Here is a 57,671-nt window from a genome sequence, read left to right as displayed (position 1 = left end):
TAAAACCTCCCCCAAGGAATGTTCAAGTGGAAGTTCGATAATGGGAAAGTTTAAATGATCGGCAACGGCCAGTGCCTCAGCTGGAATCTCCTGAAGAAATCTTTTGGCTTTAAAAAATAAACCAGCCCCACCGTTATTCGCTATTTTTTCAATAATATATACCAATTCTTGCGGATTCTCTTTCACAGCGTATGCATTTGTAAGCAAGAGCTGACCTTTTGTAATGAAATTTACAATATCGGGGGCATCCATAATATTTACGGATGTTACGGTCCTTGTTAAACCATTTTGGCCGGCGACTACCTTTGCCCTTTGAAAAATATCATGTTGTAAAAGCTCACATATATTCATTTAAAATCACCCGCTTCTAATAAGAAATTACACTATAAGTACATTTATGTTACATCAAACGTATAGATAGTACAATATATTGGGCTGAATTTAAGACAATTTGACCAAAGAACATATTGAAATAAGCTGATATAATGTAATAAAACATAACATATATGTTAAGGGAGTGTCAGTCTGGTCACTAAAAGATAGTTAAAAAAAGGCACAAAGGATGGTGGTGAGGCATGAGCTTACATGTCAATCGCGTACACAAGCGTTACGATAGCAAGCAAGTCCTGAATAACATAAGTTTTACGGTGGAAGCACACGAGTTTGTTTGTATTCTGGGACATAGCGGTTGCGGCAAATCTACCTTGCTGAACTTGATTGCCGGTTACTTACAAGCGGATGAAGGAAACATTGAATTTAATCGTGCTCCGATTAAAGGGCCCGCTAAATCACGTGGTGTCGTGTTTCAGGAGCATGCTCTTTTTCCTTGGTATACCGTAATGGAGAATATCTCTTTCGGACCTGAAGTACAGGGAGTTCCGAAAAGTAAAGCCAGAGAGAATGCCCGTAACTATTTGAAGCTGATTGGTTTGGAGCAATACGCGGACCATTATCCTCATCAGCTGTCTGGAGGAATGAAGCAGAGAGTGGGAATCGCAAGAGCATTAGCCGGGGAACCCGAGGTTCTCCTCATGGATGAGCCCTTCGGAGCGCTTGATATCTTGACCAGGGAGACGATGCAAAGGGAACTGTTGAAGATTTGGATGGAACTACGTCCGATGGTCATTTTCATTACCCATAGTATTAGTGAAGCGATTTACTTGGCAGACAAAATTATTGTGATGAAGGATGGAGGAATTTCGGAAATGTACAAGCTTACGATGGCACGTCCCCGTTCGAAACATGATCCCGAATTTATTCGACTTCAGGAAGAGATTGAAGCTTTGCTGATTGATGAAGGCGCACATGTATAAGTGGAAAGGAGGAGCAAAGATGGAAGATGCTCAAAACGTTGCAGGAACAGTTCTTGGAAATATCACTTTAAAGAAAGCGAAGAAAAGATCTGGAAAAACTTCACCCCTGATTAAGATTCTACCTGTCCTTTCCTTTTTTGCTATATGGGAATTGATCAGCAGGACCAATGAAAAGATTGAAATGTTCAATCCGATTTTTTTACCGGCTCCGACCGTTATTCTTCAGGAAGCATTGGCCCTGGCACAATCCGGTATTCTGATAGAAAGTATAATCAGCAGCACAACGCGCATGGTTATAGGATTTGTGATCGGTTGTTTAATAGCTGTCACCCTTGCAGTATTTATGAGCCGAATAGCCGTACTGGAACTTTGGATCGGACAAGTGATCAATCTGACGACTCCTGTACCGGCCATTGCCATTCTCCCGATGATTATTATCTGGTTCGGGATCGGCGAATTCCCCAAGATTTTGCTGATTGTTTGGACAACCTTCGCGCCGGTGCTCGCTTATACCTTGGATGGTTTGAAGAATGTCAATCCGTTATTAATCCGTTCTGCGAAAAGCCTGGGGGCTTCTGAACGCCAAATCTTCTTTCGAGTGACATGGCCGTCGGCGGTGCCTTTCATTTTCGTTGGAGCCCAGGTCAGTTTGGGACTCGCGTTCTCTTCATTAATCGTTGCAGAAATGATGGGGGCAAGTTCGGGATTAGGCTACATTATCGTTGACGCCCGAAATTACTTCAGGTTGAGCAGCATGTTCGTAGCTATTGTTGTCATCGGCTTGGAATACAGTCTGCTGTCCTTATTGCTCAAACTACTTGAGAGGAGGTTTGTTGCTTGGAGACAGAACGGCGTCCGCAGTGCGATTGAAAAATAAGCAGTACAAATTAAACCAAAGAAAGCAGGAGAGAGACTATGAAAAAACACATTAACAAATGGACTTTGACGATCATATTGATTGCTATTTTCACCTTATTAGCCGCCTGTGGCTCAACGGGCTCCAATACGGAGACCTCTTCCGGTTCCGATGCAGGCACAGCCTCAAATAATGAGGAAGAGTTTGTGGAAGTTCCTATTGTAGGGGTGCGGGATGCGCAAATTTCTTCGCAGCTGATTATTGCGGATAAAATGGGGTTTTTCACGGAACAGGGATTGAAACCGGCGATTAAATTAATAGAAAGCGGACCCGATATCAACGGGATGATTGCCGGCGGCAGCGCTCCAATCAGTTTTACCGGTAACCAGCCTGCCGCTATTTTATCCTCTAACGGAATTGATGTTAAAGTTGTTACTCCACTGGCGCAAATAGCAGGTACACAAGCCATCGTCGGCGGAAAAAACTTGAAATTGACTTCAGCTAAAGATTTGGAAGGTAAGACCATCGGGATTCCAAGCGGAGCCGATGTCATTATGGCGATTCAGAAAATGGCCAAAGAACTGAATGTCGACTTCAGCAAAATTAAATTTGTTAATTTGGCACCTAGTGATGCGGTAGTTGCATTGGAAAGAGGCGATATTGACGCAATGGCTTGTTGGGAGCCATTCGTAACTAAAGCGATTAACCAAGGGGGATCCTTCTTGTTTAGCGGTACGAAGAGCGAATTGCCGGGCAAGCAAGGCGATGTGGATTGGATGAGCGTCCACTCTGCAATGCTCGTAACGGGTGACTATTTGGACAAGAATGCTGAAACCGTCAAAAAGCTTATCACAGGATTGAAGAAAGCGACGGATTACATCAACAATAATCGTGAAGAAGCTATAAAAGTTCTCGCTCCGGAACTGCATGTGACGGAAGCGGAACTCACGGAGATCATGAACAGAAACGCGTACAGTATGGAAGTTGACGAGAGTTACATAAACGGCAGCAACGGTAAGGAAGTCATGGATTATTTTCTGGAAATCGGAAATATCAAGAAAGTTCCTGCGTATGACAACTACAACGACTTTAGTTTATTGAAAGAAGTCGAACCAAGCCTGGTGAAAAATTAAACAAACCAATCAGCAAGCCCTGTAGTCTGTGTTTGCAGGGCTTGCATCTGAATGAAGGATCGGACGGTGAAAGGCTTGAAAAAAGGAATACACGATGTTCCGTTCATATCATCATGGATGCCGGAGAACTTTTTCGGATATGCCAAAGCGGCCGGCTTTGACGGAGTGGAGCTTAATGTTCTGGAAGAGACCGGTTATTTGAACATTAACGGTACAATCCGCGAGGCCAAACGTATACATGCTGCCGGTACAAATTACGGCTTGGAAATCCATTCCCTTTCCACGAATCTGCATAATCAATATATCCTGTCATCCGGCGACCGAAATATAAGAGACAGGGGCCAAGACATCGCATTAAAGATGATCGAATATGCGGCAGAAATCGGCGCTAAGGTCGTACAAATTGTACCCGGGGCCATTACAAGGGATACTTGTTACAGTGAAGCGTATCAGCATGCTCAACAATCATTGTCAAGGCTCGGAGCAGAGGCAAAAGCAGCCAATATCATACTGGGTGTTGAGAATATATGCAATCGTTTTTTGCCCAGCCCAAAAGAATTTATGAGATTTCTCGAAGAAATCGACCACCCATCCGTCCAAGCGTATTTGGATATCGGTAACGCGATGGCAACCGGCTATCCGGAACATTGGATTCCTTTGATGGGAAAACGGATCGTGAACATTCATGTGAAGGACTATCGAAATTCCGCCGGAGAGTTTGTTTCTCCTTTAGCCGGAGACGTGCAATGGCCGGGCATCATGGAGGCACTGCGTAAGGTGGATTATCAAGGATATATGATGACGACACCGCCTCGGTACGCTTTCTGTTCCGAGCGCCTGATGGAATCATGCTCCAGTGATTTAAGCGCAATTCTAAAATTATAACTTACAAGCTTAGACAGGATGGTGAATCGTGTGAGGACAATTATAAAGAACGGTACCATAGTGACCGCGCAGGAAGTGTTTCAGGCGGACCTTCTTATTGAAGGTGAGAAAATCGTTTCCATTAGTCAAAAAATTATTCCTGATTTAGATGATCGTATTATCGATGCGTCAGGTCAATATGTATTTCCAGGCGGCATTGATGTCCACACACATTTGGCAAACACGGAGAAAAATGATTTTGAATCAGGTACGATTGCGGCAGCGGCCGGGGGAACTACCTGCGTGATTAACATGACGACCCCTGAAATAGGGCAGTCTGTGACGGCTTATTTGGAGGATTGGAAGGAAAAGTCCGCAGAATCCGTAATTGATTACAGTAATCATTTCATCATTTCGGGTACGGGATATAACGATGATATTTTGGATGAAATCCCCGTCTTGGCGGAACAGGGGATCACATCCTTGAAAATATTTATGGCATACAAGGGCCAGACCATGATCAATGATCCTGAAATATACAAGGTCATGAAAAAAGCGGCCGAACTAGATTTGACTGTAGCGATTCATGCGGAGAACGGCGATATTATCGAAGAAATGATTAATGAACACGTTGAACAAGGGAAAACCGATCCGATCTATCATGCAAAAACGCGGCCGCCGGAAATGGAGGCCGAAGCGGTTGCCCGGGCAGCCGCGATCGCAGAGGTTACCGGAGCAAAAATCTATATTGTTCATCTAAGCTGTGACGCTGCTTTGAAGGAAGCCATACATGCCAAGCAGAGGGGGATCGATATTACGGTCGAAACTTGTCCCCAATACCTAGTATTGGATGAGGAATATTTGACTCTGCCGGATTTTGAAGGCGGTAAATATGTTTGCTCTCCGCCCCTTCGGGAGAGATGGAACCAGGAGTCGCTTTGGAGGGGCATCCGAGACGGGGTGATCACCGTAGTCGGTTCCGATCACTGTTCCTATGATTTTCAAGGGCAAAAAACGATCGGCAGGCGTAATTTTGCCGAGATACCGAACGGAGTTCCCGGCATTGAAGATCGTTTCCTGATTGTCTATCAATCCGGAGTTGTGGAGGGTCGAATCTCATTGCAAAAATTCGTAGAGATCATGTGTACGAAACCGGCTGAGGTATTCGGACTCTCCTCCAAAGGATCCATTTCCGTTGGAAAGGATGCCGACCTGGTTCTCTTGGATCCAAATCGTGAAAGGACGATTACCAAAGAACATCAGAAACAGGCCAATGATTACAATCTATATGAAGGCATGAAAGTGAACGGCTCGATTACCCATGTTTTTTCCCGTGGCGAGATGATTGTGAGAGCCGGTGAATTCACAGGGACCAAGAAGCGCGGTCGATTTATAAAAAGAACCGCAAAGGCAGGGATTTAGTATGATAGGCGCAAAAAGGGAAGTCGCGGTGGTAACCGGAGGCTCTAAGGGAATAGGGAAAGCCATAGTACAGCTACTAGCCGATAAGGGTTATGCTGTCGCCATATTAGATATATTGGACGGCCAGGAACTTGCTGAACAAATTAATGCCAAAGGCGGAGATGCCCTGTTTGTCCATACCGACGTTTCCTCGGAAAGCCAAGTTGTTCATGCGGCAGAGTTGATCCGCAAAACACTCGGTAAGCCTACCGTATTGGTCAATAATGCTGCGATTTACCCGCGCTGTCCAATCCTTGGAATGACGCTTGAATTGTGGGATCAAGTACTTTCCGTGAATCTGACGGGTACGTTTCTTTGCAGTAAAATTTTCGCCATAGATATGATAGATGAAAGCAAAGGAGTAATCGTCAATATCTCCTCAGAGCGAGGGTTGGACGGAAAGAAGAATGCGGCTCACTACTCCGTTTCCAAAGCAGGAATGATTTCACTCATGAAAACAATGGTACTGGAGTGGTCTCCGGACATCCGGATTAATACCATACTCCCCGGAGTTACGGATACCGATCAGGCAAGAGGAGCAGGGATTTCCGATGATGAGCTGTATGCGCAAGGAGAATCCATTCCTTTGAAAAGAATCGGGACTCCGGAGGATGTTGCGGGAGTCGTAGGCTTCCTTATTGGAAAAGAAGCGGAATATATTACCGGCCAATGTATTTGTGTGAACGGTGGAGCCATGATGCATTAATTCACTTCTTTAAAATCAAGGAGGAACAACTAGCATGATTCATATTGCCATGGTCGGATGCGGGCGAATTTCCCAAGTTCACGCGGAAGCCGCAAAATCATTTGCCGATCTTAAAATAACAACTTGCTGTGATGTGAATGAAGACCATGCAAAGAGATGGTCGGAAACGTACGGTTGTAGCTCCTATTACACGGACTTGAAGGAAATGTTAATTCGGGAAAAGCCGGAAGCTGTGATTATAGCTACTTGGCCAACCTTGCATCTCGAGCAGATACGTACTTGTTTATCTTTTGGCGTGAAGAACATTTTATGTGAAAAATCGCTGGCTATGACCGGGGCAGAGGCCTATGAAATCTGGAAAATGGTTCAAGAGGCAGATGCGTTTCTAATGGAAGGATTTATGTTCCGGCATCACCCTGCCATACGTAAGCTGGAGAAAATATTATCAGACCCGGATCTCGGTGAGGTTGATCATGTCCGCGCCGTATTCAGTGATTTTGATCCTGAACTGCCTTCTTCCGCTGACGAGTCGCGCGTTTGGCGCCAGCGTAAGGAGTGCGGAGGCGGAGTTCCATACGATTATACCTGCTATACGGTGAATGCCTGCAATCATTTTACCGGAGGAATTCCGATTCGCGTCTATGCAACCGGGGGAATTAGCGAAAAATACGGCACGGTCAACCGTATTATCGGAACCATCGAATACGATAACGGCAAAACCGGTATTATTGAAAGCAGCAAGAAGGCTTGCTCAAGCATGGAGCTGCAAATTACCTGCGCAAACGGCATTTTAAATTTACCCATTGCGTTTCGCCATTTTGAAGGGGAGACGATTCAACAATATCGAATGAAAAGCTGGGGCTATCGATTGACGGATACATACACCATTGAAAAAGCGGATTCGTTTGCGATTCAACTTCGCAATTTTGCAGATGTCATGCTGGGCAGGGCGAAACCGATCCTCCCATTGCGCCAGTCGGTGATCAATGTGTATACCCTGGAGGCTTTAGTCAAGAGTGTATTGGAGGAGCGTGTGGTTCAAATCGAGCTTCCAACTATGGAGGTGCAATCCGTTGATTAATAAGACGAGGCTTTGGAGTAGGATTATGGATGTCGCACAAATCGGCAAACAAGCATCGGGAGGTGTGTCCAGAACCTCCTTTTCTAAAGAAGATCGCGATGTGAAAGACCTTGTTTCGGGATTTATGAAAGAAGCCGGGTTGTCTGTTTATGAGGATGCGGCAGGGAATCTGATTGGTCGTAAGGAGGGATTGAATCGCATGTCCCCCGTTGTGATGACAGGTTCCCACCTGGATACCGTGTATAACGGCGGGAATTTTGACGGAGTGCTCGGCGTGTTGGGCGGCATAGAGGCTCTGCACACGATGAATGAGCAGGGAGTTCAAACCAAGTACCCAATTGAGGTTGTTGCCTTCACCGATGAGGATTCCGCAAGGTTTCGATTTGGTTTGATCGGAAGCAGAGCCATGACGGGTACGCTGTACCCTGCAGATCTTGAACATGTAGATCAAGACGGCATCTCGATTGCGGAAGCGATGAGGCAAGCGGGGTTTGATCCGGAAGGGCTTGGCCGGGCGGCACGAACATCTGACATGGTTAAGGCTTTTGTGGAATTGCATATCGAACAGGGAAAAGTTTTGGAGGGAAGAGGACTCTCCGTCGGAATAGTCGATGGGATCTGCAGTCAAATGTTTGACCGGTTCATTATAGAAGGCGAAGCCGGACATGCCGGTACGGTTCCCATGGCAGATCGCAAAGATCCGTTGATGGCCATGTCTGAAATCATTTTGGCGATCGAGAACGCAGCCCGGAAGGAAGGAGTGCTGGCTACCATCGGCCGTATTGGGGCATTTCCCGGCGGCATCAACATTATTCCTGGCAGAGTGGAGTTTTCCCTGGATATTCGCAGCTTGGGAGATGAAGGGAGAGACGCCTTCGAGAAGAATGTTGTAGCGCTGGCTCAACAAATTTGTAACAATCGGGGAGTTAAATTGACCGTGGAGAGCAAGAACAAGAACTCCGGGGCGATATGCGATTCAGGAATTAAAGAAGCGATCGAAGAAGCGTGCGGGAAGCTGAGCTTGGAAGCATTCACTTTAACCAGTGGGGCCGGACATGATGCCATGCGGCTGGCTTTAATTTGTCCGGTCGGCATGATCTTTGTTCGCTCCCGGAACGGTATCAGTCATACGCCGGAAGAGTACAGTTCTCCCGAGGATTGCTGTGATGGGGCAAATGTTCTTTATCATACGCTCCTCCAAATGTCGGAATCCATTCAGAACGGAGAGGTGTCTTATGGATCGTTTTATCATCTCAGCCATGGGAAAACCGATTAATTATTTTCCCCAATATTTGGCTTCGGAGCTTGGTTATTTTAAAGATGTCGACTTGGATGTTCAGGTTAGTGAACCGGGAACATGGTCGCAGGCGATGGATGACCTCGCCAAGGGGCAAGTTCATGCCGCCATCAACGGCATATGGCTGCCAGCCTTGTACCGAAATCGGATTTACGATTTTTATGGATTCGCCCAAACCTCCGCCCGCTGTCCGATGGTGCTGGTTTCGCGGGAACCGGTTGATGATTTTTCTTGGCAAATGCTCTTGGATAGAGTCGTTCCCATCGTTGTGGGGAAGGGACTTAGCGGATTGCCCGGATACTTGTTTCTAGCCGGAGCTTTCAAACGTTCCAGCCATGACTATAACAGGGTTCGTTTCATCCATGATCTCGAAGCGGAGATGGCGATCCGACTTTTTACAAGTGGCATGGGGGAATATATCGCTGCAGATCCGGTTACGGCGGCATCTTTGATCCATAAAGGCTTAGGTTATCATGCTGCCAACCTGGCGGAGATCGGTGAAAGAATTCCATGGAGTGTCTATTTTACGACCTCTGATAGGTTGAATCAAGAGGATGGAAAAATGAATAGATTTACATTGGCCCTTCATCGGGCAATGGATTGGATCAGAGAAAATGATCTTTCGCAAGTTGAGGAAACTATCCGAAACCAGTATTCCATGTACCCCTTTAATCACGTTATGAAATCTCTGCAATTGTACAAAGCCTGCGGGATGTGGGAATCGGCAGGAATTGATGCATCGGCATTGGCAAGTTGGGAAGAAACGATGAAAAACGAAGGGATCATTGACCGGGTGTATGCTTTTACGGAGCTAATCGACCCAAGACCACATGAATTCGTGTCTCAATTTGTTTCCCGCTAATCAATAGACTCCACAGGAAAAGGTTGCGGTTTACTATGACAAGTTCGAAAATAACACTTGCCGCCACAGGAGACTCTTTTATCACTCGGGGTATTCCAAGAGAAGAAGAAGGGTTGAAGGCCGTTCGCGAGTTTTTATTACAATCCGATATCCGTTTTACCAATCTCGAAGTTACCGTGCATAATTTCGATGTGTACCCTTCTGCCAGCAGCGGGGGCACTTGGGCGGCAGCTCGCCCGAGGGTTTTGGAGGATTTGCAATGGCTCGGATTTAACACAATGTCTTTTGCGAATAATCATACCTTGGATTGGTCACATGGCGGACTTCTGCAAACCATTGAACATATGGATCGTCTAGGGATAGTTCATGCGGGAGCAGGGCGAAATCTGGCGGAAGCCTGCCAGCCCCGATATATCGAAACGCCAAATGGAAGGGTGGCCCTGATCGCCTCCAACTCAACCTTCGAGCACTGGCATGCCGCAGGGGAGCAGCGAAAGGATCTGATGGGCAGGCCCGGGCTTAATCCTCTCCGCTTCAAGACCGTTCATCGGTTGAGGAAAGATGATTTCGAAGGGCTGAAGACAATCATGGATCAGACGGACATAAACGCTCCCTATTTGATCAATAAGTTGGAGGGGTTTCAGGGAAGCGAGGAAGCTGCAGCTTTCTCCGTCGGACCCTATTTATTCGAGATCGGGGAACCGGGAACGATTACCAAGATGGATGAACAGGATGCTATGCGAATTGAACAATCGATTCGGGAGGCTGCTAGGCAAGCGGATTTCGTTGTTGTCAGCCATCATGCTCATGAGATGAAAGGCATGGCAAAGGAATTGCCGGCGGACTTTTTGCAGGAGTTTGCCTACCGCTGCATCGATGCGGGAGCAAATGCTTATATTGGTCATGGCCCTCATATTTTAAGAGGAATTGAAATTTATCGCGATACCCCGATTTTTTATAGCTTGGGAGATTTATTCAGGGAAAGTGAATTCGTAGAAAAACAGCCGACCGAATTCTATGATATTTACGGCCTGGGTCCGGAACATGTTCCTATAGATGGATTTGATCAACGAAATCGAACGGCTCTTAACGCATTAGCGGGGAATCGAAAGGTGTACGAATCCGTCATAGCGTTACTAGAGTTTGAACATGGGAAAATAAGTCGCTTGGCGCTTCAGCCTGTAACACTTGGTTTCAATATGCCTCGTGCCCGGCGGGGAAGGCCGCGTTTGGCTTCGGAGCCGGATAGAATCAGAATTCTTCGGGATCTTCAGGAATTATCCGAGTCGTTTGGAACTAAAATTCATTTGGATACCAGCTTGGTAACCATTCACTAGTCCTTATCTTCGTGCAAAAAAACGTTCAGGAGGAAATATGTATGCGCAAAGTAATTCATTCAGATAAAGCCCCTGCTGCAGTAGGGCCCTACTCCCAAGGTATACAGATCGGGAATATGATTTTTGCGTCCGGTCAGCTTCCATTGGACCCCGCCACCGGGAATACACCGGGCGATGATGTAGTTTCGCAAACGGTACAGGCACTGGAAAATTTGAGGGAAGTGCTCGCGGCGGCTGGCGCAGGATTTGAAGATGTTGTTAAAACGACCGTTTACATGCGAGATCTAAACGATTTCGCTGAGGTGAACCGGGTTTACGGAAGTTATTTCAATGAAGAGCCGCCGGCAAGGGTATGCATTGAAATTTCACGTATGCCAAGAGATGTATTGGTTGAGATCGATGCGATAGCGATTCTGTCTGTCACTCATGGTGAAGTGAAATGAGGACGATTATTAAGAATGGAACTGTTGTGACAACGGAAGACACGTTTCGGGCCGATATTCAAATTGATAATGAAAGGATAACGGGTATTTTTCAAGATATTATTCCTTCAGAAGAAGATCGAGTTATTAATGCGGAAGGTCAATTCGTGATGCCTGGCGGCATTGATGTGCATACGCACTTAAATACGCACGATTTCGACAGCGGTACCATAGCCGCCGCAACCGGAGGCACTACAAGTCTGATTAATATGACGCCACTTGAGAAAGGCCAGTCACTTGCCGACTATATGAAAGACTGGAAAACCAGAGCAGCTTCTTCCGTGATCGATTACGGGTTCCACCTTATGATTCCAGGTGATTGCTACAGGGATGATTTATTGGATGAACTTCCCGATTTGGCCGATCAAAGTGGAGTGACTTCAATCAAGCTCTTTTTCGGCATGGCCTATAGAGAAAATGGAGTGGTAAACGACGCGCAGGCCTATAAAGTGATGAAAAAGGCATCTGAACTCGGACTTATGGTCAACGTACATGCCGAGAACGGTCAAGTGATCAACGAAATCGTGGATGATTACTTGCGTCAAGGAAAGGTTGAGCCTATCTACCACGCTTTAAGCCGGCCTACCCAAATGGAAGCTGAAGCGACTGGACGAGCCATTGCGATCGCGGAAATTACCGGCGCTTCGGTATACGTTGTCCATGTCAGTAGTGCGGATGCTTTGGAACAAATTCGGATGGCTCAAAAAAGAGGGGTTCGGGTTTACGGGGAAACTTGCCCGCAATATTTGGTATTTGATGAAAGCTATTTAACGTTGCCCGGTCTGGAAAGTGCTAAATATGTCTGTGTGCCCCCATTACGTCAAAAATGGAACCAGGACGCCCTTTGGACAGGTATTAATGCCGGGGTGCTATCCGTAGTAGGCTCGGATCATTGCCCGTTTAATTTCAAAGGGAAAAAGACCGGAGGCATAGAGAATTTTTCGCAAATTCCGAACGGTGTTCCCGGCATTGAGGATCGTTTTCTGGTGATGTACGAGCAGGGGGTTCACCAAAAACGCATATCCCTTCAAAAGTTTGTAGATATCATGTGTACGAAGCCGGCCAAATTGTTTGGACTGACTAAAAAAGGAGCAATTCAGGTAGGCAGTGATGCGGATATTGTGCTTCTGGATCCCCGGCGATCGAAAATCATAAGTCAAAAAACACAAAAACAGAAGCTCGATTATAACTTATTTGAAGGTATGGAAGTACATGGCGTCATTTCGAATGTGCTATCACGAGGCGAGTTGATTATACAGGAAGAACAATTTATTGGAACAATCGGACGGGGACGATATATACGGAGGTCTGTATAAAGAAATCCTCTAATACAAAATAAAGGAGCTTCGTTATGAAAAAAATCGGATGGATCGGATTGGGTCATATGGGAATCCCGATGGCAACTAATTTGATAAATGCCGGGGTCCCGTTATTTGTCTATAATCGAACGGAAGAAAAAGCGAAAACCTTAGTTGATAAAGGGGCAGTTTATTGCTCAAGTCCTAAGGAAGTAGCAGAACAAGCTGACATCATCTTTACCATGCTGACCGATTCGTCTTCCGTGGAACAAGTTTTTTCGGGCGAGGAAGGCGTTTTTCATGCTTCGACAGAGGGAAAACTGATTGTCGATATGAGTACCATCAGTCCAGAAGATTCAAGGAGATTTGCAGCATTAGCAATTAAAAAAGGGGCGAGCTTTTTAGATGCGCCGGTTTCTGGTTCAATAAAACCCGCACAGGAAGGAAAATTGGTTATATTGGTGGGGGGAAATTCCAGGGATGTTGAGATCTGTCGTTCTTACTTTAATATTCTCGGGAAAACCTTTATTCATTTTGGAGACCATGGTTCCGGCAGCTTTGCAAAGTTGGTCATTAATTCATTATTAGCCATTACCGTGCAGGGGACCTCTGAGGTCCTTTTATTAGCGGAAAAAGGCGGCCTCGATCGGGAACAAGTCTTGCATATGATAGGAGAGTCAGCTGTAGGCACGCCTTTAATTCAAGGAAAGAAAGAACTCTTCTTAAAGGAAGAATTCGTCCCGGCATTTATGCTGAAGTTGATGACCAAGGATCTGGGATTGGCATTGGACGCAGCACGGCAATCACGCATTTCACTCCCGCTTACAGAAACAGCCAAAGTACATTATTCGAAAGCGAATGATAACGGTAAGGGAGATATGGACCTCACAGCGATATTTTTAGAATTACAGGAAAGCAATCGCACATGATGATTTTCTTGCTCCAACCTTGGTGGGGACGATTGTATTCTTCACGCAAATAGGCAAGGAATGGCTTGCTGTTGCAGCAGGTTTAACGGGGAGCACGATTATCGCCGTCTTCGATATTCCATATGAATCCTGTCAGGCGGGCGGGAATATGATCTCTTTTTTCTTGAGCCCGGCAACGGTAGCGTTAGCCATACCGCTTTACAAAGCTGTGAGAGACATTGGAGGTCAAGTGAAGGCAATCATCTCGGGAGTTGCCGGAGGCTCAATATGCGGTTTGGTGTGTGCCGGGTTGATGGTGTGGCTCCTTCATGGAACTTGGCATTCCGGAGCTTACCGGCGTGTTTACAGCGTTTACCGGCCTTCTGGGCAGCATGATTGGTCCGGCTTTGCTGCGTTTTACCGGTATCCGAAGCAATATTGGTATCGGCACCGCTTCATTACCCCTGTGTTATGCAAACCCGTATATTTTTGGCTGCGTTAGGCGGAGAGGATGAACAAAATAGGCTGCTAACTTTTGAAGTTGATGAATAGACTGACAAAAAATGGATATCGTATCGTGTCCATAAAGCAGCTGTTTTATACTTTCAGTCATTGAAACCATCTCAGCCGAGATGGTTTTTCGATTTGTTCGGCCTATTGTGTAAGTTTCGAGTAATTCTGTGAAAATGTTAATCCTACAGGCACAATGAGCTGTGATATAATTTTGCCCAGAAGGTAAGCATTGGGAGTTTACACCAACTTGATGTGCTGGGAGGTACGCATGATCAGAGAAGGCAAGCCGGTTAATAGGCTTATTATCGTAATGGTTTTGGGGTTGCTTCTGCTTTGTATCGGACCGATGTCCATCGTCTCCGCTGGAGAAGCTGCACCTGCGAATGATATAACGATAAAATTAAATGGCGAGATTGTGAAGATGACCGATCCTGCTTTAATGCTGGATGGAAGATTGTATTTGCCTATGTCTCGCATAGCTAAAATATTCGGCGCGAACTCAAGCTGGGATAGTGTCCATGAGGAAGTAACGATACATACGGTATTAGGCGATAAAATTGTTTTGGGTAACGGAGTAACCGTTGTATATTTCAACCAAGACCGCTACCTAATGGATGCGGTTCCGATCTTAACGGACGGCAGGCTGTATGTTCCTCTGCGCCAGTTGTCTGAATTGCTGCATGCTAACATACAATATAATGCAGAAACAGGCGTTGTCGATTTAATAGCAGTGCAACCAGCCGTAATAACGGAAGAGTACGGTTTGGATGAAATCAGCAAGGAATTTGACAGCAGTAAGTCTGAGCTGCTGAAGCGGAATGGACTGGATGGCAACAAAATGATCAAAACGGGAACGAAGCTTAAGGTGATTATTCCTTCGATCTTTAATAAATCAGCTAAACCGTTTACTGAATCGGACCTCATGCTGCTTGCCAAGATTACGATGGTTGAAGCCGGATATGAATCCTATGAAGGACAGCTTGGCTTAGCCAATGTGATATTGAACAGAGTGAAGGATGCAAGCTTTCCAGATACGATACGAGACGTTATTTATTCAGGTAAGCAGTTCCCTCCAGCCCATAACGGGAAGCTTGACAAGAGTAAACCTAATGCAAGCGCTCTGCGCGCCGCCAAGGATGCCTTGAACGGGAAAAATAACGTGGAGAATGCGGTCTATTTTTTCAATCCCAAAGTTTCCAAAGGACCTTTTTGGTCCAGCCTGGATGTCATTACGACGATCGGCAATCATAGTTTTGCAAGATAGAAAAGTCCGTTATGGCCATATGCCATAGCGGGCTTTTTTTTGAATACAGAATGCAATTAGGTGGAGAACCATACCTTTTGATTTGGAAGGCGGCCTTTTTGGTCGGAAAACCAAAAACATAAAGTCGTTATACCGCAAGCGGACGGAGGATGGAATTCGGTAAAATAAAATTGGGCTATCAGACTCATTACGGCGAATGAAAGGGAGAATGCTGCTATGACAGAACTGAAGGTAACTCATCTAACCGTGGAGTACCGCCGTCACCTGCTCGGGACCGATGTTACACACCCGCGCACGAGCTGGCGTCTTGAATCCGACCGTCAAGGGACCGTGCAAAAGGCCTATCGAATCCAGACTGCCGGAGAGAACGGAAATTTCGATGAACCGCTGTGGGATTCAGGGCGCCTGGAGTCGGATAATAACGTCCTGGTTGCGTACGATGGACCTGCACTCTCATCGTGCACCCGTTATCTGTACAGAGTGAAGGCATGGGACAATTTCGGGCGGGAGTCCGAATGGAGCGAGACGATGTGGTGGGAAACGGCTTTCTTCGGCTCGCAGGAATGGAAGGCGCAGTGGATTACGCCTTCTTACGAATCAATCGATCCGCAGGCGGAGCCGGCATTTTTGCTTCGTAAGCCGTTCTCGCTCAAGGGAGCGGATATCGCTTCGGCGCGTATTTATGCAACCGCTGCCGGCGTATACGAGCTTTACCTGAATGGGGAAAAGATAGGAGACGACGAGCTCGCGCCAGGATGGACCAGCTATAAAAGCCGCCAAGCCTACCAGACCTATGATGTGACGACGCAGCTTCAGAAGGGCGACAACGCTATCGGCGTCATGGTGGCCAACGGCTGGTATAAAGGTCGGCTGGGCTGGGAAAACAAGGCCAATCATTACGGCGATCGCCGTGCCGTTCTTGTTCAGCTGCATGTCAGATATAAAGATGGAACCGAAGAGGTGATGGGATCCGATCCAACTTGGAGAGCCTCGACGGGAGCGATACGGTTCTCCGAGATTTACGATGGTGAAACGTACGACGCCCGTATGGAGCAAACCGGGTGGAGCGAACCGGGTTTCGACGATTCGTCGTGGGGCGTTGCCGAACGGCTGGAGCTGCCGCTCAGGCATTTGGTCGCGCAAGAGAATGTTCCGACCCGCGTGACGCAAACGCTGAAACCGCAGGCTATAATCGTTACGCCATCCGGCGATACTCTGCTGGATATGGGCCAGAACATGGTGGGGCGAATCCGCTTAACCGTTACGGCACCGGAGGGAACGGTAATTAAGCTGACCCATGCCGAAGTTTTGGACAAAGATGGCAACTTCTACATGGGCAACATCCGCACTGCCAAACAGCTGGTCACTTTCATCTCCAAAGGCGAAGGAGCTGCAACCTACGCGCCTCATTTTACATTCCAAGGATTCCGATATGTCAAGGTGGAAGGCTACCCGGATCAGGAGAGAGGATTGTCGCCCGACGCTTTTACAGGTGAAGTGATTCATTCCGATATGGAACGGACGGGAACGTTCGAATGCTCGGATGAAATGGTCAATCAGCTGCAGCGGAACATCGTGTGGGGCCAACGGGGCAACTTCCTCGACGTTCCGACGGACTGCCCGCAGCGCGACGAACGCCTCGGCTGGACGGGAGACGCGCAAGTATTCGCAGGGACGGCTTTGTTCAATTACAACGGAGGTCCGTTCTTCACCAAGTGGCTGCGCGATTTGAAGGCGGACCAAAAGGCTGACGGCCAGGTTCCATTTGTCGTGCCGAACATCATTCAGGGGTATTCGTCAGCCGCGTGGGGCGATGCGGCGACAGTGATACCATGGGCTTTGTATACGAGCCTGGCCGACAAGCGAATTCTCGCCGAGCAATACGACAGTATGAAGGGTTGGGTGGATTTCATCCGCTCCCAAGGCGACACCGAGCATATATGGAACACGGGTTTCCATTTCGGAGATTGGTTGGCTTTGGACGCCAAGGAAGGCAGCTATATGGGCGCCACTCCGAACCACATGGTAACGGCGGCATATTTCACGCTTTCCACGCGAATCGTACGGGATGCCGCCAAAGTGCTTGGCTTCGCAGAGGATGCCGCTTATTACGGGGCGCTGGCGGAGCGAATCGCTGCGGCGTACCGCGATGAATTCATCACGCCGAAGGGAAGGGTCGCCGCCCGAACGCAGACCGCGCATGTGTTGGCCCTCGTTTTTGATTTAGCCGAGCCCAAGGACCGCGCAAGAATCGCGCGGGACCTGAATGACATGATCGTGGACAGCGACTACCATTTGACCACGGGTTTCGTAGGAACGCCTTATCTTTGCTTCGCGTTGTCAGACAATGGATATCACGAAACGGCGGTTAAGCTTCTTCTTCAGAAAACGTATCCTTCCTGGCTCTATTCCGTTTCTAAGGGAGCAACCACGATTTGGGAGCACTGGGATGGGATAAAGCCGGACGGCTCGTTCTGGAGCGACGACATGAATTCCTTCAACCATTACGCTTATGGAGCGGTGGGCGAATGGATGTACCGCAAAGTTGCCGGTCTTTCGCCGGATGCGGAACACCCGGGCTACAAGAAGGTCCGGATCGAGCCCGACTTCACGGGCGGGCGGCTTAGCCACGCCCGGGCGTCTTATGAATCGATGTACGGTACTGTGGAAGCCGGATGGACGTTCCTTGACAGTCAAATCGAAGTCAAGGCCGTCGTTCCGGCGGGTGCAGGCGCGTCGATCCTGCTGCGCGGAGCACATGCGGATGAGGTGAAAGCAAGTGTAAAGGACGAAGGAATCTTGTCCATCACGCAGGAAGCGGAAGGAGTACGGGTGGAAACCGGATCGGGCCGTTACGTGTTCACATTCCCCAGGACGGAGTCTTCTTATCGGACTTACTCTCCCGATATGCGACTAAGTGAAGTCGTCCAATGGGAAACGGCCAAACAAATTCTGGACCGACATGCGCCGGGATTAGCCGAAAATTTGAATCATTTTGCCAACCTGCCTCTCGAGGCGGCGGCCAATGGACCCATGGGCACTGTTATGACAAACGAGCAATACGAGGCCATCAGCCGGGAGCTTTCCCAAATTCGCGAGTAAAGGTGGTATAACGATGCAAGAAGCGAAGAAAAACATAGGAATCCGATATGTACGCCATGCGGAAGGACCTGTGCTGGGCTATTCTGACTCCTCGGGAGTCCACATCCTGAAGCAGGACGGGCTAGCCTTCAAGGACCTCAACAAGGATGGGAAATTGGATCCTTACGAGGACTGGAGATTGCCTGCCGAAGTGCGTGCGAAGGATCTTGCTTCCAAAATGACGATTGAACAAATATCCGGCCTTATGCTTTACAGCAGCCATCAGGCAATTCCGGGGAATATGGGCTGGTTTCCGGCAACATACGGCGGCGGCAAGTCGTTCGCGGAAAGCGGGGCGGAGCCGGGGGACCTGTCCGACCAGCAGCGTGATTTTATCGCCGACGATCACATCAGGCACATTCTGGTGACTCGGGTACAAAGCCCGGAGACGGCGGCGATCTGGAATAATAACGTTCAAGCGTATGCCGAAAGCATCGGACTTGGCATCCCAGCCAATAATAGCTCGGATCCCCGGCACGGTTCGGATACGACTAAAGAATTCAACGCCGGCGCCGGAGGTGCAATTTCCATGTGGCCGGAGAGCATGGGATTGGCCGCCACGTTCGATCCGGAGGTCGCCCGCCAATTCGGAGAAATCGCGTCGAGAGAGTATCGCGCGCTTGGACTTGCCACCGCGCTGTCGCCCCAAATCGATATCGCAACCGATCCGAGATGGTTTCGTTTCGGCATGACGTTTGGCGAGGATCCGCAGCTTGCGGCCGATATGGCCAGAGCTTATGTTGATGGATTCCAGACGTCGGAAGGGGAAGCGGAAATCGCGGACGGCTGGGGATACGACAGCGTCAACGCGATGGCGAAGCACTGGCCAGGCGGCGGCTCGGGTGAAGGGGGCCGGGACGCGCATTTCGGCTACGGCAAATACGCGGTCTACCCGGGCGCCAACTTCGACGAGCATCTCGTCCCTTTCACGGAAGGGGCGTTTCGTCTCTCGGGAAAAACTGGGCAGGCATCGGCCGTGATGCCGTACTACACCATTTCCGTGGGGCAGGATCCCAAGAACGGCGAGAATGTCGGCAACTCCTACAATTCTTATCTCATTAACGATTTGCTCAGAGAGAAATACGGCTATGACGGCGTCGTTTGCACCGACTGGGGCATTACCGCCGACGAAGGCGAAGACATTACCCGTTTATTCCCGGGTGGACGCTGCTGGGGAGTGGAAGAAGGGTATACGGTTGCCGAACGCCATTACAAGCTGCTGATGGCAGGCGTCGACCAATTCGGCGGCAACAATGAAGCGGGGCCAGTCATCGAAGCGTACAACATCGGTGTCCGGGAGCATGGGGAAGCGTTCATGCGCCGGCGTTTTGAACAATCGGCTGTTCGGCTGCTGAAAAACATATTCCGACTGGGGTTGTTTGAGAACCCATATCTACAGGTCAACGAAACGGCCGCTACTGTTGGCTCGCCTGCCTTCATGGAAGCGGGCTACCAAGCCCAGCTACGGTCCATCGTCCTGTTGAAAAACGAAGGAGTGCTGCCTCTTCCGAAGAAGAAAACCGTATATATTCCAAAACGGAGACTCCCGGCGGACACGGATTGGATGGGAATGCCGATCCCAGCTTCGGAGGAATATTCCGTGAACCTGGATGTGGTCCGTAAATATTTCGAGGTGACGGACCGGCCGGAGGAGGCGGATTTCGCTCTGGTGTGCATCGAAAGTCCACGGTCGACGAAGGGCTACAGCAAGTCGGACGCAGAGGCAGGGGGCAATGGCTATGTGCCGATCAGCCTCCAATACAGCCCATACACCGCCGAGCATGCACGCGAATCCAGCCTGGCCGGAGATTCCCGGGATGTGCTGAACCGCTCTTACAAAGGCAAAACCGTCACCGTCTCGAATGCCGGCGATCTCGAGGCCGTAATCGAAACCAAGAAGCGGATGGCCGGGAAGCCGGTGATCGTCTCCATTCTGCTCTCCAATCCCGCGGTCGTCGCGGAATTCGAACCGAAAGCCGATGCCATCGTCGCCCATTTCGGCGTGCAGGACCAGGCGGTTCTGGACATCCTCTCGGGAGTGTTTGAACCGCAGGCGCTGCTTCCTTTCCAACTGCCGGCGAATATGAAGACGGTGGAAGAGCAGTTCGAAGATGTGCCTCATGACATGGAGGCCTACGTAGATTCGGCTGGCCGCGCCTACGACTTTGCTTATGGCCTGAATTGGAGCGGTGTGATTTCGGATGCCCGCACAGAGAAATATGTAAGAGGTAAGGAGGAATCCGTATGAAGGTGGAGGTTTATCAGCTGCGGGAAGATGATCCGCATGTCAAGCTTCACGGGTATATCCTCGACAACTCACAGGAATTCCAGAAGGACAAGCTTCGGCCTGCCGTGGTCGTCTGTCCGGGAGGGGCTTATCTCGGCACTTCGGACCGCGAAGCCGAACCCGTAGCATTGCGCTTCGCGGCGCTCGGCTTTCATGCATTCGTGCTCCGGTATACCACATATTTCACGGAATGGCCTTCCGATTGGGAGAACCTCCCGGAGCCCGGAGTTGGATCTGCGTACCCGCGTCCACTCTGCGATTTGGCCAAAGCGCTGTCCACGATTCGGACGCATGCATCCGAATGGCGCCTGGACCCGAACAAAATTGCCGTTGCGGGATTTTCCGCCGGAGGCCATTTGGCCGGATCGCTGGGTGTCCACTGGCATGATCGCTTCCTGAGCGAAGAACTTGGGGAGGCCAACGAACGTTTTCGGCCCAACGCCCTGATCCTGGGCTATCCGCTGCTGGATTACCCGGCCATGAAGCGGGAAGCGGACAGGAGCGGCGACGATTCCAAGGTCCGATTGTGGAAGCTGTCCAACCAGGCCGTATTTGGCCGGCCGGATCCCACGGAAGAACAGCTCGAGGAGCTAAGTCCCAAAAATTATGTATCGGATCAAACCCCGCCCACCTTCGTCTGGCATACGGCTGACGACGATCTGGTGTACGCGGTCAACGCGTTGAATTTTACGTCAGTATTGGCAGAACATAAGGTTCCTTACGAGCTGCATGTGTTCGAGAACGGTGTCCACGGGCTCTCGCTCGCCGACCAAACGACCGCCGGCGATCCGACCCACGTCAATCCGGACGCGGCCGTATGGTTCGAGCTGGCGGCCCGATGGTTAAAAAAGCGTTTCTGAACGGCAAGGAAGCAAAGGAAGGGCAGAAACGTGGCCCTTCCTTTGCTGTATATCGCAAATGAATAAGAAGAGATATAATACTAGTGAAAGTGAACCGTATATGAAGGAGGAACGGCGGCATTGCGCAGAATCAAACCGCTAGTCAACTCACTCCGCTTCAAATTTTTTGCCGCCGTTCTTGTTATTTTTGTCCCGCTGGTTACCGTTCTTATCGTCAATAATTTCTATTCCGTCGACGTAGTCCGAAACCAGGTGGCGCAATCCAACAAAAATATGTTGAGTCTGTACAAGGACCAGATCGACCGCAATCTCGAAGAAGTGGACAAGTATCTGGCCAATACGCTGGAGAGCGATTTGAACGTGCTTGAACTCGAGTTTCCCAGAGAGGCGGATGACGACCGTTATAACATTGCCAAGATCAGCCTGTTTAATATGATGCGTGACGATCTAGGATACTACCCGATTCTGGACTCTTTTTTCGTCTATTCCGAGCCCAACCGGGACCTGGTCGTGATGCAATCCTCCACGGATACTTTTGAATCGCGCGAGGCGGCGCGGAACGAAATGCTGGAAATGATTGAACGGAACGCCAGGACCGTCGATTACTCACGCTGGCATCTCTGGGAAGGCGAGAGCGATTACTACCTGTTCCATCTACTGAAGTCCGGCAATGTGTATATGGGGGCGTGGATGAGCAGTGATAAGCTGATGGTGCCGCTTAATCTGATCGATCTGGGCGAATCCGGCGTTGCGCTCATTACGACGGACAATGACGAGCCAATCAGCTACACGGACCTGATTCAAGACAAGGAAATCGACTTGGAATTCCCCGAAGATTCCTATGCCATCACCGGGGAAGGCAAGGATCAGTATCTCGTGATGGGCGAGCCTTCCACGCAGGGTACATTTAATCTGGTGGTGGCTGTGCCCGACAGCACGATCCTTCAGAAGCTTCCCTATCTGCAGCGGATATCTTCCTTCATCTCGGTGACTGCCGTCCTGTTTCTGCTTCTCTTCGTCTTTATGATGAGAAGAGTGTTCCTGAATCCGGTCAAGCGGATTGTTGTGGCCATGCGGAAGCTTCGCGACGGCAACTGGGATTCCAGGCTGGAGCAGACGCCGACCTCGACCGAGTTCGAGATTGTAAACGAAACATTCAACCGCATGATTGCCGAGATTCACGATCTTAAAATTAACGTGTATGAGGAAAAGTTGAACCATCAGCGAGCGGAGCTCCGTCATTTGCAGCTTCAGATCAATCCGCACTTTTTTTTAAATTCACTCAATATCATTTATAATCTGGCGACGGTCAAGGATTTCGCCCTGATCCAGGAAATGACCAAATGTCTGGTGTCCTACTTCCGGTTCATGTTCCGCAGCAGTTCCTATTTTGTGGCGCTCCGGGACGAGCTCGCCCACACGGCAAACTATCTGAGGATCCAGCAGCTTCGATTTCCTGATATCTTCCAATACCATGTCGAGCGGCCCGATCATCTGCTGGATACGGAGGTTCCGCCTTTGATCATTCAGACCATGGTGGAGAACACGATCAAATACGCGGTCAACATGGATGAGCCGATCCGAATATCGGTTGAAGTCGGCAAAGAGGAGACCGAGGGAGTTTCGCGTCTCGTCTTTCATATTAAGGACACGGGTCCCGGATTTCCGGAGGAGGTGCTTCAGCGGCTTGCGCTCGAAGGTGAACCGGTCAACGAGAACGGAGAACAGATCGGGATTTGTAACGCGAGGCGCAGGCTTCGCTTGTTATATGAAGATCGGGCGGATATTGATTTCTATAACGAAAACGAATCGGGAGCCGTTGTGCGGATTTCCATTCCCGCCGATTTCCATACCCATAAAGAAGAAAGAACCTTGAGGTGATGATTCATGTATCATGCGTTGCTAGTGGACGATGAAGTTCACGCGGTGAGAGGACTGCAGGCGGGCGTTCATTGGGACCGGTTGAAGGTCGGGTCCGTGTACACGGCGCATAGTTTGAAGCAGGCACAGGAAGTTTTCCACTCCCAGTCCGTGCATTTGATGGTTTGCGATATCGAAATGCCTCAAGGGTCGGGATTGGAATTGGCCGCTTGGGTTAAGGAGCATTATCCCGAAACCGAGACAATCTTCTTGACGTGCCATTCGGATTTTCAGTTCGCGAAGCAAGCCATTCAACTCGACAGCTTCGATTACTTGCTGAAGCCCGTCGATTATTCGGAGCTCGAATCGGTGATCGGCAGGGCGTTCGACAAAATGGACAAAGAACGGGAGCTGCGTTCCTTCGAGGAAACCCATCATCATTACAGACGGCTTTGGGTATCGCATCAGCCGGTCGTGGCGGAGCGTTTCTGGCAGGATCTGATTCAGCGGAAAATCCCTTCAAATCCGCAAGCGCTTTGCGAGCACTTGCGGAAAGCAGGGCTCGTGTATCCCGAAAACATCCGTTTCCTGCCCGTCTACACCCACGTCCAGCGCTGGCACAAAGAGCTGTCCGAACGGGACCAGAGAATTATGGAATATGCCCTTCGCAACGTGCTGCAGGAAATCATGGAAACGACGCCCGGCGCGGCGGTCATTCCGGTAGCTTACAGTTCCTTTCTGATCGTGATTCCTTTAGAAGTGGCTGTGGACGAGGCGGAAGCACGCGCGCATTGCGATGCGTTCATCCGCAATTGCAATCAGTATTTGTATTGTGATATCAGCTGTTACGTCGGTGATCGAGTGCCCCTTTACGAATTGTCCGGCATGCTGCGTACCCTTCAACAGCTCGACGAGAATAACGTGACTCAAATCAACCGGACGTTCATCCTTGGTGAGAATAAGAAAAAGGGTTCCCGGCTGGATCCGGCTCCTCTCGCCGGTTGGGCGGAATGGATGAAGCAAGGAGCCCGAGACAAGCTGGCGGAACAAGTATCGAAGTATTTGGAGTCATGGAAGGCGTTCGACGGATCCGTCGATGCGCAAGCCCTGCACGCCTTCTATCAGGACTTCCTCCAAATGATATTTTTCGTTCTGCAGTCCAAAGGTCTGCAGGCTAATCAGGTATTCACCCAAAACCTGCTGACGGATAAGCCAGAATCCGTGCTTCGCTCGCTGGCATCCCTGCAGGAATGGGTAAGGTATGTGATCGAAGTCGCGATGAACCACATCCACGCCATAGAAGAAAATTTATCCGTCGTGGACAAGGTCAAACGTTTTATTGCGGACCAGATCGGTCAGCAGGACTTATCCCGGGAAGACATCGCTAAACACGTATTCCTCAATCCGGACTACCTGACGAGAATATTCAAGAAGGAGACGGGAATGTCGCTTTCGGATTTCCTTCAGCAAAGCAGGATCGATTACGCGAAGGAACTGCTCGCCAATACTGGACAATCAGTCAGCGACATAGCGGTCGCTTCCGGCTACTCGAATTTGTCGTACTTCTCGACGATCTTCAAGAAAGCGACCGGAGTGAACCCGGTGGACTATCGCAAACGGACGCAGCAAAACTAGACTTTAAGCCGATTCCGTACCAGCGGAATCGGCTTTTATATTTTATGGACCAGGAGAAGGTCGGAATTTCGAAAGTGGGAAGTCGTTTTATTGGTAAGCGGCAAGTTCTGCCCACCTTTACAATGAGAATATAAAGACAGGCTAGAAAGAAGGGGACAGCAGATGGCACAAACAGGATGGACTCCGTTTTTCAAGAAGCTCAAGCGTTACCGGGCATTGTTTTTGATGATGATTCCAGGGATCGTCTACCTCATTATCAACAATTACCTGCCGATGTTCGGTGTGGTCATCGCCTTCAAGGACATCAACTATGCCAAGGGTATACTCGGCAGCGATTGGATCGGCTTTAAAAACTTCGAGTATCTGTTCAAGACGACGGATGCCTACATCATTACCCGGAACACCATCCTTTATAACGGATCGTTTATTATTCTCAATACGGTCATGGCAATTGCGGTCGCGATTCTGCTTAATGAAGTGAGAAACAAGCTCGCTGCCCGTTTCTATCAAAGCATCATTCTTCTTCCGTTCCTGATTTCCATGGTTATCGTCGGTTATCTGGTTCTCTCGATGCTTAGCGCAGAGAGCGGCTTCCTGAACCTGAATCTGCTTCCGATGTTCGGATTGGAGCCGATCTCCTGGTACTTCGAGCCGAAATACTGGCCTTACATCCTGACCATCGTTCAGATCTGGAAGTATACCGGTTACTTGTGCGTCATCTTCCTGGCCGCGATCATCGGCATCGACCACGAGTATTACGAAGCGGCCACGATCGACGGCGCGACCAAATGGCAGCAGATCCGCACCATTACAGTACCGCTCATCGCGCCTACCATCACAATCATGACGCTGCTGGCGATCGGCCGCATTTTCTACTCCGATTTCGGCTTGTTCTACCAGGTGCCGCTCAACTCCGGTCCGCTTCAGCCGGTAACGGACGTTATCGACACTTACGTTTACCGCGGCCTGATGACGCTCGGCGATATCGGAATGTCTTCCGCCGCCGGTCTGTACCAATCCTTGGTCGGATTTATCCTGGTCTTGCTGTCCAACTACATCGTCAGCCGACGCAACAAGGAAAACGCCTTGTTCTAAGCAGAAAGAGGGAAAACGACTATGAAAACCAACGATATGAACCAGCCCGTCGTCCATGCGATATTTATCATTCTTGTTGCCCTGTGCCTGTTTCCTTTCGTGCTTCTCATCATGTCCTCGATCACGGAGGAAAGTGCGATCGTCAGCAACGGATATTCGTTCTGGCCGAGCGAGTTCAGCCTTGAAGCTTATGCGTACCTCTGGGAGCAGAATGCAGCGATGTTCAACTCGTATGGGATTACGATCCTGATCACGGCCGTCGGCACCTTCGTCGGACTGCTGATCAGCGCCTTGCTCGCGTATCCGTTATCCCGGCGGGACATGCCGCTGCGCGGCATACTAAGTTTTCTGGTGTTCTTCACGCTACTATTCAACGGCGGCCTGGTGCCAACGTACCTGATTTATACCGAAGTTTTCCATATGAAGAACACGCTGATGGCCCTGATCATTCCCGGCCTGCTCACCAACGGTTTCTTCATCCTGCTGATCCGGACTTTTTTCGCCAATTCGATTCCGATTCAGATTATCGAGTCGGCTTATATCGATGGAGCTTCGGAGTTCAAGATTTTCTACCGGATGGTGCTGCCGCTGTCGCTGCCGATTCTGGCGACGATCGGCCTTATGCTGACGATCAACTACTGGAACGACTGGTTCAACGGCCTGATCTATATCACGGAGCCGAAACTGTTCAGTATCCAGAACCTGCTCAACCGGATGCTGGTCAACATCCAGTTCCTCCAGCAGAACAATCTGGGCGGACAGCAGATGTCGACCAACCCGCCGATGAACTCCGTCCGGATGGCCATGGCCGTCATCGGAATTCTGCCGCTGATCCTGATTTATCCGTTCTTCCAGAAATATTTCGTCAAAGGCCTAACCATCGGGGCAGTCAAGGGTTAATGCTAGCATAAGCCAGTCCCGGGCCTTCGGGCCCGGTTGGTATAGATCAGTGCCAACATAATCTAGGGGGAAAATACATGCCAAGAAAATCGAAAGCCTTAACGCTTCTGCTCTCCGTTCTGCTGATTCTGTCACTGCTGGTTTCCGCTTGCTCCCAATCGAACAAGTCGGGCAATAATGCCGGTTCATCCGATCCGGCTGCCAGTGACGGCACAACTGCTCCTTCCGCTGTCAACGAGAAAGAAATGGAGTTGACGATAGCGTTCATCGGACTCGGAAATATGAATGAAGTCGCTCTCGTTCAGGAAGAAATCAGCAAAATCACCAAAGAAAAAATCAACGCGACGGTTAAATTGATGCCGATCGACATCGGCGCTTGGGTACAGCAAGTCAACTTGCTGCTTGCAGGCAATGAGCCGCTGGACCTGCTTGTCACTTCTTCTTTCTTCAACTTCAGCTCGCAGGTAGCCAAAGGACAGCTGCTGCCGATCGATGAGCTTGTGGAAAAACATGGTCCGACCATTAAAGATACGATGGAATTGGCTATCTTCAACGCAACGAAAGTTGGCGGCAAGAGCTACGGCGTGCCGAGCGTGCGCGATACGGCGGCCGACCAAGGCATCATAGCCAGAAAAGACCTGATGGACAAACACGGCCTCACGTTCGACAATGTGAAAGCGTATGCGGATCTCGATCCGATCTTCCAGAAGATCAAAGATAACGAGCCAGGGATATATCCGCTCGTTCAGCGTTCCCAAGCTTTGGGGATTGCTTTTGAAATCGCACGCGGTTACATTGATACGTTGGGCGATACGCCGGGTGTCCTGATCATCGACAACCAGGATCTGAAAGTCGTGAACCTCTACGAACAGCAAATGTATAAGGACGCTCTGCAGCTCGCCCGCAGATGGTACCAAGCCGGCTACATTATGCCGGATGCCGCAACCACGCAGGAAGGCAATAACAGCCTGGTGAAAGCGGGTAAAGGCTTCAGCTATCTGTCCAACATGAAACCGGGCTTCGAAGCCCAGGAGAAAACGCTTAACGGATATGAAATGGTGGCTGCGCGTCTCACGAATCCGATTTCCACTTCTGACGCCGGCACGGGATTCATGATGTCGATCCCGAAAAATACGCAGGATCCGGATCGCGCAGCCCAACTGTTGAACCTGCTCTATACCGACAAGGACATCGCCAATCTGATTGCCAACGGCATCGAAGGCAAGCATTACGTGGATGCCGGCAACGGACAGATCAAAGCTCCTGAAGGCGGAAGCAACTACGTCTTCAACCAATGGCAAGTCGGAAACAACGCGCTGGCTAAAGTATGGGAGGGCACCGCGCCCGATATTTGGGAGCAGACGAAGGTGTTTAACAAGTCGGCGACCTTCTCCAAAGCGCTCGGCTTCTCGTTCGATTCTTCCCCTGTGAAGACCGAAGTCGCCGCGGTTGCCAACGTAAACAATCAATACAAGGCTGGTTTGGAATCGGGCACGATCGATCCCGCCAAGTTGGATGAATTCATCAGCAAGCTGAAGGCAGCCGGCCTCGACAAGATCATTGCCGAGAAGCAGAAGCAGCTGGATCAGTGGGCGGTAGAAAACAACGTGCAATAACTGGATACAAATACAAGCAAGTGAAGGTTCCCTTCTTCGAAACCCTGTTTCGGGGAAGGGATTCTTTTATACGGGGAGGATGAATGACGATGGCGCTTACGATTGAGGTTAAGAAGGTACCGGATTCCGATATTGCCGGGGATCTCGATCCCCGTGTGCTGGAAGTGACGATGGAGCAGATGAAGAAGTTCGCTTCGTTCCCGAAGCTGGAGGCGAAGGACGGCGACATCGCCGGTTTTCCGATCGAACGGGTGAGAGCAATGATGGGCTGGCCAAATCTGGATATCACGACGACTGCGATTGCATGGAGCGAGAGGAAGGTTCCAGGACGCGGAGGCGACATCACGGTACGCATTTACACCCCGGCTGTCGTCGGTTCCAAACCGGCTGTCGTTTTCTTCCATGGCGGCGGATTTATCGGCGGCACGATTCAGGCCGTGGAGAACCCGTGCAAATATCTTGCTGAACACGCGGGCGCGGTGGTCGTTAACGTCGATTACCGGCTGGCCCCCGAACACCCTTTCCCTGCGGGACTTCACGATTGCTATGACGCGGTGAAGTGGGTTTACGAGAATGCTGAAGAGATTCAGGTTGACCGGGAGAGGATCACGGTTGCGGGAGACAGCGCCGGAGGCAATCTGGCAGCCGTTTGCGCGATCATGGACCGCGACTTGGGCAACGGCATGATCAAGTACCAGGCGCTGATTTATCCAACGGTTAACATGGCCGGCATGGAGACCGACGATTTCAAGTGGACGATCCACGAGTACGAGATCAACCACAATCACGAGCTGATCCGTGGGATCGTACATGCCCTGGGCGAAGGCAAGCTGGATACGTTGTATCTGCAAGGAAAGGCCGAGGTCTCCGATCCGTATGTGTCGCCGCTGCTTGCCGACGATCTAAGCGGCTTGCCGCCGGCACTGATCATCGAAGCCGAATACGACTATCTTCGCCTGGAGGGTGAGGCATACGGTCGCAAGCTGGTCCGGTCGGGGGTCCCGACGCGGATGATCCGCTACAGTGGGATGGATCATGCTTTCATGGACAAAATCGGGCTGTATCCGCAGGCGGAGGACTGCATGAAGGAAATCGCTGCAGGTATCCGGGAAACATTTAAAAGCAATTAATTCGTATGGATGTAATTCCATGGCACGAGATATGAAAGGTTTTGAAGCCTTATTGCAGCAGTTGAAAGGCTAAACGCAAACCGCCCGCGATTCACTGATCGCGGGCGGTTCATTTTTTGGGGTTTATTTTTCTATATTGATGCGAAGGATCGCGACGGCGTAAGGCGGAATCGAATAAATGCCCTTGTCGCACCGGAAATCCGAAACCTCGGGCGACACTAACTCAGGCCGATCGATCGTATTCGCATCCTCCGGCCGCCCAGAGGTCAGCAAGGTTTTCCGCCTTGAACCGAAACGTTTCCTGCGTCTTGAATATTGATTTCCGTCTCCAAAAGATAAGGAGAAGGATTAACCAGCTTGATGATCAGTTCGCCTGTTGTGCGATCCAAAGTCGAAACGGATGTCAGAAATGGAATCGGCGAAGGGCGGTACTCGTGGATGAGCTCGCCGTTCAGGAAACACTGTACGGTATCCTCGCCGATGGTCAACTGCATATGCTGCCAATCTGAGGGATGGACAGCGGTCTTTTGATTAGGCGCCAAATTGACGCGGGACCAGCCAACAATGCGGACTAGACGGCTTTCTCCATCCGGATCCAATTCCCAAAGGACATAATTTTGTTTGTCCCATGGCAGATGCCGGTCCAACAGGCGAAGCCGGATCCCTTCCGAACCTAGTATTGCATGGAATGAAACGTCATACTGGCGCCAAGAAGGATCGCCGATCCACAGCGTGCCATGGAATTCCTGGCATTGCTGCGGACGGCCGGTTAAGCGATCGAGGCGCAGCAGGGATTCGCCGCCGCGGCTTACGACGAGATCTTGGATCCGGTCAGGCGCATTCTCCCCGACGCCCAGGCCTCCGTAAAGGTCGGCCGAACGGCTATCGGTAGTGACATGACTATCTACTACGAACTCTCCGCTGACTGCTACGATTATAGAACAGTATGTTTTTCAAAGCTTTCAATATAACGACGTAGCGTTTGTGTTTTGACGACATCCCGAAATGCGGGCGGAAGTCAGAATATCGAAATCGGGAAGTCGTTTTATTGGTGGGTATTCCGCTGGACATTTCCGTAGAATGAGATCAAAGCAATAACCTTGGGGCTTTCGGACTTTCATGAGGGAAACGCGACCGGCGCCTGCGCGCATAGGGCGACGGTCGCGAAATTACGGCTAAATCGGGGTCGCGGCCGGGGCAGGGGAACAGGAAGACAGCCTCTCTATAAATAGGGTGTCCACCATGATTTTGGAGCTGACAGGCGACTCTGATTCGATAAATTGAATGATCGTGTCCACCGCTAACTGGGCCATCCGTTCTTTCTCAACATGTACGGTGGTCAGCTCCGGCGATACGATGAGCGCTTCGGATATATTGTCGAAGCCTACGACGGATACGTCCTCCGGTACTCGATACCCCAGTTCGGTAAGCGATTTGATCGCGCTGATCGCGATATAGTCGCATTCGCAGAAGAAAGCCGTAGGCAGCTGCCGGCCTGTCTCGAGATAGGCTGATAGCTGCTTTTTCAGCGCATCCTGGGAAGACAAAATTGTAGGAGCCACCGAAAACACATTGTCAGGCGACAGATCCCGGCCGTTCTCCTGCAGAGCCTGCATGAATCCGCTGCGGCGGTCGTCAAAGTTTCGAATTCGGATATCGGACGCGATGTACCCGATCTGGCTATGGCCCAGACTGCAGAGATGAGAACCTGCCTGATAGGCCCCCATCGCGTTATTGATCTGGATACACGGGATCGGCAGCGTTTCGAAGCAAGTGTCCAGTACGACTAGCGGAGAATTCAATCGTTCCGAAATGAGTCCGAGGATCTTCTTGTCCAAGTTAGTCCCGAGAAGAATGATCCCGTCGCTGCGCTTCTCTTCGGCGATCGCTCGGATTCCTTCTTCAAAGGAAGACATGTCCACCGAGGTGAAAATCAAGGAATACCCATTAGTCCGGCAGCGCTCCTCGATAAAATGAATCAGCTCTCGGAAGAAAGGCTGTGAGTAATATTGCTCCAACACGATGCCCGAGTTGGTTATAACGAGGAATGTGACCGACCCGGTCTGCCGTTCGCGAACGGCGCTTTTGATTTTCGGCCGATAGTCGTGTTCCTTGACAATTTGCAGAATTCGTTCCCGTGTTTCCGGTCCGATTCCGGGTTTGCCGCTAATTGCGAGGGAAACGGCGGCTTTGGATACTCCCGCGATTTTGGCGATATCGTCCATCTTCATAAAAGTTAGTCCCCATTCCATTTGTTCAGTAAGTTTAGTTTACAGTTAATTTTGTTAAGAAGCAAGAAACCGATTAATTTATTTAGTTAGTTTAGTAGATAATTAAGCTAAATTTATTGAAATTGGCACTTAAAATGAATTGACCATTCCTAAAATTAATGTTAAGTTGATTTTAATCAATAAACAAACATAATTAAGTTTAGTTTGTTTAGTTAAAAGGAGGAGCCAACATGAAAAAATTAAAGCTGGGTTATGCGCCAACTCGCCGATTCGTATTCAGCGCTGAAGACGCGTTCCGTTACAAAGTCATGATCAAGGAAAAAATCGAAAGCTTCGGCCTGGACATCGATATCGTCGATTTGGAAGGCCTTAATCAGGAAGGGCTGTTGTATGACGACAATATTAACGCCGATCTGATCGCCGAAAGGTTCAAGCAGGAAAAGGTAGACGCCGTTTTCTTCCCGCATTGTAATTTTGGAACGGAGGATACGGTCGCGCGCGTAGGCAAGGCGCTGGGCAAACCCGTGCTTCTCTGGGGCCCGCGCGACGAGGCGCCGCTCGAGGACGGCATGCGCCTGCGAGACACGCAGTGCGGACTGTTCGCTACGGGCAAGGTACTTCGCCGCTTTAACGTTCCTTTCACCTATGTCACGAACAGCCGGGTGAACGACCCTATTTTTGAAAGGGGCTTCACGAACTTCATCGCGGCATCCAACGTGGTGCGTCAATTCCGCAGCCTGCGGATTTTGCAAATCGGACCGCGCCCGGCTTCCTTCTGGACTATGATGTGCAACGAAGGCGAATTACTCGAGAGGTTCGGCATCGAAATCCATCCGATTACACTGGTGGACATTCAGCGCGCGTCCCAGCGGATCGAAAAAGGAAACAGCTTCGAGCTCGTGGAAGCGATCGATTACATAAAAGCGAAGCTTGATTGGTCCGAAGTAACCGAAGCGGACGTTCGGCGCATCGCCGCTCTGAAAGTCGCCATGAAGCAATATGCGATCAACACGGGAAGCACGGCAATCGCGATTCAATGCTGGTCATCCCTGCAGGACGCCATGGGTATCATGCCATGCCTTGCCAACGCGATTCTGACCGACGAGCAAATTCCGGTCACCTGCGAAACGGACATTCATGGTGCGATTACATCCGTCATGGTTCAAGCAGCCACATTGAACCAGCACCCGACATTTTTCGCCGACTTGACCGTGCGCCATCCCGAGAATCCGAACGGCGAGCTGCTGTTCCACTGCGGCAACTTTCCGGTATCTTTGTCGGTGGAAGAGAAGCCGAAGCTTCGCAAGCATTTCCTGTTCGACGATCACGCTCCGGGGACGCATGAAGGAGAGATCAAAGGCGGCGGCATGACCCTGGCCCGTTTCGACGGAGACCATGGCGAATACCAGCTTTTCCTCGGCAAAGCCCGCGGCATTCAAGGTCCTTATACACGTGGTTCCTACGTCTGGGTGGAAGTGAACGACTGGCCGCTGTGGGAAGAAAAGCTGGTCAAAGGCCCTTATGTCCACCATGCGGTTGGCATCCACGCGAACGCGATTCCGGCCTTGTATGAAGCTTGCAGCTATATTCCGGGTCTGACGCCCGATCCGGTGGATCCGACCGAGCAGGAGATCCAGGCATGGCTGCGGGGCGCAGGACTGTAATCAAAGGAGGATTTCATCAATGAAAACGTTAGCGCTGAAGGCGAAAGCCGCGCAGATCCGGATGGATCTGCTGAAGATGATCCACGGTGCGAAAACCGGACACACAGGCGGTTCGCTAAGCAATACCGACATTTTAACGGTACTCTATTATAAAATTATGAAAGTTGATCCGGCTAAACCCAAATGGGAGGAACGGGACCGCTTTATCGCCAGTAAAGGCCACTCGGTGGAATCCCTCTGGTGCATTCTCGCCGACTTCGGCTTTTTCCCGAAGGAGGAGCTGAACACGTTCAGCCAATTCGGCACCCGTCTAATCGGGCATCCCAACAATAAAGTGCCGGGTATCGAGATGAACACGGGAGCGCTGGGGCACGGTCTCGCTATCTCCGTAGGCATGGCGCTCGCAGGGAAACGGGAGGGCAAGGGTTATCGCGTGTTCTGCTTGATGGGAGACGGCGAGCAGGCGGAAGGTTCGGTATGGGAAGCGGCGATGGCCGGGGCTTATTACAAACTCGATAATCTGGTCGGGATTATCGACCGGAACCGGCTTCAAATCAGCGGATCGACCGAGGATGTGATGGGCCTCGAGCCGCTGGAAGAGAAGTGGGCCGCATTCGGGTGGAATGTCGTATCCGTCGACGGCAACGATATCGAGCAGCTTGTACGCGTATTCGAAGCCGTTCCTGACGTTACCGGCAAACCTACGCTGGTTATGGCTAATACGGTTAAAGGAAAAGGCGTTTCCTTCGCGGAGAATGTGGCGCATTGGCACCATCATGTGCCGAGCGACGAGCAGCTGGAGCTGGCACTGGCCGAGTTGTCCGCCGCGGTCGAGAGCTATAAACAGGAAGGACTGGTACGCTAATCATGGCTAACAAAATTCCCAATCGTCAGGTGATATGCGATACACTGCTGGAATTGGCGAAAGAAGACTGCGACATTATGGTGCTGGCCAGCGACTCGCGCGGATCGGCCGCCATGGCCCCGTTCGCCATGGCTTATCCGGATCAGTTCGTGGAAGTCGGCATCGCCGAACAGAATATTGTCGGAATCTCGGCCGGCCTGGCGCACAGCGGAAAGAAGCCGTTCGTCACTTCCCCGGCGTGTTTCCTCAGCATGCGCAGCATCGAACAAATCAAGGTGGATGTCGCCTATTCAGCTACGAACGTCAAGCTGGTCGGCATCAGTGGGGGCGTCAGCTACGGCGCGCTCGGGATGTCCCACCATTCCGTGCAGGATCTGGCGGTAACACGGGCGATTCCTGGTCTGTCCGTCATTCTGCCGGCTGACCGGCATGAAACGAAGCGGATGACGGAAGCCCTCGTTCGGCACGAAGGCGGGGTTTATGTCCGGATCGGGCGCAACCCGGTCGAGGACGTCTATGAGAATGATGATTACGAATTCGTGATCGGCAAAGCCGTAACGATGCGGGAAGGCAGCGATCTCACGATCATCGCTGCCGGAGAAACGGTACGCACGGCGCTTGACGCGCAGCAGGCGCTGGAAGAAGCGGGTGTTTCCTGCCGAGTGATCAACATGCATACGATCAAGCCACTCGACAAGGAAGCGGTGATCAAGGCCGCCCGCGAGACAGGACATATCATCACGGTAGAGGAGCACAGCATTCACGGCGGCCTCGGGGCGGCGGTAGCGGAAGTCGTCGTGCAGAACCAGCCTGTGCCTATGCGAATTCTGGGTATTCCAGACGAGCCGGCCATCGCCGGAAAAACCTCCGAAGTATTCAACCACTATGGCATTAGCGCCGGCAATCTCATGAAGATTGCCCTTGAGATGCTGCGCAGATAAGGACGGACATTGATGGAACAGTACATGCTGGCAATCGACCAGAGTACGGCCGGTACGAAAGCCTTGATCGTTGACCGGAGCGGGCAGGTGGTCGCCAAGTGCAGCGCGGATCACAAGCAGATTTATCCGAAGCCGGGGTGGGTGGAGCACGACCCGGTCGAAATTTACGAGAATGTCAAACGGACGGCGCACGAAGCGATGACGCGGGCGGGAATCAGCCCTGCCGTTCTTGCTGCGCTCTCGATTACGAACCAGCGGGAGACTGCCGTGATCTGGGATCGGGTTACGGGGCGCCCCGTTTATAACGCCATCGTATGGCAATGCCAGCGGACCGCCGACCAGTGTGCGGAATATAAGGCGGCAGGTCAGGAAAGCGCCGTGCAGACTAAAACCGGCCTTAGGCTGGATCCTTACTTCTCCGCGGCTAAATGGGGATGGATGCTGGAGCAGGTTGAAAGCGTGAAACCGCTGCTTGTCCAGGGCAGGCTGCTGTTCGGAACGATCGATACCTGGCTGGTATGGAAGCTGACCGGGGGTAAAGCGCATGCAACCGACTACACAAACGCCAGCCGGACATCGCTCTTCAACATCTATACCCTTGAATGGGATGATGAGTTGTGTCGACTGTTCGGTGTTCCGCGGGAGCTGCTTCCGGAAGTCAAATTCTCGGACAACATATTCGGTTACACTGATGACCCCGATTTGTTCTCGGAACGGGTTCCGATTACCGGCATCATTGGAGACTCTCAAGCCGCCTTGTTCGGCCAGCTCTGCCTCGAGCCCGGCACGGCTAAAGCGACCTATGGCACGGGAACTTCGGTGCTCATGAATATCGGGGACCGGCCTGCCGCACCGGATAACGGCTTGGTGTCCGCCATAGCCTGGGGAAGAGGCGGCAAGGTGACTTATGCGCTGGAAGCGATTATCCGAAGCTCCGGCGACAGCATCAAATGGGTAAGGGACAATCTTGGTCTTTTCGAATCGTTTGAAGAGCTGGATGCGATGCTCAGACAAACGACGGACAACGAAGGTGTCTATCTGGTGCCTGCCTTCGTCGGAATGGGAGCGCCGTATTGGGACCCTTACGCGAGGGCGGCTATTACAGGCATGAACCGGGCTACCGGCAAAGCGCATATTGCTCGCGCGGCAGTGGAAAGCATCGCTTATCAGGTGTGCGACGCTGCGGAAATGATGGCAAGGGAGACGGGGATTCCGCTCAAGAAGCTTCATGCGGACGGCGGCGCCTCCGGCAATCCCCAACTGATGCAGTTTCAGGCGGATATGCTGAGCTTACCGCTGCGAAGATCGGAGATTGCGGAGCTGTCGGCCATGGGTTCGGTCTATATGGCCGGACTTGGCGTTGGATATTGGAATTCTCTTGCCGAAATCGGACAGTTAAGCAAACCGGGACAGCTGTACGCGCCGACGATGGAAGCGGCCGAGCGTGACCGATTGTACGAAGGATGGCAAAAAGCCGTCGGTTCCGTGTTAAGCAATACCATTAGAGCAGGGAGATGAAAATACATGACTTTTACTGAGAAGACCCGCATCGGCATCATTTACAAGAATGAAGCCGCCCGCGACATTATCTTGCGCCGGATACCGGCATTGCACACAGCAGCGCCGCATATCGCTTCTCTCTTCAAGAGCTTGTCCTTGGAGCAATACTACCGAATCCGTCAAGAAGAGCTGTCACAGCTGGATTGGATTGCGGAAACGCTGTCCGAGCTGGCTGATATCCCGTACGACCTGCCAAACGAAGAGCCGGAACCGGAAATTATTCCTTCCCCCGATTACGAATCTGCCGGTGTCCCGTCCGCTTCAGCTTTCGTTAAGGCGCCTGCCCAGGCCGAACTATGGGGCGTTTACGAAATCGAACTTAGGGGCCCGGACCACGGCAATCCCTTCACAAATGTTTCCCTTGCAGCCGAGTTTCGTTCCGGAGACAAGGTTGTCCGCACGGGAGGGTTCTACGATGGCGATGGGGTTTACCGCATTCGTTTCATGCCGGATATCCAGGGTGACTGGAAGTTCCGGACATCCAGCAATGCGCGGTCGCTTGATGGGATTGAAGGCGCCTTTCGGAGCGTTGAGACTTCCCCGGGCAACCACGGTCCTTTGCGCGTGAAGGATACCTTCCATTTTGCCTACGCAGACGGAACATCCTACATTCCCGTAGGGACAACTTGCTACGCCTGGACTCACCAAGGGGATGAATTGGAGGAACAGACGCTCGAAGCGTTGAAAGCTTCCCCGTTCAACAAGATGAGGATGTGCGTGTTTCCGAAATCGTATCTGTTCAACGAGAACGAACCGATCTATAATCCCTTCGAAGGTTCCTTGGCAGAAGGCTTGGATTACACTCGATTCAATCCAGCATTCTTCCAGCACCTCGAGAACCGGATCGCCGATTTGGGCAAGCTGGGTATCGAGGCGGACCTCATCCTGTTTCACCCATACGACCGATGGGGTTATTCGGAAATGACCCCGGCTGAGGACGACCGTTACCTTCGCTATATCACGGCACGGCTTTCCGCATACCGCAACGTGTGGTGGTCGCTGGCAAATGAGTATGATCTGATGTGGACCAAGGACGAGGATGACTGGGAGCGGTTTGCGAAAATCGTCACAGAAAACGACCCGGTCGGTCACCTCATTTCTAACCATAATTGTCTGAGCTTTTTCGATTACAGCAAGCCGTGGGTCACGCATTGCAGTATCCAGCGCATCGACGTTTACAAAACCTCGGAGGCAACGAATGAATGGCGCGAAAAATGGAAAAAGCCTATCGTGATCGACGAATGTGCGTATGAGGGGGATATCGATCAAGGCTGGGGCAACATCAGCGGGGAAGAGATGACCCGCCGTTTTTGGGAAGGCGCGGTTCGCGGGGGTTACGTGGGTCATGGCGAAACCTACCTCAATGCGGAAGAAATTCTATGGTGGTCCAAAGGCGGTAAACTAACGGGAACGAGTCCGCAGCGCATTGCTTTTCTTCGCAAAATCACGGAAGAAAGCCCCGGAGGCGTGCTCAATCCGCTGCCATCCGACTGGGACTTGCCGTGTGCGGGAATCAAGGATGAATACTATTTGTACTATTTCGGTTTCAACCAGCCTCGTTTCCGGAATTTCAACCGCAAGCCGGGAATACGATACCAGGTCGAAGTAATCGATACGTGGAGCATGTCGATCGAGAAGCTTCCGGGTACTTTTGAAGGTTCTTTCCGAATCCAACTTCCGGGTAAACAATTCATGGCGGTAAGACTAATGAAGGTTGTATAGCGCAAGCGATTTTGCCATCTTATTTGGAGGCTGCTCTTTGAATAGGTCAGTTTAGTTTGATTCTGGAATTCTAAATGGCCTTTTTCATTTGCCCTGAAATGAAAAGGCCATTTAGTTCCGCGAAATCAAACTGAATCTGGATTTTATATAATAAGCCTAGAATTAATTTGATGAAATCAAGTTAATCGATACGAAGACAGCACGACCGCCGCTGCTGCTTCTTCAAGGACCATTGGCAAGCATAGTTAGTCCGTGGTGCATTTGATATGCAGCCAGCATGGCTGCTACTCCGCAGCAAGATTCGGGTAGATCATGACTTTAATACTGGTATCCTTCTTTGTACGCGCGGTCTCTACCGCTTCCTTGATATCCGTCAGGCTGTACCGGTGCGTTATGATGGACTCGATGTCTACAGATGATCGCTGCAAGGCCTGAATCGCCGCGGGATACGTATTTGCGTACCTGAATACCCCATAGGCGTCGATCTCGGAGTCGATCAGGTGGGCCATATCCATTGGCACCTCCTTGGCGGCGGGCAGCCCTACAAATACAATCCGGCCCCCTCTCTTGACCAGCTTCACCGTGTCAGCCATCGCTCTGGCATTGCCCGACGATTCCACGACTAGTGTGATGCCAGCACCTCTGGTCAGCTCATCCAGTCTCTCTCCTACCTGATCCGTTGACGGATCGAATACCGCCTTGAAGCCCATCTCAAGCGCAAGTTCCCGCCGATAAGCCACCGTATCCGTTCCGTATATTTCGGTTATGCCGAACAGCTTTGCCGCTTGTCCGGCCAGCAAGCCAATCGGACCAAGTCCCGTAATCAGCAAGCGATCGAACGGCTTTGCTTTTCCACGCTGCATGGCGTGGAATCCGACCGATAGCGGCTCCAGCAGCGCCCCAGCCTCATAGCTCATCGAATCTGGCAGCTTGAACAGGTAGTCACTCGGCATGACGATATATTCTGCCCAGGCTCCGTTCACGGGTGGAGTTGCGAGGAAGACGACGTCGGGGCACAGATTGTAGCGTCCGGATTTGCAATACTCGCAGCGCCCGCACGTTACGCCAGGCTCCACCGCGACCCGGTCACCCGGTGCTAAATGCGTCACCGCTTTACCGACCTGTACAATTTCACCGGCTAGCTCGTGACCAAGCACAATCGGCTCCTTCACGATATAACGTCCGATTTGGCCATGCTCGTAGTAATGAATATCGGAACCACACACGCCTATGCAGTAAACCTTAACCAGAGCTTCGTGATCCCCGGGAACGGGGATGTCTACCTGCTTAACCGCTATAGATAACGGTTTGTCCATAATTGCCGCATTCATCATGCCTGACTTCATACGATTTCGCTCCTTTGGAGTTAATAATGTTTACCTATCGGGTTTTCGGAGTCCGGAGTCCGGCTCAAACGAGCTGAAATACCGGATTAACCGGAATAAAATGAACGGGCAGGCCGGGATACCATTCCTGCAGCTGTTCCGCCAAATAACGCATGCCGGGCTCTTCGCTCTCCGCATGTCCCAGTACAAGCAGCGATTTTGGTGCGCCTTGATACGCCGAGTCCCTTGCGTATTCGGGCGTTTCCCATTCAGGTCCCTCGCCGGCGATAATTAGGTCGAGCTCCTTTGCGCGGTATAACGGAATGGCGTTGACACCTCCGCCTCTGTAGCCCACAAGAATTCCGATGCGACTGCATGTCATGTGCGGATCGCCGGCGATCCGTACATAGGGGAGAGACAGCTGTGTTTTCGTGTATTCCGCGATTTCGATCGCACGCATTTCAGGTATTCGGAGCACTGCCGCCGCAGGGAGCATTTCCTCCACGCAAGATTCCCACTTCAGACTCTGAAGCAAACCGGTCATGATGAGATCAGGCTCCAACCTATGGCAATAATCATGATGTCGATAGATGGAGAGTCCGGACTGCTGAAGAAGACTATGCTTGTTTTGATAGACCGGATCACCGGTTAAAAGCCCGTTCGTCATTCGATGGCTGTAGTAGGCGGCCTCATGGGAGATTAGCAGATTCACGCCGAGGGACAAAGCCTGTTCGATGACCTGTTGCGTTGCCATAAACGTTGTAGCGATCCCATGCACTTCGATTTCGGGATCACCCGGCTCCAATTCGTCTACCGTGTTCTCAATCGGCTGGACGGTTAAGCGCAGTCGATCGATCACATTTTTGATGGTTAGCGCCATTGATCCTAATCCTTTCTGCAGGAGTTGAATGTCCTTCTACTCTCTACACTTCGATACGCGGAGGCATACTCCTTGTTTTCATCGCGTCTCTCTTAAATATTGACGATCAGTTTCGAATTGTAGATTGAATTGATTCGAAATTATCGGTAGAATCCGCCTATTGTGGAATGGAATCAGATGATCGTTTAGGTATCATGTAGACTAGTTCTTAATGGGGGAGAGGGGTTATGTTGCGCATTCGATTCAAGTTTAGCAGAAGCATTATGTACAAATGCGCATTCCTAAGATATTTACAGAACCGTGCAGGAGCTCAGCAAATATAAATCGACTAACGATTTTATCAACGGTATTTACGTTTATTCCTCAAAGCTTGATAAAGTGTTGACCCATGAGATGTATGCGGACAGCAGGCTATTCTATACCATGAACCATCAGTCTGAAACCTATTCTTATGAACAGTGGCTGTCGGATATGCGAAATCAGCAATTGCATACTTATCAGTGGATGCCGATTCGGACTGCTTGTATGCTGTCTGATCGGCGGAGGTCCTTCTATTTTATCTGGATTCCGCAGAGGAGAAGGTGCTCCCGTTAACTCAATACGTACTTTTACCGTAAAAGCGGAATCGCGGACGAGATGGGACGTACAATTTACTAGATGCCGATAAATTTCGACATATCCAGCAAAACATTGTTCTACTTATGTGAATCTCAAGTTTAATAAACAAATCAGGCTGCTGGCTGGCAGCCTTTCTTTTTTTAAATGCTTTTAAAGCATAAGTAGTTCAGCTACTTTTGTATATTTGGTAAAAGAGTTTTATCTAATGAATGAGACTCTTTTTTACATTGACTATAAAAAGTTTTAGTTTTAGATTAAAAACTAACAAGACAGCGCTTACAACTGTAGGGAGTGATTCATTTGTGGAGATGTCTGCGATAACAACTGCGATACTCAAAGTGATCAGACAAAGTCAAAAGCCGATATCAAAGGCGGATTTAGTTAGAATGACCAACTACAGCTTGGCCACGGTGAACGAACATACAGAGTGTTTAATTCGAAGCAATTTGGTAGCTGAGGTCGAGAGAGGCCCCTCTACTGGGGGACGCAAGCCGATTCTGCTATCCTTCAACGCCGAATTGGGTTACGTGATTGCGATTGATCTGGAATCTACACACGCAAGAGTAGGTATTGCTGATTTCAATTGTAATATCGTCATCTCTGAGTCTTCCAGGGACATCGACGTAAGCTTAGGTCCGTCCGCTGTATTGGAGAAAATTAAAGCGATTGTCTTTCGACTAATGGAAAAGCACGATATCAAACGGAATCAGATTAAAGGAATCGGCATGGGCGTGCCCGGTCCGGTGAGATACAATTCGGGAATTACGACCTCACTCGCGATTATGCCGGGATGGGAGAATTACCAGGTTCGGCAGTTTTGGATTCAACATTTCGATTGCCCATGCTTCGTCGATAACAATGTGAATACGATGGCTTTGGCGGAACAAATCATCAACGTTAATACCGATCATCCCAACATCATCTACGTGAAAATCGGCAACGGCATCGGGGCAAGCATTATCTGTAATGGGCAATTGTATCGCGGTTCGACGGAGTATGCAGGCGGCATAGGCCACATCAACATTGGACATGACCAGCTTTGCTACTGCGGCAACCGCGGCTGTCTGGAAGCGAAGGCTGGTGGTCGAGCGATTGCGATAAGAGCCGAGCAAATGGCAAGAAGCGGTCAAAGTGAATTGTTGAAACGTATGCTTGACAGCAAAGGCAAGCTGACACTATCGGATGTTCGGAAAGCAGTTATCGAATCGGATGCTGTTGCGGTTGAACTGATGCGTGAATGCGGAATTATCATCGGAGATGTGCTGGCCGGTTTAGTTAATTTTTTCAACCCGTCACTGGTATATGTCGGCGGAGCGGTTTCCGGTGTGGGAGATGTCTTGCTCGCATCGATCAGGCAGTCCATTTATCAGCATTCCCTTCCACTCGCGACCCGCAGCTTAACGATCCAGCATATGTCCCTTGGCGAGAATGCCGGTATTATCGGTGCGGCGTTTCTAGCCGTAGAGGAAACTATTTTTGGAAATGGGTTGATGGATACGAAAGCATCGTTGCGCAGCTACAACGGATAGTCAGTTACTTAACTCAACGTCTAAAAAGCGATGAAAGGTGGACGAATATTATGGGGGAACCCTTACTCTCAAATGGGTATGCTCCACTTTTGCAGATGAGAAACATATCCAAGAGCTACAACACGGTAAAGGTGCTTCACAGCATTAATCTCACTGTCAATTCGGGCGAAGTATTGGCGCTGGTAGGGGAGAATGGTGCAGGAAAATCAACGTTGATAAAAATTTTATCGGGTGCGACTAGTGCGGACTCCGGTGATATTTTGATACATGGCGAAAAAGTTATTTTCCACACGCCGCTTGACTCGAAAAAAAGTGAAATCGTAACGGTGTACCAGGAGCTGAACCTGTTCTCTCATCTGACCGTGGCAGAAAATCTTTTCTACAGCACGCATCAGCATGTGAAGGGATTAATCAATTGGAAAAAAATAAACCTTGAAGCGAAACAGTTTCTAGAGGATTTCGGCGTGTATTTGAAGGTGGACCAACCTGTTAGTCGTCTCAGCATAGCCGAGAAACAAATGCTTGAGATTGCTAAAGCCCTTCATCAAAACGCCCGGGTCATGATCCTGGACGAACCGACTGCGGTTCTCGGAGGCGACGATGTCAACCGGCTTCTGCAAATCGTCCGAAGATTAAAGGAGCGCGGCGTTGCGGTCATCTTCATTTCCCACCGCTTAGATGAAATTTTTGGTCTGGCGGATCGGTATCTGGTATTGAAAGACGGGCACCAGGCAGATGAAGGTAATATTAGCGATACCAATCCGGATGCGTTGGTCAGTAAGATGGTTGGACGGCACATTACAGCGGCCCCTCCAAACAAAATTCATTATGGCGAGAGCAGGGAACTGCTTCGCGTAGAGAATTTATCCACGCAAGGCGTCCTCTCGGGCATCCATTTATCGCTGTATTCCGGTGAAGTGCTGGGTATTGCGGGATTGCGGGGATCTGGAAGAACTGAGCTGGTTAGAGCCATATTCGGTGCAGATCCGATGGATACCGGTACGATCTATGTACACGGGAAAGAAGTGAAAAACAACTCGCCTAGCGCAGCTGTAAAAAACGGTATAGGACTAGTGCCGGAAGATCGCGGCAATCAGGGATTGTTTAAAAATTTATCCTCTTCTCATAACATGTTCATGGCGAACAGCAAGGTCAGATGGATCCATCATCAGAAAGAAAAACAGAAGGCTGGCAGCTTTGTGGAATCGTTAAAGATCAAATTGGCCCACTTAAGCGTATTGGTCGGCAGCTTATCCGGCGGAAACCAGCAAAAGGTCGTTCTGGCCAAATGGCTGGAAACCGGAGTTGGCATATTGTTATTGGATGAACCGACGAGGGGAATCGATGTCGGGAGCAAGGCTCATATCTATGGTGTGGTGCGTGATCTGTGCAAACAAGGGATGGGCATCATTCTGATATCATCCGAGCTTACGGAAATCCTCGAGAATAGCCACCGCATTCTAGTGATGAATAAAGGACGTATTGCAGGCGAGCTGGACCGCGAGTCAGCGACGGAAGAAATCATTATGAAATATGCAGTAGGAGGGGTATCCATTGAAAAGTGAATTGAATCAAAGTACGGTAGTCGAAGAGCACGTTATGTTTAGTGCTCGTCGATTTATACCCCCGTTTTTCATCAATTACAAAGTTCCTTCCATTCTCTTCTTCATACTTCTAGTGTTTACGATCATCTGGGTTCCTGAGTTTTTTAATCTGCAAAATATGATCAACGTTGCCAGACAAGCATCGATTACCGGCATCGTCGCAATCGGTATGACATTCGTCGTACTGACCAGCGGAATTGATCTTTCCGTGGGCTCAACTTTGGCGATTGTCGGCGTTTCATTCGCTATGTTGATCCAGAGGGGAGTGCCCATATGGGCCACGATACTCATCGTTTTGATAATAGGTATCGTAATGGGCTTGATAAACGGAGTGGGAAGTACTTTTTTCGGGATACAGCCTTTCATTATGACCTTGGCAGTAATGGCTATGGGGGCTGGATTCGCCTTGCTGCTATCAAACGGAACCCCGCAATCGTTTGTACTTGAAAGCAATTTGCTGGTGTTTCTAGGCAACGGTTCATTTCTTGGTATTCCGGGTCCAGTTTGGATTTTTGTAATCGCTTCCATTGTTGCTGGGACGATCTTGAAGTATTTACCCTTTGGCAGATTCGTATACGGGATTGGCGGAAGCTTGGAAGCGGCCAGACTGTCGGGCGTGAAAACAACACGGGTGCTCATTCTCGTTTACGTTATAAGCGGAGCGTGTGCAGCAATCGCAGGGATCATTACCACCTCAAGACTTTATGTTGGCCATCCGACTGCCGGTGGATTCATCATGCTCGACAGTATTGCAGCCGTGGTCATTGGTGGAACCAGCCTAATGGGCGGCAGAGGGAGCGTAGCTGGTACGGTTGCCGGTGTTTGTTTGCTGGCTATGGTTGCGAACCTTCTGAATCTTATAGGAGTCTCTCCTTTCAATCAGCAGATTGCAAAAGGACTCATTATAATTATTGCGGTATTATTCACTACTCCAGGATTAAAAGACAGAATCAAACAGCAGTGGTCGAGCCTCTAAAATCGACAACATCTTAAATGTGAGAGGGTGATACTGTACAACTTTGCTTCTTGCTACGTTGCTATGAGGAATGAATTACAAAGAAATAACTGACTATTCAAAAAATTAGGAGGTTAAGCATGAAAAAATCATACGTTTGTGTTGCTGTTTCACTTGTAGTCATGCTGGTATTTTTGGCGGCTTGCGGAGGAAATAACACGGTGAATGACGCTGCTGCCGGTAACGATGCGGTGAATACGACGGATAACGCGGTGTCTGACAATGTCGCGGCCGACCCCATCGAGATCGATTACGGCCCCTACTGCGGCGACGAATGTAAACAAGTTTTGGCACTAGGTAAGGATCCGGCAGAATATAAAGGCAAAGTTGGATTTGCGGTTGCTTCCTTAACGTTCGGTTACGGGGTAGCGCTGAAAGCTCAAACCGAAGAGCATGCCAAGAAATATTTTCCGAATATTGAATTGCTGGTTGGGGACGGCCAGAATGACCCGGTTATCCAAACAAGCGTAGTGGATGATTTTATCTCCAAAGGCATTGATGCCCTCATTATTAATGCTGTTGAGAAAGACGCTCTGGCGCCCGTTGTAAAGAAGGCGATGGACGCAGGAATCAAAGTTATTTCCGTTGACCGTACTGTAAATACACCCGTTACGACAACAATCAAAGGAAACGACATTGACCTAGGTACAAATGCAGGGGGTTCGTTGGTTGAAGTAATGGGCGGCAAAGGAAATGTCGTTGAATTGCAAGGCAGTGCTTCCGCATCGCCTACCATTGACCGTCACCAGGGCTTAGTCGATTCCATAAAAGACACGGAAATCAAAGTCATTGCAAGTCAACATGCGAATTACGACCAGGCTACTGCATTGAAAGTCATGGAAGATATTTTGCAGCGCTTTCCTAGCGGTGAGATAGATGCCGTATTTACGCACGCTGACATGATGACGGAAGGTGCTTTGCAAGCAATCCGTGCTGCGGGACGTGAAAACGAAATCAAGATCGTCAGTATTGATGGCCAGGAATCTGCGCTTGATTTGGTCGCTTCCGGAGCCTTCCACTCTACTACTGTATATCCGGTTGTATCTCCAATGGGTATCATTGCAGCAGCCAAAGCAATCGAGGGAGAGCCACTGCCGGAATTCATCAAACTTGAGACGCCGACTGTAACGAAAGAAACGGCAGCCCAGTTTAAAGGCACAACTTTTAAATAATAAAGGACTGCTATAACGAACAAAAACTGTTCCTATTCGCGTTAAATCAAACGAGTTATAAATTGATTGGAGGATATAAAAATGGGAATGAAATTATCGTTTAACACTTGGCCATATGCGAGTTTTCCAGTATGGCTGCCGGCTTATCCGCTTGAAGAAGTCATCAAAAGACTTTCCCGAATTGGGTATCAAGGGATAGAAATCGGATGTGCCAGTCCGCATGCCTATCCGCCTACTCTTACGAAGGAAAGAAGAAGAGAGACCAAGAAGATACTTGAACACTACGGCATGGAGGTATCGAGTATGCTGTCTGCGTTAAGCGGCGGACCCGGACATAATGTCGCTTCTCCAATCCCGGAGGAACGGCGACTAACGATTGACCACTTGAAAGATATCGCGCAATTGGCCGAGGAGTGGGAATGCAAGACGCTTCTGTACATTCCCGGCTGGCAGGTATTCGGGACCAGCCTGGAGCAAGCTTGGGCATGGAGCGTGGAAGCTTTATCGGAGGTCGCTGATGCCGCGGCTAACCATGGAGTGACGCTGGTCATTGAACCAACGTCACATGATAGCAATATTGTCGATCGCTGTGATGATGCGCTTAACATGATGAGGGAAGTGAACAAACCAAACGTTAAAGTGATGTTCGATACGTTCCATGCGCTCTATCGCAAAGAGCCTTCCACCGATTACATTTACGCCATGGGTAAGGATCTTCGCCACATTCACATCTCGGATAACGACCGTCTTGCGCCGGGTCAGGGACGCGGAGATTTCGTAGGTGTCGTTCAAGCATTGAAGGATATCGATTACGACGGCTGGTTGGCTATGGAAATTGGATTTGACCGCCGTGACATCGAGCCGGATCTTGTAGCCCGCCAAGCGTACGAATATTTGCAGCCGTTAGTCGACCGGATCGAAGGCAAGAAATAGGTTTCGACTCATCAATTTGCAGGCCGGCTGTTCAAATCCGGAACGCGAAATATGAACAACCGGCCCTGCTAAAGGAGAATGTACATGGGAAACCTCAACTATTTTGTGGAACCGAAGCATGTGGATACGATGGCGTTTGAGTGGGGGAGCTTCAAGGTAACCTGTTCTTCCGAGGTTAACGGAGCTTCACGCTTCAGTGCCGGTATCGTTGAGATGCAGCCGGGCGGAGGACACGACCGACACAACCACCCGGGCGCAGAAGAAATTATTTTCGTGCTTTCCGGTCAGGGGGAACAGATGGTAGAAGACGATGATGGTCATGCGATCGTCTCTGTTGTATCAGTCGGCTGTACCATTTATGTGCCGGAGAGCAGATATCATTACACGGTTAATACTGGCAGCGAGCCAATGCGGGTTTTTGTCGTTTATTCTCCGTCCGGCTCGGAACGGGAGCTGCGGAATCTACCCGACTTCCGACTCATTCCCGCAGAAGACCCTTTGATACGTTAATCCAAGTTCGTCATGGAGGCAAATGCATGGTCACAATCGTTCTATTGGGAACGTTGGATACGAAAGGCAAGGAATACGAATTTGTAAGAGACCTGATTATGGCCGAAGGCTGTAAGGTGATCATCGTAGATGCCGGCGTATTGGGCAGTCCTCAAATGAAGGCGGATATCACCAGGGAACAAGTTGCCCAGGCATCCGGTATAGATGTAAACACCCTGATTGCAAAAAAGGATCGCGGATTTGCCATCGAACAGATGTGCAAAGGGGCAGCGGAAATTGTTCAGAAGCTTCACAGTGACGATAAACTGCACGGCATTCTTGCATTGGGGGGCTCTGGCGGCTCATCTATCGCTACCTATGCGATGAGGGCACTGCCGATCGGCTTGCCAAAGCTTATGGTATCTACGATCGCCTCCGGAGATACAAGCTCTTATGTGGGGCAAACGGATATTACGATGATGTATTCTATCGTGGATATTGCCGGTATAAATTCGATATCGGAGCGAATTCTTACAAACGCCGCGGCAGCCGTAGTCGGGATGGCGCGAGTGAGCAGAAACCGCTCCGCCGATCGTCATTTCAAGCCTCTCGTAGCTGTAACGATGTTCGGCGTTACGACACCATGTGTTAACAGAGCGCGTGCACGGCTCGATGAGTTGGGTTACGAGGTGGTCGTATTCCATGCTAACGGGTCGGGGGGGCGGGCGATGGAAGGCTTGATACGTGACGGTTACTTTAGCGGTGTATTGGATCTGACAACAACGGAACTGGCTGACGAATTAGTCGGCGGGATGCTGTCGGCCGGTAAGAATCGGCTCGAGATGGCGGGTGAATTGGGGATTCCCCAAGTTGTATCGCTGGGTGCGCTGGATATGGTCAACTTCGGTCCTGCTGCTACGGTCCCGTCCCATTTTCAAGACAGAACGTTGTATATACACAATCAAAATGTAACGTTGATGCGCACGACCAAAGAGGAGTGCGCAGAGCTAGGCCGGATCATCGGCGAGAAATTGAATAAGGCATTTGGCCCGGTTACGGTTTTCATACCGCTTAAGGGGGTCTCCTCCATTGCGACAGAGAATGAAGTTTTTTATAATCCGGAAGCCGATCAGGCGCTGTTCGAAATTTTTATGCAGACGTTGAAAACTCATATACAGGTTGTGGTCATGGATACGGATATCAACGATCCTTTTTTTGCAGAAGCGGCAGCGAATAAAATGCATGAGTTAATCCAACAGAGTGGAGTGTTGACAAATGAGTAAACAGGAAATTATGGACCGATTCAGAGACCAAGTGAGCCGCGGCATTCCGATCATCGGGGCCGGGGCCGGTACGGGCATATCCGCTGTCTGTGAAGAAGCAGGCGGTGCGGACATTATTATCATATACAACTCGGGAAGGTTCCGTATGGCGGGCAGGGGTTCCATATCTGGCTTAATGCCTTTTGGTGATGCCAACCAGATCGTGATGGAGATGGCGGGAGAAGTCATTCCGGTAGTCAAGAATGCTCCCGTGCTGGCCGGCGTGTGTGCGACCGACCCTTTCCGGCAGATGCCGCAATTCCTAAGCAAGCTAAAGAACGAGTTCGGTTTCAAGGGTGTGCAGAATTTCCCTACGGTTGGGCTCTATGAAGGTCGGCTTCGCCACAATATGGAGGAAACCGGTATGGGTTACGACCGCGAGGTTGAGATGATCCGTCTCGCGAATGAAATGGACTTGCTAACCACTCCTTATGTATTTACCGAGGACGAATCTCGGGCGATGGCCGAAGCTGGCGCGGACATTATTGTGGCTCATGTAGGCACTACGCTGAAAGGTTATATCGGAGCGAAAAGCACGATGTCCATGGATGAAGCGGTTACGGCCGTCCAAGCTATGTGTGATGCAGCTAAGGAAGTGAACCCGGATGTTCTGGTCATCTGCCACGGAGGTCCGATTGCCGATCTTGAAGATGTCAAATATGTACTAGCTAAAACAAAGGGAATCGCAGGTTTCTATGGGGCATCCAGTATGGAGCGTCTGCCGGTTGAAGTCGCGATCACGGAAAACGTAAAACGATTCAAGGCGCTTTCGCTGAAGTAGATAATCACTCGCACTGATCAGGGGGAGTAAACTGAAGACTCCCCCTCATAGGGGATAGAGCAAAGAATTCCGGGGAGGAAGTCGTAAATGTCCAATATGTTCTTCAATGAAGAGGAAATGAGTCTGGTCCAGGCCATTTGCAGCCGTCTTATTCCCAGCGAACCGAATAGTCCGGGGGCGGCAGAAGCGCACGCCCATGTTTATATTGATAGAGCATTAGCCGGTTATTTCAGTCATTTGCAGAAATATTATCGCCAGCGGCTGCAGGATTTTAACGACTTAGCTGTCCGATTGTATGGGGCTGAGTTTGTCGGGCTGTCACCGGATAAGCAGGATGACCTGCTGCACAAAATAGAGCTCCTTCAGCTTTCTGAAGATGGCGAAAATATGAGGATCTTCTTCGAGGTTATTTATGAGCATACGATCGAGGGGACCTTCGGTGATCCGATGTACGGCGGTAACCGGGATTTTGCCGGATGGAAAATGATTGGCTTTCCCGGGGCACATTGGGGTTATACGGGTGAGCAAATGAGTCTGGGCTATGACAGTAGTCAAATCGAGGTTTTATCGGTGAGCGATCTTCTGCAAAGGCATAAAGAAGCTAACCTGGTAAGGAGGTGATTCCGCGTGAAAACCAAAATAGATGTGATTGTAGTTGGATTGGGGGCGGCAGGCGGCGTCATCGCGACAGAGCTTGCCCGTGGCGGCAGGAAAGTCGTGGCTCTCGAAAAAGGCGCCTTTTACCGGCAGTCCGATTTTCTGACGAAGTTCGATGAAATTCGCTACTACTGCCGCAGTGCGATTGTACCGCACATGAAAACAGATCCGATCACGTGGCGGCCTAATGAGAGAACAAAAGCCGAAATTTTGCCTTGGGCATCGAACACGCTCGGCTTGGGCAACCCCTTTCAGATTCCGCCTTCAATGGGAACCGGCGGCGGTACGCTTAATTGGGGCGGTGCCGCGTTTCGATTCCGGGAAGCCGACTTCAAGATGAAAAGCACGATTATGGAACGTTTTTCAAGTGATGCGCTTCCTGCATACACATCGCTTGAGGATTGGCCCATCGACTATTCGATGATGGAGCCTTATTATGATCGCGTCGAATGGGAAATGGGCGTATCAGGCAAAGCCGGCAATGTGGGGAATAAGAAGCTGGAAGGCGGAAATCCATTCGAATCCCCGCGTATGCGGGAGTATCCGATGCCCCCGATTCAGCGTGGGGCGGTCGATGAAATTTTCTGCACGACGGTCAAACGTATGGGCTATCATCCATTTCCAACTCCGACTGCCATCGCCACTACCGAATATAAAGGTAGAAACGCCTGTACAAATTGCGGTTTCTGTCATGGATTCCCCTGCCATGTCGGAGCAAAGCTGTCGACGCACGATATGATTAAAGCAGCGGTGGAAGAGACGGGCAATCTGGAGGTCAGGCCGTTCGCCCGGGTGTTCCGTATTAATAAACATACCGATGGCAGTGTAAAAGGAGTTTCCTATTACGACGCTGACGGCAAGGTTATTGATCTGGAAGCCGGAGTCGTCATTTTGGCTTGTTATGCGCTGGAAAATGCTAGATTGCTGCTCACATCGGGAATTAACGGCAACGGTCATGTAGGGAAACATCTTATTCTGCATAACTATGGCTGGTTTAACGGGGTTTTGCCTGAAATCACGAACTCGTTCATGGGATCGCTTCAGGGAGGGTCTATCATTGATGACTACACGTCAGAGTTGATCCCCGACAACGACGAAGGCGTGCTTTGGGGATCGCCTATTAATACATGGACTGGTGATTTTCAGCCGATTGAGACCATTCACGGATTGCCGCCTCATGTCCCGAAATGGGGAAAAGGCTTTAAAGATTGGATGAGCCAAAATTTCCGTAGGCTGTTCAGAATGTATTCGCAGCATTCCACGCTGCCTTCCATGCAGCATTATGTTGATCTTGATCCGGTCGTGAGGGACTCGTTCGGTCAGCCGGCTCTGCGTATAACGCATGAATGGACGGATTACGATGCGAAGTCTGTGGAATATTTTATGCGGATCAAACGGGAAATCGCCAAGGAAATGGGTATGGAGGAAACGTGGGAAGACTCGCCGACTCCAAACTACCATGTCACGGTTCATGATGTCGGGACGCATCGTATGGGACTGGATCCAAAAACTTCGGTCACCGATCCTTTCGGGCAAGTGCATGAATGCAAAGGGCTGTATGCGGTCGGAGGAGGCCAATTCATTTCGCAACCCTCCTATAACCCGACCGAGATGATTTTCGCTTTAGCTTATTTAACATCCGATCATTTACTGGATCGCGTATAAAAACGAGTGAAACCGGAATAAGGGCGCCTAGTAGGGGAATCTACTGAAAAGCGCCTTTTTTTACATCCACGGTATGTTTAAGGTGATAGCTGCGATTGTGCGATTTTTTGCGGCAGTTAATGTCTTGCGGCACTGCCTATCAGGCGAGCCACATTTCTAGCGCACTGTTCCAAATTACGTTCTGATTCCTCCATACATATCTGCAGGGTCGAAGGACGCGGAGTGATGGAGAAACAGCCGGTGAAGCGTTCGTACAAAGGCTCGATATCCTCTCCCAAGCTGCCGGAGATCAGGATTGCCGGTTTACCGGCCTCGTTGGCCCACTGCGCAACATACCAAGGAAGCTTGCCGAATATCGTCTGCTCATCGCTGCATCCTTCTCCGGTAATGACCCAATCTGCCTGCGAAATTTTCTTTTTCAAACTGGTCAGTTGCTCTACAACTTGGGCGCCGGGCACGATAATGGCTCCGATTGCCATAAAGGCAAAACCGAGACCGCCGGCAGCCCCGGCACCTTCGCGTTCACGCAGCTTAAGTGAAAAAGCATCCTCCATTAACGTTGCGTATCGCGACATCCCGTCGTCCAGCCGAACAACTTGCTCGGGGCTAGCCCCTTTCTGAGGACCGAACACGAATGACGCGCCGAGCGGCCCTAGGAGTGGGTTCGTTACATCGCAGGCGATAGTAATTTGGCTTTGCTTCAAGCGACTGTCCAAATGTTGTAAATCAACACATGCCACTTCCAATAAATCGCGGCCAAATCCTTCGAGCAGGCTGCCGTCTCGGTCCGTGAAGCGGACTCCGAGAGCGGACAACATACCGAGCCCCCCATCATTGGTTGCGCTGCCGCCTAGTCCGATGACAAAGCGCCGATGTCCTTTGTCCAGAAGAGCACGCAAAAGTTCACCTATTCCGCGTGATGTGGTGTTCATCGGATCTCTCCGCTCCTGTGGAATAAGCGGTAAACCAAATATATTTGCCACTTCGATGACGGCGGTTTGGACACTTCCCTCGTCGATCACGCCGAAGTAAGTCGTTACGTGCTTCCCTTCCGGCCCAGTTGTTTGACACTCGACAATCTTGCCGCCAGTCGCCTGAACGAGTGCGTCGACCGTACCCTCACCGCCATCCGCCATTGGAATGACGTCGGTTATCGCTTCAGGCATTTCCCAACGTATCGCATGTGCGATAATCGATCCTGCTTGGACGGCTGACAGGCTGCCCTTGAATGAATCCGGTGCAATCACAAATTTCATACTGCTCCTCCTTTTTATAACGGGAGTGCTTGCTTTTCAGTACCATCATACTAAATAAAGGCCGGCCAGGTCTTCATACGATTCATCTAAATTATGGATTCTGAAGCAAAAACTTTTCATGCAAATTGAACAAATGACGGATGGAGGATGACGATGCATGCTCACCAGACAATTAGCGGAAGAAATTGTGGCTCAAACGATGCACAGAGTAAACTGGAATATTAATGTCATCGATGTCGACGGCTCAATTATTGCAAGCGGCGATACATCCAGAGTGGGTGAATATCATCAAGCTGCCGGAGCGGCAATCAAACATAATCGAACTCTGATCATCAGACAAGACCAGCTTCACAAATGGCGCGGGGCCCAAGTCGGAGTTAACATGCCGGTCCATTATAATCAGCAAGTGATCGGAGCAATTGGTATTACAGGGAACCCGGAGGAGGTGGAACCATTCAGTCAATTGGTTAATATGACTGCAGAGCTGCTAATTCGGCAGCATTATTCCAAGCTGCAGGAGGAGTGGAAGCAGATGACGTGCGATATGATTATTGAGGCGCTGCTGCAGGAGCCTTCCACCGAAGCATCAGACGTAGTTAACGCCAAGCTCGAAATGATCCGGCACTCCCTTCGGCCTCCATTCCAGATGGCAATCGCTTCTTTTACACATACATCCCATACTCGAATAGAGGAAAGCGTACCGCTTAAAGTGCGCCGAATGTTGGAAGGCAGTCATGTTTTAATTAGCCAATCCCGGCCGCAGAGATTGCTGCTTTTATTCTCGGAAACAACCTCACAGGGTGTCACATGTAAGCTGGACAAGCTTGCGGGATTACTTCATGTGGAAACCAACGCTTATCGCATTGGGGTTGGCACGTTCGTGAGCTCACGCAGTGAGATTCGCCGCAGCTTTCAGGAGGCCGAGTCTGCTTTAAGCTGCGGAAGCCGCTCACAAGGACAGGTCGTTCATTTCAATGATATTGAAGGGCAGGCGCTTATTCAGTACATACCCGAAGAACACAGAACGCGGCTTGAGGAAAAATTATTACCGTTTTGGAACTCGAAAATCGAGGAAACACTGCAGTGCTTCTTTGACTGCAGCTTCAATCTTGCTTCTGCAGCAAACAGGTTGGGCATACATCGCAATACGCTAATCTACCGGTTGGAGAAGGTGAAGGATACGACAGGCTACGATCCGGCATGCTTCCGCGATGCTATGATCCTGCAAATGGTTATATGGAGAAACGGATAAGATGCATGATTCGGATGAGGTAGCTTGTGCTTTAAAAGCATACCGTTAGAAGATGGGTTTATTAAAAGTTATAATTGAAACTTTCAAAAACGCAGTAATTAAATTATTATAAAAGAGCTGTTAACTTTTTAAGTAAGGCTGGTATAGACGATAACAAAATGGTTTTATGTAGAAAGGAAATCAATAAATATGTCGATTAGCTTGCGTGCATGTTTTTCTGTGCTATTCGCTACCCTTATCATTATTTTAACCATATTATTGAGCATTCAAATCAGTGCTAAGTCAACGAAGATTATTAAAAATGAGATTGGGGATTCTCTTGGGAAAACTTCATTTGAATTGGCCGATAAATTGGATCATTACATGTGGTCTCGTTACAGTGAAATTAAAATTTTTAGTGGGTTAAAGGCTTTACGGGAAGAAGATATAACCGAAACACAGCTTCTCCTTGATCAATTACAGTCTCAAATCCCTTCTTTTACATGGGTAGGTGTAACAGACGAGAATGGAAATGTTCAAGAAGCAACAAATGGAATATTAGTGGGGAAGTCTATTGCAGAACGGCCAGTGTATCAAGAAGCCATCGATCAGCCTTTTATTGGAGATGTTCATGAGGCTGTTCTTCTTGCTAAATTGCTGCCAAATCCAACGAATGAACCACTACAGTTTGTTGATATTAGTGTTCCTATTGTAGACGCTAAAGGTGAATTTAAAGGAGTATTAGCTTCTCATTTAAGTTGGGCTTGGGCAAGTGAGATAAAAGAATCTTTGAGAAGCTCGTTTCAAAAAGAGAACAAAAACCAGGAAATTTTTATCGTCAGTTCCCGTGACAACACCGTTATCTTAGGACCTAAAGCTTTTGTTGGAAAGCCATTAAATTTAGAGAGCATAGAACGTGCCCAAGCGAAAAAAGATGGGTGGATATTAGAAGAGTGGCCAGACGGAAAGCAATATTTAACAGGTTTTTCATTAGGAGAAGGCTATAAAGACTATCCAGGCTTGGGCTGGACAATTCTAGTTCGGGAGTCTGAGGAATCGGCTTTTGCTTCTGCAAAGGATCTGAAAATATATATTCTTTTGCTGGGGGCTTTTACTGCAATTATTTTTGCTGTTTTAGGGTGGTTTTTTGCAGGGATAGTGGCAAAACCATTACGCAACATATCACGAGCAGCTGATCAGCTTTTATTAGGAAAGAGAGTAGAAATCCCTGTTTATACAGGCATCAAGGATGTAGAGATCCTTTCTTCATCGCTAAGAAACCTTTTACATGACTTATCAAGAACAGAATCGGAACTCGGGCAGATGGCAAACCTAGCTTACCATGATAAACTAACGAGTCTGCCAAATCGAATCGGGCTAGATTTATACATTAATCAAATTTCAAATGATGCGGATCAAAGAACTAGGAACCAATCGTATACGTTTTTATATTTAGATTTAGATGGATTCAAAAAGGTGAACGATAAACTTGGACATCATGCAGGTGACTTGCTGTTACAAGAGGTGGCGGGGCGACTAAAAAGGAGCTTAAAGGAATCATTTTTCTGCCGGCTTGGAGGAGACGAGTTTTTAGTTGTACTAAATACATCGCTCTGCAATCCAATAGAAAAAGGTCAACAAGCTGCTGAGAAGCTTGTTAAGCTGTTAAGAGAGCCATTTAATATTGAAAATACAAGAGTTCAAATTGGCTGTAGTGTAGGCGGGGCTATCTGGCCTTATCATGACAAGGATATTTTTAAAGTGATCCGATTGGCTGACCAGGCACTGTATGTCTCAAAAAAAAGAGGAAAAAACCAATTTTCTTTTTATGATGTAAAGAAAGACATGTAATAAAACTTTCATTCCTAAATGCAACATAAATAGAATTTTGATGTATTTGAAACGCCCTGGCTTCCTTTAACAGTCGGGGCGTTAATGTATAGTATGGACGAACTGTTGAGCTATTATAAAACTCAATATATGCTGTTATTGTAAAGGATTTTTTTATGTGCAGGTTTAGATAAGACAGAAAGTTATAAAGATTCAGAGGTCATTAATGCAATGCTAGTAATTCATTTAAAATTTAATGATACAGTATAGGAAATAAACAACATATATCAACAGTATCAAAAAGGCGGCTCGTAACGTGGCTTTTGTTTGTTTCCGTGATTTTGTCAATTCAGTGGGTTAAAAGAATGATAGTCTCAGAAAGTATTAATTGCTTAATTCTATACTTGGAGTGCTACGATAAAAATGCAGTCGAATAACACCCTCGTATGAAATAAAATGAAAGTTAACGAGGGGATGAGCGA

At 49.6% G+C, this 57,671-nt stretch carries 49 protein-coding genes and 1 pseudogene (1 of these 50 running past the window's edge); 43 read left to right on the top strand and 7 right to left on the bottom strand.

All coding sequences use genetic code 11. The annotated features are described in order from the left end of the window. Positions 1-351, bottom strand: the start of a protein-coding gene (locus tag ACO9K6_RS14130; RefSeq protein ID WP_424768209.1) for a PucR family transcriptional regulator. 1,293 nt of this gene lie to the left of the window's left edge; 351 of the gene's 1,644 nt are visible here — the first part of the coding sequence; the start codon lies at positions 349-351; the stop codon falls past the left edge of the window. A gap of 224 nt (positions 352-575) precedes the next feature. Between ACO9K6_RS14130 and ACO9K6_RS14125 the strand changes: the two genes are divergently transcribed. The 25 genes and pseudogenes from ACO9K6_RS14125 (at position 576) to ACO9K6_RS14005 (ending at position 29,899) form a co-directional block, all read left to right on the top strand. Beyond that, positions 576-1,313, top strand: a complete 738-nt coding sequence (locus ACO9K6_RS14125) for an ABC transporter ATP-binding protein (RefSeq protein ID WP_424768208.1) — start codon at positions 576-578, stop codon at positions 1,311-1,313. Positions 1,314-1,332: 19 nt separating this feature from the next. Further along, entirely contained in the window at positions 1,333-2,190 is an 858-nt protein-coding gene (locus ACO9K6_RS14120; protein WP_424768207.1) for an ABC transporter permease, read from the top strand. A gap of 38 nt (positions 2,191-2,228) precedes the next feature. Next, on the top strand, positions 2,229-3,302 hold the full coding sequence (locus tag ACO9K6_RS14115; protein WP_424768206.1) for an ABC transporter substrate-binding protein: 1,074 nt from the start codon (positions 2,229-2,231) through the stop codon (positions 3,300-3,302). A gap of 51 nt (positions 3,303-3,353) precedes the next feature. Continuing rightward, a complete protein-coding gene (locus ACO9K6_RS14110; protein ID WP_424768205.1) occupies positions 3,354-4,187 on the top strand; it encodes a sugar phosphate isomerase/epimerase family protein in 834 nt (277 codons plus the stop codon). A 30-nt stretch (positions 4,188-4,217) separates the two neighbouring features. Continuing rightward, positions 4,218-5,588: a dihydropyrimidinase gene (gene hydA / locus ACO9K6_RS14105; protein WP_424768204.1), complete on the top strand. Its 1,371-nt coding sequence runs from the start codon at positions 4,218-4,220 to the stop codon at positions 5,586-5,588. Position 5,589: 1 nt separating this feature from the next. Then, on the top strand, positions 5,590-6,333 hold the full coding sequence (locus ACO9K6_RS14100; protein WP_424768203.1) for an SDR family NAD(P)-dependent oxidoreductase: 744 nt from the start codon (positions 5,590-5,592) through the stop codon (positions 6,331-6,333). Positions 6,334-6,367: 34 nt separating this feature from the next. Then, complete coding sequence (locus tag ACO9K6_RS14095; RefSeq protein ID WP_424768202.1) at positions 6,368-7,414, top strand: Gfo/Idh/MocA family protein; 1,047 nt, start codon at positions 6,368-6,370, stop codon at positions 7,412-7,414. Continuing rightward, positions 7,407-8,690, top strand: a complete 1,284-nt coding sequence (locus ACO9K6_RS14090; RefSeq protein ID WP_424768201.1) for a Zn-dependent hydrolase — start codon at positions 7,407-7,409, stop codon at positions 8,688-8,690. The genes ACO9K6_RS14095 and ACO9K6_RS14090 overlap by 8 nt, the downstream gene beginning before the upstream one ends. Then, on the top strand, positions 8,650-9,573 hold the full coding sequence (locus ACO9K6_RS14085; RefSeq protein WP_424768200.1) for an ABC transporter substrate-binding protein: 924 nt from the start codon (positions 8,650-8,652) through the stop codon (positions 9,571-9,573). The genes ACO9K6_RS14090 and ACO9K6_RS14085 overlap by 41 nt, the downstream gene beginning before the upstream one ends. A gap of 35 nt (positions 9,574-9,608) precedes the next feature. Next, a complete protein-coding gene (locus tag ACO9K6_RS14080; protein ID WP_424768199.1) occupies positions 9,609-10,910 on the top strand; it encodes a CapA family protein in 1,302 nt (433 codons plus the stop codon). Positions 10,911-10,951: 41 nt separating this feature from the next. Further along, positions 10,952-11,353, top strand: a complete 402-nt coding sequence (locus tag ACO9K6_RS14075; protein WP_424768198.1) for a RidA family protein — start codon at positions 10,952-10,954, stop codon at positions 11,351-11,353. Continuing rightward, positions 11,350-12,708, top strand: a complete 1,359-nt coding sequence (gene hydA / locus ACO9K6_RS14070; RefSeq protein ID WP_424768197.1) for a dihydropyrimidinase — start codon at positions 11,350-11,352, stop codon at positions 12,706-12,708. Before ACO9K6_RS14075 ends, hydA (ACO9K6_RS14070) begins: the two co-directional genes overlap by 4 nt. 35 nt (positions 12,709-12,743) lie before the next feature. Next, positions 12,744-13,619 carry an NAD(P)-dependent oxidoreductase gene (locus tag ACO9K6_RS14065; protein ID WP_424768196.1) on the top strand — a complete coding sequence of 292 codons (876 nt, stop codon included), beginning with the start codon at positions 12,744-12,746 and terminating at the stop codon, positions 13,617-13,619. 22 nt (positions 13,620-13,641) lie between these two features. Then, positions 13,642-13,920, top strand: a pseudogene (locus ACO9K6_RS14060) (LrgB family protein); the annotation flags it as partial. A 7-nt stretch (positions 13,921-13,927) separates the two neighbouring features. After that, the gene (locus ACO9K6_RS14055) at positions 13,928-14,113 is read left to right on the top strand and encodes an LrgB family protein (RefSeq protein WP_424768195.1); all 186 of its coding nucleotides are present in this window, start codon (positions 13,928-13,930) and stop codon (positions 14,111-14,113) included. A gap of 266 nt (positions 14,114-14,379) precedes the next feature. After that, positions 14,380-15,375: a cell wall hydrolase gene (locus ACO9K6_RS14050; protein ID WP_424768194.1), complete on the top strand. Its 996-nt coding sequence runs from the start codon at positions 14,380-14,382 to the stop codon at positions 15,373-15,375. A gap of 216 nt (positions 15,376-15,591) precedes the next feature. Next, entirely contained in the window at positions 15,592-18,477 is a 2,886-nt protein-coding gene (locus ACO9K6_RS14045; protein ID WP_424768193.1) for a family 78 glycoside hydrolase catalytic domain, read from the top strand. Positions 18,478-18,490: 13 nt separating this feature from the next. Next, positions 18,491-20,764: a glycoside hydrolase family 3 protein gene (locus ACO9K6_RS14040; RefSeq protein WP_424768192.1), complete on the top strand. Its 2,274-nt coding sequence runs from the start codon at positions 18,491-18,493 to the stop codon at positions 20,762-20,764. Continuing rightward, positions 20,761-21,663 carry an alpha/beta hydrolase gene (locus tag ACO9K6_RS14035; protein WP_424768191.1) on the top strand — a complete coding sequence of 301 codons (903 nt, stop codon included), beginning with the start codon at positions 20,761-20,763 and terminating at the stop codon, positions 21,661-21,663. Before ACO9K6_RS14040 ends, ACO9K6_RS14035 begins: the two co-directional genes overlap by 4 nt. Positions 21,664-21,783: 120 nt before the next feature. Next, on the top strand, positions 21,784-23,544 hold the full coding sequence (locus ACO9K6_RS14030; protein WP_424768190.1) for a sensor histidine kinase: 1,761 nt from the start codon (positions 21,784-21,786) through the stop codon (positions 23,542-23,544). Positions 23,545-23,550: 6 nt separating this feature from the next. Beyond that, a complete protein-coding gene (locus ACO9K6_RS14025; RefSeq protein WP_424768189.1) occupies positions 23,551-25,158 on the top strand; it encodes a response regulator transcription factor in 1,608 nt (535 codons plus the stop codon). Positions 25,159-25,320: 162 nt separating this feature from the next. Further along, the gene (locus tag ACO9K6_RS14020; RefSeq protein ID WP_424768188.1) at positions 25,321-26,253 is read left to right on the top strand and encodes an ABC transporter permease; all 933 of its coding nucleotides are present in this window, start codon (positions 25,321-25,323) and stop codon (positions 26,251-26,253) included. Positions 26,254-26,274: 21 nt separating this feature from the next. Continuing rightward, entirely contained in the window at positions 26,275-27,153 is an 879-nt protein-coding gene (locus ACO9K6_RS14015) for a carbohydrate ABC transporter permease (protein WP_424768187.1), read from the top strand. 77 nt (positions 27,154-27,230) lie between these two features. After that, entirely contained in the window at positions 27,231-28,769 is a 1,539-nt protein-coding gene (locus ACO9K6_RS14010; protein ID WP_424768186.1) for an ABC transporter substrate-binding protein, read from the top strand. Positions 28,770-28,858: 89 nt separating this feature from the next. Further along, positions 28,859-29,899, top strand: a complete 1,041-nt coding sequence (locus ACO9K6_RS14005) for an alpha/beta hydrolase (RefSeq protein ID WP_424768185.1) — start codon at positions 28,859-28,861, stop codon at positions 29,897-29,899. Between the two features lie 123 nt (positions 29,900-30,022). Here ACO9K6_RS14005 and ACO9K6_RS14000 read toward each other — a convergent pair whose 3' ends face one another. Both ACO9K6_RS14000 and ACO9K6_RS13995 read right to left on the bottom strand, forming a co-directional pair. Continuing rightward, the gene (locus ACO9K6_RS14000; RefSeq protein ID WP_424768184.1) at positions 30,023-30,172 is read right to left on the bottom strand and encodes a hypothetical protein; all 150 of its coding nucleotides are present in this window, start codon (positions 30,170-30,172) and stop codon (positions 30,023-30,025) included. Next, complete coding sequence (locus ACO9K6_RS13995) at positions 30,166-30,546, bottom strand: hypothetical protein (protein ID WP_424768183.1); 381 nt, start codon at positions 30,544-30,546, stop codon at positions 30,166-30,168. Before ACO9K6_RS13995 ends, ACO9K6_RS14000 begins: the two co-directional genes overlap by 7 nt. 41 nt (positions 30,547-30,587) lie before the next feature. On the opposite strand from ACO9K6_RS13995, the gene ACO9K6_RS13990 reads away from it, so the two are divergent. Beyond that, positions 30,588-30,791 (top strand): hypothetical protein, encoded by a 204-nt coding sequence (locus ACO9K6_RS13990; RefSeq protein WP_424768182.1) that lies wholly within the window; start codon positions 30,588-30,590, stop codon positions 30,789-30,791. Positions 30,792-31,074: 283 nt separating this feature from the next. On the opposite strand, the gene ACO9K6_RS13985 is transcribed toward ACO9K6_RS13990, so the two are convergent. Beyond that, a complete protein-coding gene (locus ACO9K6_RS13985) occupies positions 31,075-32,130 on the bottom strand; it encodes a LacI family DNA-binding transcriptional regulator (protein WP_424768181.1) in 1,056 nt (351 codons plus the stop codon). 230 nt (positions 32,131-32,360) lie between these two features. Between ACO9K6_RS13985 and ACO9K6_RS13980 the strand changes: the two genes are divergently transcribed. Genes ACO9K6_RS13980 through ACO9K6_RS13960 form a run of 5 tightly spaced genes read left to right on the top strand, consistent with a single transcriptional unit; the run spans position 32,361 to position 38,882 of the window. Next, positions 32,361-33,794 carry an L-fucose/L-arabinose isomerase family protein gene (locus ACO9K6_RS13980; protein WP_424768180.1) on the top strand — a complete coding sequence of 478 codons (1,434 nt, stop codon included), beginning with the start codon at positions 32,361-32,363 and terminating at the stop codon, positions 33,792-33,794. A 10-nt stretch (positions 33,795-33,804) separates the two neighbouring features. Further along, a complete protein-coding gene (locus tag ACO9K6_RS13975; protein ID WP_424768251.1) occupies positions 33,805-34,659 on the top strand; it encodes a transketolase in 855 nt (284 codons plus the stop codon). A gap of 2 nt (positions 34,660-34,661) precedes the next feature. Next, positions 34,662-35,600, top strand: a complete 939-nt coding sequence (locus tag ACO9K6_RS13970) for a transketolase family protein (RefSeq protein ID WP_424768179.1) — start codon at positions 34,662-34,664, stop codon at positions 35,598-35,600. 12 nt (positions 35,601-35,612) lie between these two features. Continuing rightward, a complete protein-coding gene (gene glpK / locus ACO9K6_RS13965; RefSeq protein WP_424768178.1) occupies positions 35,613-37,118 on the top strand; it encodes a glycerol kinase GlpK in 1,506 nt (501 codons plus the stop codon). A 6-nt stretch (positions 37,119-37,124) separates the two neighbouring features. Beyond that, on the top strand, positions 37,125-38,882 hold the full coding sequence (locus tag ACO9K6_RS13960; RefSeq protein WP_424768177.1) for a DUF5605 domain-containing protein: 1,758 nt from the start codon (positions 37,125-37,127) through the stop codon (positions 38,880-38,882). Between the two features lie 284 nt (positions 38,883-39,166). Here ACO9K6_RS13960 and ACO9K6_RS13955 read toward each other — a convergent pair whose 3' ends face one another. Together ACO9K6_RS13955 and ACO9K6_RS13950 are read right to left on the bottom strand one after the other, a co-directional pair. Further along, entirely contained in the window at positions 39,167-40,228 is a 1,062-nt protein-coding gene (locus ACO9K6_RS13955) for an NAD(P)-dependent alcohol dehydrogenase (RefSeq protein ID WP_424768176.1), read from the bottom strand. A gap of 64 nt (positions 40,229-40,292) precedes the next feature. Further along, positions 40,293-41,087 carry a Nif3-like dinuclear metal center hexameric protein gene (locus ACO9K6_RS13950; RefSeq protein WP_424768175.1) on the bottom strand — a complete coding sequence of 265 codons (795 nt, stop codon included), beginning with the start codon at positions 41,085-41,087 and terminating at the stop codon, positions 40,293-40,295. A gap of 926 nt (positions 41,088-42,013) precedes the next feature. Between ACO9K6_RS13950 and ACO9K6_RS13945 the strand changes: the two genes are divergently transcribed. The 10 genes from ACO9K6_RS13945 (at position 42,014) to ACO9K6_RS13900 (ending at position 52,872) form a co-directional block, all read left to right on the top strand. After that, entirely contained in the window at positions 42,014-43,234 is a 1,221-nt protein-coding gene (locus tag ACO9K6_RS13945) for an ROK family protein (protein WP_424768250.1), read from the top strand. 50 nt (positions 43,235-43,284) lie between these two features. Next, positions 43,285-44,799 (top strand): sugar ABC transporter ATP-binding protein, encoded by a 1,515-nt coding sequence (locus ACO9K6_RS13940; protein ID WP_424768174.1) that lies wholly within the window; start codon positions 43,285-43,287, stop codon positions 44,797-44,799. Next, on the top strand, positions 44,789-45,814 hold the full coding sequence (locus ACO9K6_RS13935; RefSeq protein WP_424768173.1) for an ABC transporter permease: 1,026 nt from the start codon (positions 44,789-44,791) through the stop codon (positions 45,812-45,814). The genes ACO9K6_RS13940 and ACO9K6_RS13935 overlap by 11 nt, the downstream gene beginning before the upstream one ends. A 119-nt stretch (positions 45,815-45,933) precedes the next feature. Continuing rightward, on the top strand, positions 45,934-47,025 hold the full coding sequence (locus ACO9K6_RS13930) for a substrate-binding domain-containing protein (RefSeq protein ID WP_424768172.1): 1,092 nt from the start codon (positions 45,934-45,936) through the stop codon (positions 47,023-47,025). 81 nt (positions 47,026-47,106) lie between these two features. Continuing rightward, positions 47,107-47,958: a sugar phosphate isomerase/epimerase family protein gene (locus ACO9K6_RS13925; protein WP_424768171.1), complete on the top strand. Its 852-nt coding sequence runs from the start codon at positions 47,107-47,109 to the stop codon at positions 47,956-47,958. Positions 47,959-48,042: 84 nt separating this feature from the next. Further along, positions 48,043-48,468 (top strand): cupin domain-containing protein, encoded by a 426-nt coding sequence (locus ACO9K6_RS13920; RefSeq protein WP_424768170.1) that lies wholly within the window; start codon positions 48,043-48,045, stop codon positions 48,466-48,468. Positions 48,469-48,494: 26 nt separating this feature from the next. Continuing rightward, positions 48,495-49,730, top strand: a complete 1,236-nt coding sequence (locus ACO9K6_RS13915; protein ID WP_424768169.1) for a Tm-1-like ATP-binding domain-containing protein — start codon at positions 48,495-48,497, stop codon at positions 49,728-49,730. Continuing rightward, positions 49,723-50,550, top strand: coding sequence for a phosphoenolpyruvate hydrolase family protein (locus tag ACO9K6_RS13910; RefSeq protein WP_424768168.1), 828 nt, complete (start codon positions 49,723-49,725; stop codon positions 50,548-50,550). Before ACO9K6_RS13915 ends, ACO9K6_RS13910 begins: the two co-directional genes overlap by 8 nt. Positions 50,551-50,637: 87 nt before the next feature. Beyond that, positions 50,638-51,171, top strand: a complete 534-nt coding sequence (locus ACO9K6_RS13905; RefSeq protein WP_424768167.1) for a gluconate 2-dehydrogenase subunit 3 family protein — start codon at positions 50,638-50,640, stop codon at positions 51,169-51,171. Positions 51,172-51,177: 6 nt separating this feature from the next. Further along, positions 51,178-52,872, top strand: a complete 1,695-nt coding sequence (locus tag ACO9K6_RS13900) for a GMC family oxidoreductase (protein WP_424768166.1) — start codon at positions 51,178-51,180, stop codon at positions 52,870-52,872. 116 nt (positions 52,873-52,988) lie between these two features. On the opposite strand, the gene ACO9K6_RS13895 is transcribed toward ACO9K6_RS13900, so the two are convergent. After that, complete coding sequence (locus ACO9K6_RS13895; protein ID WP_424768165.1) at positions 52,989-54,128, bottom strand: glycerate kinase; 1,140 nt, start codon at positions 54,126-54,128, stop codon at positions 52,989-52,991. Between the two features lie 157 nt (positions 54,129-54,285). On the opposite strand from ACO9K6_RS13895, the gene ACO9K6_RS13890 reads away from it, so the two are divergent. Together ACO9K6_RS13890 and ACO9K6_RS13885 are read left to right on the top strand one after the other, a co-directional pair. Then, a complete protein-coding gene (locus tag ACO9K6_RS13890) occupies positions 54,286-55,380 on the top strand; it encodes a CdaR family transcriptional regulator (RefSeq protein ID WP_424768164.1) in 1,095 nt (364 codons plus the stop codon). A gap of 189 nt (positions 55,381-55,569) precedes the next feature. After that, entirely contained in the window at positions 55,570-57,210 is a 1,641-nt protein-coding gene (locus ACO9K6_RS13885) for a diguanylate cyclase domain-containing protein (protein ID WP_424768163.1), read from the top strand. Positions 57,211-57,671: the final 461 nt, after the last annotated feature.

The organism is Paenibacillus praedii, assembly GCF_049725345.1.
Taxonomy (GTDB): Bacteria; Bacillota; Bacilli; order Paenibacillales; family Paenibacillaceae; genus Pristimantibacillus.
This window is presented reverse-complemented; position numbering and strand designations above follow the sequence as displayed.

Coding starts and splice junctions, on each gene's coding strand:
- ACO9K6_RS14045 (WP_424768193.1), top strand. CDS start 15,592: ATGACAGAACTGAAGGTAACTCATCTAACCGTGGAGTACCGCCGTCAC.
- ACO9K6_RS14115 (WP_424768206.1), top strand. CDS start 2,229: ATGAAAAAACACATTAACAAATGGACTTTGACGATCATATTGATTGCT.
- ACO9K6_RS14050 (WP_424768194.1), top strand. CDS start 14,380: ATGATCAGAGAAGGCAAGCCGGTTAATAGGCTTATTATCGTAATGGTT.
- ACO9K6_RS13945 (WP_424768250.1), top strand. CDS start 42,014: ATGTCTGCGATAACAACTGCGATACTCAAAGTGATCAGACAAAGTCAA.
- ACO9K6_RS14055 (WP_424768195.1), top strand. CDS start 13,928: ATGGAACTTGGCATTCCGGAGCTTACCGGCGTGTTTACAGCGTTTACC.
- ACO9K6_RS13890 (WP_424768164.1), top strand. CDS start 54,286: ATGCTCACCAGACAATTAGCGGAAGAAATTGTGGCTCAAACGATGCAC.
- ACO9K6_RS13930 (WP_424768172.1), top strand. CDS start 45,934: ATGAAAAAATCATACGTTTGTGTTGCTGTTTCACTTGTAGTCATGCTG.
- ACO9K6_RS13950 (WP_424768175.1), bottom strand. CDS start 41,087: ATGGCGCTAACCATCAAAAATGTGATCGATCGACTGCGCTTAACCGTC.
- ACO9K6_RS13915 (WP_424768169.1), top strand. CDS start 48,495: ATGGTCACAATCGTTCTATTGGGAACGTTGGATACGAAAGGCAAGGAA.
- ACO9K6_RS14100 (WP_424768203.1), top strand. CDS start 5,590: ATGATAGGCGCAAAAAGGGAAGTCGCGGTGGTAACCGGAGGCTCTAAG.
- ACO9K6_RS13910 (WP_424768168.1), top strand. CDS start 49,723: ATGAGTAAACAGGAAATTATGGACCGATTCAGAGACCAAGTGAGCCGC.
- ACO9K6_RS13895 (WP_424768165.1), bottom strand. CDS start 54,128: ATGAAATTTGTGATTGCACCGGATTCATTCAAGGGCAGCCTGTCAGCC.
- ACO9K6_RS13940 (WP_424768174.1), top strand. CDS start 43,285: ATGGGGGAACCCTTACTCTCAAATGGGTATGCTCCACTTTTGCAGATG.
- ACO9K6_RS14085 (WP_424768200.1), top strand. CDS start 8,650: ATGGATCGTTTTATCATCTCAGCCATGGGAAAACCGATTAATTATTTT.
- ACO9K6_RS13970 (WP_424768179.1), top strand. CDS start 34,662: ATGGCTAACAAAATTCCCAATCGTCAGGTGATATGCGATACACTGCTG.
- ACO9K6_RS14110 (WP_424768205.1), top strand. CDS start 3,354: ATGAAGGATCGGACGGTGAAAGGCTTGAAAAAAGGAATACACGATGTT.
- ACO9K6_RS14015 (WP_424768187.1), top strand. CDS start 26,275: ATGAAAACCAACGATATGAACCAGCCCGTCGTCCATGCGATATTTATC.
- ACO9K6_RS13955 (WP_424768176.1), bottom strand. CDS start 40,228: ATGAAGTCAGGCATGATGAATGCGGCAATTATGGACAAACCGTTATCT.
- ACO9K6_RS13920 (WP_424768170.1), top strand. CDS start 48,043: ATGGGAAACCTCAACTATTTTGTGGAACCGAAGCATGTGGATACGATG.
- ACO9K6_RS13985 (WP_424768181.1), bottom strand. CDS start 32,130: ATGAAGATGGACGATATCGCCAAAATCGCGGGAGTATCCAAAGCCGCC.
- ACO9K6_RS13980 (WP_424768180.1), top strand. CDS start 32,361: ATGAAAAAATTAAAGCTGGGTTATGCGCCAACTCGCCGATTCGTATTC.
- ACO9K6_RS14125 (WP_424768208.1), top strand. CDS start 576: ATGAGCTTACATGTCAATCGCGTACACAAGCGTTACGATAGCAAGCAA.
- ACO9K6_RS14095 (WP_424768202.1), top strand. CDS start 6,368: ATGATTCATATTGCCATGGTCGGATGCGGGCGAATTTCCCAAGTTCAC.
- ACO9K6_RS13960 (WP_424768177.1), top strand. CDS start 37,125: ATGACTTTTACTGAGAAGACCCGCATCGGCATCATTTACAAGAATGAA.
- ACO9K6_RS13885 (WP_424768163.1), top strand. CDS start 55,570: ATGTCGATTAGCTTGCGTGCATGTTTTTCTGTGCTATTCGCTACCCTT.
- hydA (WP_424768197.1), top strand. CDS start 11,350: ATGAGGACGATTATTAAGAATGGAACTGTTGTGACAACGGAAGACACG.
- ACO9K6_RS14075 (WP_424768198.1), top strand. CDS start 10,952: ATGCGCAAAGTAATTCATTCAGATAAAGCCCCTGCTGCAGTAGGGCCC.
- ACO9K6_RS14120 (WP_424768207.1), top strand. CDS start 1,333: ATGGAAGATGCTCAAAACGTTGCAGGAACAGTTCTTGGAAATATCACT.
- ACO9K6_RS14010 (WP_424768186.1), top strand. CDS start 27,231: ATGCCAAGAAAATCGAAAGCCTTAACGCTTCTGCTCTCCGTTCTGCTG.
- ACO9K6_RS14035 (WP_424768191.1), top strand. CDS start 20,761: ATGAAGGTGGAGGTTTATCAGCTGCGGGAAGATGATCCGCATGTCAAG.
- ACO9K6_RS14025 (WP_424768189.1), top strand. CDS start 23,551: ATGTATCATGCGTTGCTAGTGGACGATGAAGTTCACGCGGTGAGAGGA.
- ACO9K6_RS13925 (WP_424768171.1), top strand. CDS start 47,107: ATGGGAATGAAATTATCGTTTAACACTTGGCCATATGCGAGTTTTCCA.
- ACO9K6_RS13990 (WP_424768182.1), top strand. CDS start 30,588: ATGAAACGTCATACTGGCGCCAAGAAGGATCGCCGATCCACAGCGTGC.
- ACO9K6_RS14080 (WP_424768199.1), top strand. CDS start 9,609: ATGACAAGTTCGAAAATAACACTTGCCGCCACAGGAGACTCTTTTATC.
- ACO9K6_RS14020 (WP_424768188.1), top strand. CDS start 25,321: ATGGCACAAACAGGATGGACTCCGTTTTTCAAGAAGCTCAAGCGTTAC.
- ACO9K6_RS14040 (WP_424768192.1), top strand. CDS start 18,491: ATGCAAGAAGCGAAGAAAAACATAGGAATCCGATATGTACGCCATGCG.
- ACO9K6_RS14065 (WP_424768196.1), top strand. CDS start 12,744: ATGAAAAAAATCGGATGGATCGGATTGGGTCATATGGGAATCCCGATG.
- ACO9K6_RS14005 (WP_424768185.1), top strand. CDS start 28,859: ATGGCGCTTACGATTGAGGTTAAGAAGGTACCGGATTCCGATATTGCC.
- ACO9K6_RS13905 (WP_424768167.1), top strand. CDS start 50,638: ATGTCCAATATGTTCTTCAATGAAGAGGAAATGAGTCTGGTCCAGGCC.
- glpK (WP_424768178.1), top strand. CDS start 35,613: ATGGAACAGTACATGCTGGCAATCGACCAGAGTACGGCCGGTACGAAA.